A 56,497-nucleotide genomic window follows, 5' to 3' on the forward strand; every position below is an offset into this window, starting at 1 on the left:
ACACAGATCGCGGCCTGGATCGCACAGGACGCCGAACGACGGCAACCTTAGGCGGCCAGGAAAAAAGGAGTACGACGTCGTTGTCGTCGGCTCCGGCCTGGTTGACCATGTTCACCATCAGTAAACCAGTTGCATAGACTGGCGGCCATGATGCAGCCAGCAGGACGACCCGAGCATCGCGACACCGGCGATCCTGCTCCGATTCAGCGCGAAGTACCGCGGGATACGCCGACCGGCGTCGACTTGGAGCGAGTAATCGGTCGGCAGGTTCGCAACTTGCGCACGGCCAGTGGATTGTCGGTCGGTGATATGGCAGCCAAGATCGGCATCTCGAAGGCAATGCTGTCGAAGATCGAAAACGCCCAGACCTCCTGCAGTCTGTCGACGCTTGCGCGGTTGGCGACCGGATTGGACGTACCGGTGACCTCGCTGTTCCGTGGTGTGGACAGCGCGCGGGAAGCGGTGTTCACACCCGTTGGCCACGGCGCGGTGATCGTCGGGCGCGGCACTCATGTCGGCCACCATTACGAACTTCTGGGAGCGCTGCGCGGTCAGCACAAGCGACTGGAGCCGGTGCTGGTCACCCTGAGCGAGGCCAGCGAGACGTTCCCACTCTTCCAGCACCCCGGTACGGAACTGTTGTACATGCTCGAAGGAGTCATGGTGTACGGGCACGGTGACGCCGAATACACACTGCGGCCAGGCGATTCGCTGCTACTGGATGGTGAGGGCCCACATGGCCCGAATGATCTGATACGGCTGCCCATACGGTTTCTCGCTATCACCGCCTATCCGGACAACCACGTCGAATAGAGTGAACAACCACGCCCCTTCCGCGTTCGTTTGCCCGGTAGCGAACGAGCAGCACGGCGGAGGGGACGTGGTGTAGGTGTATCACTACACGCGGGCGCTGCCCGTCGCGGCGGTCAGCGATTCGGCGGCGGCCACCGCATCACCCACTTGCGCTGGCTTGCTGGATAGTTCGACGGCGTCGAGCACATATGCGGTTTCGCCGTGCACCGCGACGTCGAGTCCTTCGGCCTCGCTTCCGGAGTCGACTCGGATGCCGCGGGTCAGATGCATGGCCTTGGCGATGATCCAGGTAACCGCGAAGGAGTACGAGAGCACGGCGAGCACGGCGACTGCCTGGCGCCACAGTTGATCCAGCCCGCCGCCGTAAAACAAGCCGGCCACCGCGTTCGGCGCGGTGGGGTCGGCGAGCAACCCGATGAGCAATGTGCCGAAGATGCCGCCGACCAGGTGGATGCCCACAACATCGAGTGAATCATCCAGTCCGACACGGAATTTGAGTGAAACCGCCAGGCAGCAGGCAACACCACAGGTCGCACCGATCACCAGGGCCCCCAGCGGCGACACCGCACCGCAGGCCGGTGTGATGCCGACCAGCGCGGCGATCAGACCCGACCCCGCACCCAGCGACGTCGCCCGTCCCTCTCGCAATTTCTCCACCGTCAGCCACGCGCACACACCGGCGCAGGCCGCCGCCAGGGTATTGAGTACCGCGACCGCCGCGGCATTACCCGAAGACAAGGCCGACCCTCCGTTGAACCCGAACCAGCCGAACAACAGCATGCCCGCTCCGAGCATGGTCAACGGAAGACTGTGCGGGCGTGGGGCATTGGGAAATACCCGGCGATTACCGAGCACCAGCGCCAGTGCGAGACCGGCCACCCCGGCATTGATGTGGACCGCCGTACCCCCGGCAAAATCGATGGCCTTCAGCTTGTTGGCAATCCAGCCACCGATGACCGATCCGTCCTTCGCGTCGAACGCGAACACCCAGTGCGCCACAGGGAAGTAGACCAGCACCGCCCACAGACCGGCGAACACCATCCAGGAACCGAACTTCATGCGATCGGCCACAGCACCGGCGATGAGGGCAACGGTGAGCGCCGCGAACAGTAGCTGAAACGCGGAAACCACCGCCGGTGGCAGCGCACCATCCGGCGCGGCCAGCAGTTTCGATGAGCCGAAGTACTCGAGCGGATCGCCGAGCAAACCCAGCCCACCGAGCGAGTTACCGAATGCGACCGAGTAGCCCACCACGATCCACAGCACGCCGACGACAGCCAGCGCACCGAAGATCATCATCGCCATGTTGAGAGTGTTGCGGACACTCACCATTCCGCCGTAGAACAGCGCGAGCCCTGCCACCATGAGGGATACGGCGGCGAATGCGGCCAGCATCCACGCGGTGTCCGCCGCGGCGACTGCTTGGTTCATTGTGATCACCTGACTTGGAAGAGGTTCATTCGACTGGACTCCATCAGGAATCGCAGTTGAACATCAGTAGACACCGATCATGTTGCGGCTGACCGCTTCCGTGTGAACCGTTCGTAAATCGCGCACGCTATCTCCAGACCCGTCGGCGAAGATATCTCCATATGATGATTACGCAACACGGTTGTCACATTCGCCTGGTTTCCTATCAGTAGACATTGATTCCTAGAATGAACCTAGGGGTCCGAAACGGCCGAGGATGTGCGATGCCCGAGAACACCGAATTCCTGATCGTCGGCGGCGGCCTGGAGGGGCTTGCCATCGCCTGGTCGCTGGCCGACCGCGGCGCGACCGATGTACTCGTGGTCGAACGCGACACGCTCTGTTCAGGAATGACGGGCAAGTCCAGTGGCGTGGTCCGCTGCCACTACGGCACGCCGTCGCTGGCTGCCATGGCGTGGTACAGCGTCGACGTCTTCAGCCGCGCGACAGAACTGCTCGGCGACGACATGGGTTTCCGCCAGTGCGGCTACGTCGTCGGTGTCGGCGAGAACAATGTCGATCCGCTGAAGGCCAACGTCGCGATGCAGCAGCAATTGGGCATCGACGTCGACCTCATCGATCACGCCGAAATGGCACACTTATGGCCCGGATTGCATCTCGACGACTTCGCGTCCTTCGCCTACGAACCGCGTGGCGGACGCGGCGATGCCCATCTGACCGGCATGGCCTATGCCACCGCAGGCCGGGCATTGGGAGTGCGAATTCGACAGAGCGCGAAAGTGACCAAGCTGCTACAGGATTCGACGGGGGCGGTGTGCGGCGCCGCTTTTTCCGATGGCTCCGAAGTGCATTGTGCAACGGTCATTCTGGCAGCCGGCCCGTGGACACCCGAGCTCGGTGCCACCGCGGGTGTCGAGGTTCCGGTCAAAGCCCAACGCGCACAGTTGGTTCTGATCGACCAGGGAGAACCACTGGCACAGGTACCGGTGCTCTCGGATCTGGCCGGATTGCAGTACCTGTGCAGGGAGCCCAATGGTGAACTCCTGGCGGGCAACAGCGATCACGCGGCACCGGAGTACATCGATCCGGATCATTACGCGAATCGCGCGGACGACAGCACGATCGAGAAGGTGATCGGCAAGGTGGACCATCGGCTGCCGAACATGCCGGATCCACGCGTGTCCGGCACCTACGTCGGCGCCTACGACGTCACACCGGATTACAACCCGATAATCGGACCGACTCCGGCACCGGGATTGTTTCTGGCGACCGGCTTCTCCGGACATGGCTTCAAGATCTCCCCCGCGGTCGGCAGGCTCGTCGCCGATCTCCTGCTCGACGGCGCGACGACATTGCCCGGCGTCGATCCGACGGACTTCCGGTACTCGCGTTTCGATGAAGGCCGACCACTGCTGAGCCTGCACCCGTACCAGGGCGCCGGTGAAATGCGCTGACCCACAATCCTTCCAGATCAACTGTGATATCCCAGGAGAACCCTATGGCCACCGACGCTGCCACTCCAGCGGTCACGACAGAAATATCGTTGGCTGCCCTTGCCGAGACCACCGACACCACCTTCGTGCTCGCACTGTTCACCACGCTGTCCGGCAAGCCATGCGCGAAACTGGTTCCGGCATCGGCGATCGGCCAGCTGGAGAAGGACGGCGTAGGGTTCGCCGGGTACGCCGCCGGAATGATGGGCCAGCAACCGCGTGACCCGGATCTGATAGCCCTCCCGGATCCGGGCTCGTTCACGCCGATCCCGTTCGTGCGGCCCGGCTTGGCGCTCGTGCACTGCACACCACACGTCGAGGGACAGCCGTGGCCGTTCGCGCCGCGAGTGATACTGCAACGCACCCTGGCGCGCGCCGCCGAGCGTGGATACACCGTCAACGTCGGCGCAGAGGTCGAATACTTCCTCGTCGATCGTAATCAGAACGGCACCCTGTGCACGGCCGACAAAGCCGATGTCAGCGCTCAGCCCTGTTACGACGCCCGCGATGTAACCCGGATGTACGACCACCTCACCGAAGTATCGGATGCGATGAATGCCCTAGGCTGGGGCAATTACGCCAGCGACCATGAGGACGGCAACGGTCAGTTCGAGCAGAACTTCGACTACGCCGATGCGCTCACCACCGCCGACCGCGTCATAACCACTCGCTACCTGCTGTCGGTAATCGCCGAAAAGCGGAGCATGACAGCGACTTTCATGCCGAAACCGTTCACCGACCGCACGGGTTCCGGCATGCATCTGCACCTATCGCTGTGGTGCGGTGACGATCCGGTGTTCCCACATCCGGATGATCCACACGGCCTTGGACTTTCGCCCACCGCGTACTCGTTCGTCGCCGGCATTCTCGAACACGCGTGCGCGCTACAAGGGGTGATCGCCCCAACCGTGAACTCCTACAAACGAATCGGCGCGACCGCCACCGCCAGCGGCGCGACTTGGTCGCCACGGTACGCGAGCTACGGGGGCAATGATCGCACCCATTACCTGCGAGTACCCGACCACAACCGGGTAGAACTGCGCGGCGCGGATGGTGCGGCGAATCCGTATCTCGCTGCGGCGGCGACAATCGCGGCCGGTCTGGACGGCATCGATCGAGGTCTGCAGCCGGGGCAGCCCGGCACGCGCGGTGACCGCATGCTGCCGATGACGCTGGTACACGCCATGGACGCGCTGGAGGCGGACCCGGTCCTCACCGCCGCGCTCGACGTCGCGGGTACCGGAGTCGCGGCCTATTTCGCCGAGCGCAAGCGCGAGGAGTTCTTCGCTTGGCACAACACCGTCTCCGCGTGGGAGATCGACAACTACCTGACCGCGTTCTGACCCCCTGGAGGACACATCATGTGTGGAATCGTCGGGCTGCATCTCCGTGATGAGGCCCTGTATCCACAGCTGGGCACACTGCTGACCGGCATGCTCGACCACATGTGCGACCGTGGCCCGGATTCGGCCGGTATGGCCGTTTACGGCGATCCGATCTGGTCGCCGCCGGGCCACGGCACAGTGTCGCTGCTCGACAGCCCGGTGTCGGCCGCGGAATTGGCCGAACGCGTCACTCGCGCAGCGGGTGTGCCGATCACGGCGCACGATCTGGCGCCGACCACCGTACTGCACGGCGAGCTGGATGCCGGTTCGCTCGCCGCGCAAGCCCGTGAGCATGCGCCGGGAGCGCGCATCATCGGGTTCGGATCGGACCTGACCGTGCTCAAGGGAATCGGCGACCCCACTGCCCTCGCACACCGATTCGGGCTACCGAATGCCCAGGGCTGGCAGGGTGTCGGACATACGCGCATGGCCACCGAATCCGCGGTGACCGCAGAGGGATCGCACCCGTTCTCTGTCGGGCCCGGCCAATGCCTGGTGCACAACGGCTCGTTCAGCAACCACATGAGTATCAAGCATGAGCTCGAACGACATGGCGTGCAGTTCGACAGCCACAACGACACCGAAGTCGGTGCCCGCTTCGTCGCCGAACAGCTCGCCGCAGGCGCGGATCTGGAGAAGGCGCTGCTGCTGCTCAACGAGCGCTTCGACGGCTTCTACACCCTGCTGGTGTCGACCAGTGACTCGTTCGCGGTTGTCCGCGATGCGATCTCGTGCAAGCCCGCGGTGATCGCCGAGACCGACCGCTGGGTGGCAATGGCGTCGGAGTATCGCGCATTGACCGAGCTGCCTGGCGTCGAACACGCCCGAATCTTCGAACCCGAACCGGAAGAGGTGTATGTATGGCGCCGACACTGACCACCAACGAGACGGCCGTGATCGCCACAGACGGATCCGGTACCGGCCGTCGAACTGTTGATCTCGCCGAATCCAGTGTCCGCGAGGTCAATACCATGCTCGCGGCGATGCAGCCGCCGGCCACGCTGACGATCAGCAACCCGCGGGGGGCGCATGCACTGGCGTGCGGGCTCGACGCGGATATCGATCTCACCATCGACGGTCACGTCGGCTACTACTGCGCGGGCATGAACCAGCGCGCGACAGTAACCGTCGCCGGCAACGCCGGAGTCGGGGTGGCGGAAAACATGATGTCCGGCACCGTCCGGATCCGCGGTGACGCCTCACAGTCGGCCGGCGCGACCGCACACGGCGGACTGCTGGTCATCGAGGGCAACGCCGCCGCCCGATGCGGCATCTCCATGAAGGGGGTGGATATCGTGGTCGGCGGCGACATCGGGCACATGAGCGCATTCATGGGGCAGGCAGGGCGCTTGGTGGTATGCGGCAATGCCGGTGAGGCCCTGGGTGATTCGCTGTACGAAGCACGCATCTACGTGCGCGGGACCGTGGCCTCGCTTGGTGCGGACTGCGTGCGTAAACCGATGCGCGAAGAGCATCTCGCCGAGCTGCGCGAATTGCTCTCGGCCGCTGGATTCGATTACGACCCGGCAGAGTTCACTCGCTTCGGATCGGCTCGCCAGCTGTACCACTTCCACGTCGACAACGCCGGAGCGTACTGATATGACCACTCCCGACCCTGCCCTGCGCGAATCGGCGACCTTCGATCGCCGGGTGATCGCCGAGATCCAGCGCGCCGCCGAAACCGGCATCTACGACATTCGCGGCTGGGGCGCGAAGCGGCCGCTTCCGCACTTCGACGACTTGCTGTTCCTCGGGGCCTCCATGTCCCGTTATCCCCTGGAGGGCTATCGCGAGCGCTGCGACACCGATGTCGTGCTCGGTGACCGACATGCGAAACACCCTCTGCACCTCGATATCCCGATCACCATCGCGGGAATGAGCTTCGGGGCGCTGTCCGGCCCGGCCAAGGAGGCGCTCGGTCGCGGGGCCAGCGCTGTCGGCACCTCCACGACGACCGGCGACGGCGGCATGACACCAGAGGAGCGTGGTCAGTCGAAACATCTTGTCTACCAATATCTTCCGTCACGCTACGGGATGAACCCCGATGATCTGCGCAAGGCCGACGCCATCGAGGTGGTGCTGGGCCAGGGCGCGAAACCGGGCGGCGGCGGCATGCTGCTCGGCCAGAAGATCAGTGAGCGGGTAGCCGGTATGCGAACCTTGCCGCAGGGCATCGATCAGCGCAGCGCCTGCCGGCACCCGGACTGGACCGGGCCCGACGACTTGGCGATCAAGATTCTCGAACTGCGCGAGATCACACACTGGGACAAGCCGATCTACATCAAGGTCGGCGCCACCCGCACGTACTACGATGTCAAGCTGGCCGTCAAAGCCGGCGCGGATGTCGTCGTAGTGGACGGCATGCAGGGTGGTACCGCCGCCACCCAGGACGTCTTCATCGAACATGTCGGCATCCCGACCCTCGCCGCGATCCCACAGGCCGTGCAGGCACTGCAGGAACTCGATGTGCACCGCAAAGTGCAGCTGATCGTCTCCGGCGGCATCCGCAGCGGCGCCGACGTGGCCAAGGCGATGGCACTGGGCGCAGACGCCGTCGCCATCGGCACCGCTGCGCTCATCGCATTGGGCGACAATAGCCCTCGCTTCCGCGCGCAGTACGAAGCGCTCGGGTCGGCGGCCGGATACTACGACGACTTCCAGGACGGCCGCGATCCCGCCGGTATCAGCACCCAGGATCCCGAATTGGCCAAAAACCTCGATCCGGTCGAAGGCGGCCGACGGCTCGCCAACTACCTCCGCGTGCTCACCATGGAGGCACAGACACTGGCCCGCGCCTGCGGCAAATCGCATCTGCGCAACCTCGAACCGGAAGACCTCGTCGCCCTGACCGTCGAAGCCGCGGCCATGGCGCGCATCCCATTGGCCGGCACCACGTGGATCCCAGGAGCGGCATCGTGACCGGCCGGAAATCGACATCGGACGGGCACGGCTCGATCACCGCGAGTCCCGTGAGCTTCGACCGGCTTTGGAGGGATATCCTCGACGTCGGGCGGCACGACGGCACCGGCGGATATCGTCGATTCGCTTGGAACGATGCCGATCTCACGCTGCGCGAGTGGTTCACGAGCACCGCGACGGCCAGATCCATGGACGTCGAAGCCGACCGCAACGGCAACCTATGGGCGTGGTGGATGCCGAAGGGTTGGCTCGGCGAACCGCGCGGTGCGTTCATCACCGGATCACATCTGGATTCGGTACCCGACGGCGGCGCATACGACGGGCCGCTCGGTATCGTATCCGCATTCGCCGCCGTCGATCTGCTGAAGGCGCAGGGCATCGAACCGAGAATCCCCATCGGCGTGGTCGCTTTCTCCGATGAAGAAGGTGCCAGATTCGGCGTCGCATGCATCGGCTCGCAACTGAGTGCGGGGACTTTGTCGCCAGCACGCGCGCTCGGCCTGCGCGACGGCGACGGGATCACGTTGGCCGAAGCGCTGACACGTGCCGGCCGGAATCCCGCGCATCTCGGTGCCGATCCCGAATTGGCCTCGCGGGTAGGGGTTTTCGTCGAGTTGCACGTGGAGCAGGGACGCGCGCTGGACATCATCGACCAGCCGCTGGCTTTGGCGTCATCGATCTGGCCACACGGTCGCTGGGAATTCACCTTCACCGGTGAGGCCAACCACGCCGGTGCCACCCGTTTGGTTGATCGCCGCGACCCGATGCTCGCGTTCGCCTCGGCCATTCATGCCGCGCGAGCGGTCGCCGAGGACTTCGACGCCGTCGCGACTTTCGGCAAGGTGCTCGTCGCGCCCAACGGCACCAACGCGATCCCCTCGCAGGTAACAGCGTGGCTCGATGCCCGGGCAGCCGACGAGAAGACAGTGACCCGACTCGTCGACACCCTCATCGAACACGCTCGACAGAGCGCCGAAATCAATCGAACCGGGCTCGACGTTCGCACCGAATCGTTCTCTCCGATCGTCGAATTCCCCGAGGACGTTCGTGATCGGATTCGCCAGGTTCTCGGCCATCTGCAGGCCGTCCCGATACTCCCGACTGCCGCCGGTCACGACGCGGGCGTGCTGTCGGCACTGGTACCGACCGCGATGTTGTTCGTTCGCAACCCAACCGGTGTCTCGCACTCCCCCGCCGAATACGCCGAACCCGACGATTGCCACCGAGGAGCCACCGCCCTGGCCGAGGTGATGGCGGCGTGGGCGGTACAGGGACCGTGATCCATTGACACTCACCGACCCGAGCGGAATCGGCACCGGATTCACCGCAGGATCGACGACAGCCGATTAATCAGCTCGACCTCCCCGACAGCGTCGGTGAAATGGGTCAGATAGGCGCCGTCCGGGCCCATGAGGTAGGTGAATGCCGAGTGCGGCATCTGGTAGCCCTCCGGATCGTCCGGGTCCGCTACCGCCGTCGAAAACACGCGAAAGGATTTCTTGGCACTTTCGACTTGCGGGGTCGAACCGGTCAAGCCCACGAACCGCGGATAGTCCGATGAGAGAAACTTCTTCATCACCGACGGTGTATCCCGGTCCGGGTCGACAGTGATATAGAGCGGCTGAATACGATCCGCGAGCGGGCCAAGGGAGTCGAGTACGGTCGACAAGCGGCGCAGAGCTCGTGGGCAGACCATCTTGCAATGGGTGAATCCGAAAAAGACGGCCACATACTTCCCACGGTAGGTCCGCTCGTTCACCTCCTGGCCGTTATGGTCGAGCAGGTCGAATACACCACTGACGTGGCGGTGGCGGGGACTGTCTGTCATCTCATGCATTGCTCGATCCCTTCAGCGCAGACACCTCGAGTTCGAATGTTCGTGGCGCACCTGCAGAAAGTCGAAGCCTGATTCCGGTATCGACGCGCTCGATTGCGACCCAAGGCAACCTGTCCGTTCCCTGACCTGTCGTGATCGGTTCGCCCACGCCTCCCATCGCGAGGACCACCCCCTGCTCGCACAGCGACCATCGCTCTCGGTCGGCAACATTGCCGAGAGTAATCGACCCGTCGCCATCCCTGTCGGCATGTCGTTGAATGCGAAATGTCAACGTGCCCGAGTTCGAGTCGAATCGAGCTCGACTCACCGCGATGTCACCTCCGACGGCGGTCAGGGCGGGCTCGGTGAAATGCGCGGCGTCCCAAGTCTTGTTGTAGAACTTCCAGAGTCCGTCGGGCACATTCAACCGCGCGTATCCGAGCAAAACATTGCCGGCGAGTGGCTCGACTTCGATCCGGTTGCCGCTCTCATCGCACTGGGTGTCTTTCCGGGGGTAGTACAGGCCGCCGTCACGCCAGGTGGGATTCATGAAGCGGTCGGCGTGGGCGAGCAGCCCGTCCAGCGTCGCGGCATCACCCATCTCCGACGCCCACGTCGCGGCCCACCCGAAATCACAGAAGTCGGCAACAATGGACCGGCCCGGGATGATTTCCCGATCGGGCGTGAAGCGAACCGATTTCGTTCCGTCCAGACCATCGATCAGCAGGTCCTTGATCTGGCTCGGGTAGTGTTCTCGGACGAACTCTCGGTTCCACATGTTCATCAGGGTCCCGCACCATGCGTCCACCCATGCCGAGGTTTCCACGTTGGCGAATATCTGGCCGGGATTGGGTGCCATCAGCATGTTGTAGTGCCCGGTCGAATCGAGCCGCCCCAGTTGGGACCACGTCTTCTCGTAGCTGCGGGTGACTTCCGCGGCCACGTTTTCCCCGGTCACCAGATCGTGCATGCGAAAACCGAGGATCGCCGGCTGGTTGCAGATCTGGAACACACAGTTGGGTTCACAAGCGACGCCGAGATATCCGCTCTCGACCATCTGCCAGTAAATCTGCTCGTTGAGCGAATTCTCGTCGTATTCGAACCGCTTCGGTACCCCGCCCCAGAAGAACGACCAGAAATCGAATGCCAGGGCACCCGGTCGCGCGTACCGATCGTCCGCGAAAAGGTAGTGATACATCAATGTGATGGACTGGATGTACGCGCTGTACATGATGTTATCGCGCGCAACGGGATCCCACTGCTCCTGGTACCCCTCCGACAGGTGGGCGTTGTACGGCGAACCACCGCGACTGGAATCGCGCCAGTACATCCAGACCTCGGGCAGAAGCAGCTTGTCGATCAGGCGTTCAAAGACAGGTTTGAATACGCCAGGCGCATTCGGCAGTCGATGGTAATGGGTCAAAGCCAGGGCGTATGCCATGTATGCGAGCTGGAATCGATACCCGCCGAAGTCATCCTGGCCGTTGGCCTTGCCTTGCATCAACGACCAGTCATTGGGCAGTTGCCGAGACAAGTTGTCGAAATGCCGAAGATGGCCGAGTTGCTCGCTGGTCAATACAGCATCGGCGACAGCGCCGTCATCCTTTTGCACGTGAAACTACCTTCTATCAGAGTGATGTATCCCTGCTGCCGCCGTTCGCGGTGCAACTCCGCCGACGTGGATCTGGCAGAGATCAACGACGGGTTCGTCGCGGTCGGCATCGCCTCCGCCCGACTCGGCGTCGCTGCGAGTGCAGTGCACGGCGGCGCCATCTCCATCTGTTCCCGCATGAATCAACACGGGAAGCGAGATCCCCAGATCCAGTTCATGTTTCAACCCCAGCCAGCACCAACTACGCCTCGGCTCGCAGCGCTGGTCCAGGCTGACATTCTGGACCAGCGCCGTTGTTCGGCCTCAGATATCGAAGGTGAGCACCGCTTTGATGACGTCACCGTGGTGAGCCGCTTCGATGGCCTTGTTGATGTCCCCGAACTCGAAGGTCTCGATGAGCTTGTCGAAGGGGAATCTGCCCGCCTTGTAGAGGCGAAGCATACGGGGGATGAACTCTGCCGGGATAGCATCACCTTCGATAACGCCGACCAGCGATTTCCCGAACAGCAGCTGTCCTTGATCGATGGTGATCTCGTTGGGAATCCCTTGGAACCCGACGGTAGCGCACACACCCGGCGTCTGCAGACATTCGAGAGCGCTGCGCACCACGCTGGGGAATCCGATGCAATCCACGGAGTACTGCACACCCAGCCCACCGACGATATTTCGTATCGTCTCCGCGGCATCCACTTCGGACGGGTTGACGGTGTGCGTGGCACCGAGTTCGGTGGCCTTCGCGAGCCGCGCATCCTGGATATCGACAGCGATGATGGTGGCACACTCGGCAACTTTGGCCCCGAGAAGCGCCGCCAAACCCACCGAGCCGGCGCCAAAGATGGCGATGGAGGATCCGGCCTCCGGATTGAGGGTGTTGAGCACCGCACCAGCGCCGGTCTGGATTCCGCACCCCAACGGCCCCAGTAGCTCCAGCGGCAGATCGTCATCGACCTTGATCGCGTTCTGTTCGGTGACCACTGAACGCTGCGCCCAGGACGACTGGCCGAACCAGGCGCCCAGCACCGGGACGCCGGCGCGGCTCAGTGGCGAAGTGCCGTCCACGCGAGCGCCGACCATGTTGAGTGCGACGAAGTCTCGGCAATGCTGCGGCACACCACGCACACAGTTGTCACAATGGCTGCACGAGCTATACGACAGCACGACGTGGTCGCCCGGTGCCAGCGAGGTGACCTGGGAACCGACCTGTTCGACGACGCCGGAACCCTCGTGGCCCAATACGATCGGGGTCTGTCCCGCGCTGGGCGCGGCGATCACGCCCAGGTCGGTGTGGCAGATGCCCGATCCTGCCATCTTTACCAGCACCTCCCGCGGTGCCAACGGGGCGATGTCGACTTCCGCGAGGACGACCGGTGAGTTCGCCGACTCCAGAACAGCTGCAGTTGATTTCACGATGTATTCCTCAGTTTTTCTCGGTCAGCTCGCCGAGTTTGCGGCGCATGATCTTTCCCGATGAAGTGGTCGGCAGCTGGTCCACGAACACGACGGCACGCGGTCGCTTGTATGCTGCGAGACCATCCCTACAGTGCTCGATAATGTCCGAATCACTCAGCCGCGCACCCGGTTTGGGGACCACATAGGCGACCGCGATCTCGCCGCGCATGTCGTCCGGGCGACGCCCGACCGCCGCCATCGCGACGTCTGGATGGCCCGCGAGCACCCGCTCGATCTCGGCGGGATAGACGTTGTATCCAGCGGTGACGATTATGTCTTTGATCCGATCGACCACGAAGTAGTGGCCCGTGTCGTCGACATAGGCGACATCGCCGGTCCGCATCCAGCCGCCTGGGAGCATGACTTCTTCGGTCGCGGCGTCGTTTCCGAAGTAGCCGAGCATGACGAGTGGACCACGAACCTGTAGTTCGCCCGGCTCGCCGACCGGGACTTCCCTATCGCTGCCATCGAGGCCGGCGATGCGAATGTCGGTGCCCGGCAGGCAGACTCCGATCGATCCGGGGACCGGTGGAGCGTACAGGCTGTGAGTGGCGCCGAGCCCGGCAAGCTCGGTCATACCCCACAGCTCGATCATCGGCACCCCGGATCGCTGCTGCCATTTCTCGAGAGTGTCCACGGAGAATGTTTGTCCACCAACGGTTGTCATACGCAGGCTCGTCAAATCAGCGTCGGCGAGCGAGTCGTCGGCGAGGATCATCGAGTACATGGCGGGCACACCCTCGAACATGGTGGCGCTTTCGCCCGCGATCAACTGCAACGCGGCGGCGGCAGCGAAACGCTCCATGAGCACGACGGTCCCGCCAGCGAGGAACGTGGAATTGATTGCCACGTTGCCGTAGACGTGTGCTGCCGGCAGGGCCGTCACGACTATGTCACTACGGGTGCGCCCGTGCATCGTCGCCGTCAACGCGCAGTTGAGCAGGACCGCGCGATGGGACTGCATGGCTCCCTTCGGATATCCGGTGGTTCCGGATGTGTAGGCGATCGAGCACAGATCCGCCGGCCGGTGAGCGACCACTGTCGGCTGCTCGTCGCTCCCTTCGCTGAGGAGCGCGGAAAACGGCTGGGCGGACGGCTCGAATTGTTCGTCGCCGAACTCGACGAACAGTTCGACCGAGGGCACCTCGGCCACAATTGCTGCGGCAGTTGCGGCTTGCTCCGAGCCCGCGAAGATGGCATCCGATTCGCAATCGTTGAGCACATACTTCAGCTCGGTTCCGGTGAGCATCACGTTCACCGGATTGACCGTCGCTCCCGCACGTAATGCTCCGTGGTAGCCGACGATCCATTCCCAGCTGTTCTGGCCGTAGAGGGATACGACGGAGCCGTCACCGATCCCCCGCCGCTGTAGGGCCACCGCGACTCGACGTGACATGCGCTCGAGATCCCGGTAGGTGAACCGCTTCGCCCCGATCACCAACGCGAGCTTGTCCGGGTAGCGCTCGGCGGCGAAGGGAAGAATCTCCCCAGGGCCGACCGCTGGAGCACAAGGCGTGGATGCAGACATTCGACTCTCACCCCGCCAGTTCAGGAAACCACTCCGGGCACCTTGTTCAACGTGATCGTCTGGTGGTTGGTGTACTCGGCCAGACCGTGCAGTGAGTTCTCCGCGCCGATGCCCGACTGCTTATGTCCGCCGAACACCTGGTGCGGCGAGTACTGGTGCACCTCGTTCAACCAGACGGTCCCGGCCTCGAGTCGTTCACCGATGCGCTGGACTGTCTCGAGATCGGCGCCCCACACCGTGGCGCCCAGACCCCAGGCCGTGTCGTTCGCCCGGGCCACGACATCGTCCTCATCGGTCCACCGCAACAGCGGCAGGATCGGGCCGAATGGCTCCTCCACAACCAGGCGCGAATCCTCTGGCGGGCTGTCGACGATCGTCACCGGCACGAACCACCCCTCCGAGGCCGGATCAATGGTGCCGCCGAGAGCGAAAACATAACCGTTGTCGGTGCAGTCGTCGAAGTACTCCGCCACCTTGCGGTATTGCGGTTCGTTCTGGATCGGACCGAGTTGAGTCGCCGGGTCGGAGCCGTTACCGACGACCACGGTACGGGCGAACGCCACCAGCTCGTCACGCACGGCGTCGTACACACTGTCGTGAATGTAGACCCGCTTGGCGGCATTGCAGAATTGGGCGTTGTTCTGGAAAGCGGCCCAAAATAACTCCGGTGCAACCTTTTTCGGGTCGACATCGCCGAGCACAATGGCCGGATCGTTGCCACCGAGCTCGAGGGTGATCCGCTTGAGCGTGCCGGCTGCCGAGCGCATGACGTGCTTGCCGGTATCGGTGCTGCCAGTGAAGGCGATCTTCGCGATGCCTTCGTGCGCGGTCATCCACTTGCCGAGCTCGTCATCACCGCTCACCGCGCCGAGCACACCCGGCGGCAGCAGGTCCTGAACGAGTTCCACGAGTTTCAAGTCGCACAGCGGGGTGAACGGCGACGGCTTGACGATGATCGCATTGCCCGCCACCAGCGCGGGCGCGATCTTCCAGACTGCCAATAGGATCGGGAAGTTCCAAGGCACGATGGCGGCCACTACGCCCAGCGGGGTATGGCGGCTGATTACGCGCCGTTCGTGCGAGTCCTCTAGCACCTCGTCCGGCAGCGACTGCTTCGAGATCTCTCGAAACCATGCGACCGAGCCAAACACCTCCCACTCGGCCATCGCGCGCGGTTTGCCCTGTTCCGCCGTCAGCAGGGCCATGAAATCCTCAGCGTGCTCTTCGAGACGATCGCCGATCGCGGAAACAATCGCCTGCCGCTGAGCCAACGGGGTCGCCGACCAGGTGGGGAACGCGGTGTGCGCGGCCTCGACGGCCCGATCCAGGTCTTCGCGAGTCGCCACTGGCACCTGCGCGATCACCGACCGCGTCGCCGGGTCGTACACATCTGCGACTCCGGTTCCGCCCGTGGACTCGCCGTTGATCGTCATGAAGAATTCGGCATCGACGCCGACCCGGACGCTGTTTTCGACCGTCACCGTTCGCTCCTTTGCTAGGCACGTCACTTCGTCCAATGTGACTGTGCCAATGCTGGCGCGGGTGAGCCGCGCCTCAGTGTTCCGATTCCGAACGCTTCTGGCGCGGGCCGGACCGATGGCTGTGTCGCCGATCACAGCGGCGTTAGACTCATCGTGCTCACCCGACAGCCAGGAATGAACGATTCAATGAACGCCGAGATAGACACGCGGTGTCAGCGACCCGAAATCGCCGACGCGTGGAAGCGCGCCACCCTCTTCGGGCTCGACCCGGGAATGCGGGTCCGCGAAACCAGATTTGTCCCCGACTTCGAGCGACGGAGTCGGCTGTCTACGGCGGCTCGGCCAATTCTCGACCGGATGATGGATGAACTCGCCGAAACGAAATTCTCGGTACTCCTCACCGACCGGACCGCGCGCATCATCGACCGCAGAGTTGCTCAGCCGCAATTGAATACGGTACTCGATAGCGTCCTGGCCGCGCCAGGATTCCAATACCTCGAAGAATCGAGCGGGACGAATGCATTGGCGACCGCGTACGAATTGCGACAGCCGATCGCCGTCACCGGTGACGAGCATTTCCTGGAGGCGCTCAGGCAGTTCTGCTGCTACGGCGCTCCGATCGTCCATCCGATCACCCGTCGTGTCGAAGGTGTCCTCGACATCACCGGCACGATCGAACAATCCTCGGCGCTGCTCGGCCCATTCCTGATGCGAGCCGTCCAGGACATCGAGCAGCGACTGCTGGAGGGCGCCCGGATCTCCGAGCAACGATTGCTCGCCGCTTTCCAAATCCACACGCGCAATAAGAATCACGCCGTGCTCGTCTACGGCGAGAACGTCATGCTGAGCAACCCGGCGGCCGTGGACCTCCTACACAGCACCGATCACGTCGTCCTGCGCAACGTCGCCGCGAACGTCGGTCCGGACCGTGCGATCCAGCAGCCACTGACCCTGTCATCCGGCTTGAATGTGCTGGTGATCGCCCGTTCGGTATCCGACACCGCCGGTGGAGTCATATTCGATATCACCCCCCTACCCGACTCGCCGCCGGTTCCCTCAAATATTCACTGCGCGACGAACATACCGCCCATCGCGAGCCACAGCGTGGAGCTCGTCGTCGGGGAGCCAGGCACGGGCCGCACAACCGCCGCGCGCGAAATCGCGGGCAACGACGCCGACTTCTTCGACGCCGTCGATTCCGATCTGGACGACGAGTGGGCGGCACGAGTCCGCAGCGCGCTGCGGCACTCGGCCCGCGTCGTCATCGATAACATCCACACGTTGACGCCTCAGGCAGCGGCCCGGCTCGCCCCAGCGGTACGTGCCGCGCCCGGCCTGGTCGTCATGACCACCTCGCCACTGGCGACCCCCGATCCCGAACAAGCCGCACTCTCGGCGACCGCTCTGAATCACCATGAGCTTCGCCCGCTGCGGACATATCAGCAGGATTTCAATGCGGTGGCGCTGAAAGTCCTTCACACACCTGAACTCGCGGCTTCGAGAAAAATCGCGCCCTCGGCACTGAATGCTCTGGCCGCCCAGCCGTGGCCGGGCAATCTCCGTGAACTGAAGTCGGTGCTCGACTACGCGAAATCCCATCATCGGGTCGGCGACATCACCGAGAAGGACTTGCCTCCAGCCTATCGATCACCAGCGACGCGTCCCCTGACGCTGATGGAGACCGCGGAACGAGACACGATCCTGACAGCCCTGCGCGCGGCAAACGGAAACAAAGCAGCGGCAGCTGTCGAGCTGGGCATCGGTCGCACCACCCTCTATGCCCGTCTGCGCCGGTATAGGATCAACGCCTGAAATCGAAGTTTCATCCGAATTCGATTGCGGGATTCAGCCTTTCAGACGATGGCCCGATTACACATGACCGATCGACGGCGGCGACGAGCCTGCGTCAGGACGAGACAGCCTTCGCACCATCGTCGTAGCGGTGGGTCAGCGGCCGGATCGCTGGATGACCTCGCGGGCCAAGGCCCGGTATTGCTCGGCGCCGGCGGATCGAGGTGCCCAGGTGGTGATGGGTTCACCGGCGACGGTCGCGTCCGGAAAGCGGACGGTCCGCGAGATCACCGTGTCGTAGACCTGGTCGCCGAAAACCTCGGCAACCCGGGCCAATACCTGACGCGAATGCAGCAGGCGCTGATCGAACATCGTGACCACGATTCCGAACAGGCTCAGCCGCGGGTTCAGCCGGTCCCGGACCTTGTCCATGGTGTCGGTGAGCAGCGCGACCCCGCGCAGCGAGAAGAACTCGCACTCCATCGGGATGATCACGCCGTCCGCGCAGGCCAGGGCGTTTACGGTGAGCAGGCTCAACGATGGCTGACAGTCGATGAGTATGTAGTCGTAGCGGTCGCGAATCGGGTCGAGTGCCCGGCGCAGCGAATATTCCCGGCCGACCTCGTGCACCAACCGAATCTCCGCCGCGGACAAATCGATATTGCTCGGTAGGAGATCGACGTTGTCGACCCGAGTCTTGATCAGCACCTCGTCGATCACCGACGCCGATGATTCCCCGAGCAGGTTGTATACGGTTGATCGCATGTCGTTCAGAACCGCGCCCAACCCTGCGGACAACGCGCCTTGTGGATCGAGGTCGACCAGCAGCACCCGTCGCCCGCGTTCGGCGAGCGCGGCGCCCAGATTAATGGTCGAGGTGGTTTTACCTACGCCGCCTTTCTGATTGCACAGGGCGATGATCTGCGCTTGCGCGTGAGGCGCCGAGAGTTCGCAGGCTTCGGCCGCACTCACGATTCGCGGACGCTTCGGCTCGGATCCACCCGTGCGCCACTCCGATTGCCAGGCAGGTCAACTCGCCGCAGGTCGTTTGCCACCATGTCGCCAGGCTAGCCGTTCTTCCTCTGGAGCGGGTAATAAACCCGTATGATTCCTCCACCGTCGGCGATCAATACATGGATCGCTGATAGTTCACTGAACCAACCGCTTGGTCGAAACCGTCTCGCCTGGAAGGATTCCCGAGAGGGGTACATCCGGTTTCGGCAGTTTGTCCGTCATCGCCGGAAACCCATGCCGCACCGGCACAACCGCGAGGCGATCCGCACAAACCGGTTCGCGATCGCCGATTCGGGGTGGGTTCGATCGTTGTACGGCCGCTCGTTATGATCACGATCCTCTGATCACGATCCTCTGCCCGCTATCCACCCACGAAAAGGAATGCCCATGGCACGCAAGGTCGTTGTGACGCTCGTCGATGACTACGACGGCAAATCCCCCGCCGAGGAAACAGTGACCTTCGCCGTAGACGGCGTCGAATACGAAATCGACCTATCCACCCGGAATGCCGGCCACCTGCGCGGCATCTTCGAGCCCTGGACCTCGAGCGCTCGCAAAATCGGTCGCGCGTCCCGGAGCAAGGGCCAGACCTCGCGCACGGCCAACGACCGCGCCCGCACGGTCGCCATCCGCGACTGGGCCCGCACGAAAGGTATCGCGGTATCGGCCCGCGGACGGATTTCAGCAGAAGTAGCTCAGGCCTACGAAAAGGCCAACGCCTGACCGCGTTCGCGACACCGGAGAGGAAGGCCCCACACTGCTCGTCGGAGCATTGCCAGCGAATCGAGGGGTTCGCGAGCAAGGGTGCGGGGCCGACCGGGCATCGTCAATCGGCGGGATACAGTGTTCCGGTGGCGGTTTGCCGTCCGAAACCGTCCCGCACGACGGTCACGAGCGCACCGTCGCGCGGAGTCGCCGAGACGATCAGCCCTTGGTGATCGAACAGCGGTGACCGCAGCCGATAGTCGAAGACCTGGTCTCCGGCGTATCCGCGGGCCCGAGCCGCCTCGGCCATGGCCACCGCCTGCAACGGCCCGTGCACAAGCAGACCTGGATAGCCCTCGACATCTCGGGCGTAGTCACGGTCGTAGTGGATGCGGTGGCCGTTATAGGTGAGCGCGGAATATCGGAACAGTAGTGTCGGGGAGGTGTCGATGGCCCATTCACCTTCGGCGGGAGGCACTTTCGCGTCCTGGCCCGGTTCCGGCTCGCCGGATTGCCTGCCCTGCTCGGCGGCGTCACGGTAGACGATATCGTGGCGTTCGTCCACGACGATCCGGTCGCCCTGCAGAATCTGATGGCCGACAACGACGAAGGTCAGCACACCGGTGCGCCCCTGTTTCTCCTGTGTGGATAGCACTTTCGTGCGCTTGGTCGCCGGTTCACCACACACCAGCGCCCCGCGGGTGCGCACCTGGCCACCGGCCCACATCCGGCGTCGACCGGGCCCCGGCGGTTCCGGAACGGTATTGCGAATCGGATGACCATCAGGTCCCAGATCCACCTGTGCGGGTCGCTCGAGCAGATAGATCCAGTGCCACAGCAGCGGAAGTCCTTTGTCGAGATCGGGCAGTGGGACACCGAGCAGCCCGCTCAGCGCCTCCGCCGGACCGGGCAGTAGCACTTCGGTGCGTTCGACCACTTCGCTCATGCCAGCTCCTTCGAAACACGTCCTGCCGGTGTGAATTCCGCACGCAAGGCAGCAATATGCTGCCCAGTCGAGGCACCGCTTCCACCGCCGGTTTCCAGTCTCCCAGGACCAGCTGTCGACCGAAGATGGAAAAGGTTCGTCGTACCGAATTATGTTCAGCCCTTGACAAATTCAGGCACTGCGCCATCGCGTTCCTCGGTCGCCTCCTCCGGGACGGCCGCAGCCGCCCGGCTCGGCAGGACCACGGCCGCAGCGATCACGACCAGCGCCAAAGCGGCGGAGACGAGGAAGGCCAGGCGCATGCCGTCGAGGTGAGCGGTGATGGGGTCGGTGCCGTTGGCGACGAGTCCGGTACTGCGGGCCGACATCACCGTTACCACCAGGGCGGTGCCGAAGGCTGCGGCGACCTGTTGGAGGGTGCCGAGCATGGAGCTGCCGTGGGAGTACCGGTGCTGCGGGAGCGCACCGAGGCCGAGGGTGAAGACGGGGGTGAAGGTGGTGGCCAGCGACACCATCAGCAGGATGTGCAAGGCCAGGAGCTGCCAGTACGGCATGGACATCGAGATGTGGGTGAAACCGGCCAGCGCCGCGGCGATGCCGACCGAACCGGGAATCACCAGTACGCGGCCACCGAAACGGTCGAACAGACGGCCGACCGTCGGGCCGAGCAGGCCCATCGCAAGCCCGCCCGGCATCACCAGCAGGCCGGTCTGCAGCGGGCTGAGACCACGCAGGTTCTGCAGGTATAGCGGCAGCAGGATCATCGAGCCGAGCATCGCCATGAACGCGACCGACATCAGCACCAGCGACTTCGCGTAGGTGCCGGACAGCAGGACCCGCAGATCCAGCAGCGGGGTGCCGGCGCGCTGCAGGCGCAGCTGACGGAATACGAATACGGCGATGAGTGCCGAACCCACGGCGACGATCAGGGCGGGGCTGGTGAGGTTGTCGCTGTCGAACCGGCTGAGCCCGAACACCAGCGCACCGAATCCGAGCGCGGCCAGCACCACACTCGACCAGTCGATCGCCCCGGCTTGCGGTTCACCGACGTTCTCCAGCTGACGCAGGCCCAGCCAGGTGACGACCGCCGTGATCGGCAGTACCAGCGCGAAAAGCCAACGCCAGGAACCGATCTGCAGCACCATCCCGGAAACTACCGGACCGAGGGCGGGTGCCACCGAAATGGCCAGGGTGACATTGCCCATCACCCGGCCGCGATCCCGCTCGGGCACCACGGTCATGAGTGTGGTCATCAGCAGCGGCATCATTACCGCGGTACCGCAGGCCTGAATGATCCGGCCGAGCAGCAGTATCGCGAACGACGGCGCAAGGGCCGACACCGCGGTACCAGCGAGGAAGACTCCCATCGCGACGGCATAGGCGCGTCTGGTCGACACCCGTTGCAGGAACCAGCCGGTGGTCGGGATGATGGCTGCCATCGTCAGCATAAATGCGGTGGACACCCACTGCGCCGCCCGCTCGGCGACCTCGAGATCCGCCATCAGCCGCGGAATCGCGTTGATCATGATGGTCTCGTTCAGGATCACCACGAAGGTCGCGAGTACCAGTACCCGGATGACGGTCGGCGTCCGCCCTCCCGTGGCGGGGGCGGAAAGTTCGGCTGACATCGGGGTACCTCCACAGCATGTCGACAGGAATTGAGTGCGGCGCGGTGCCGAGTCATCGGATCGCGCCACAGTGATACAGACGGGGCCGCGGGCTCGAATTCATCGGCTCGCGTCAGTATTGCGGTCGCCACCGACAAGTTCTTCCACCCATCGACACACTCCCCACCGCACGCGCATGGATGCGAACATTACTCTCGTAAAGAAGAACGATCCTCTAATTTTCTGCGCGAATGGTCCACCGCAGGATAGAGACGAGCGCAGCGGCGGCGTTCGCGGTGACGATGACACTTGTGTGCGGCAGCAACCCGGTAGCAGCCGTGGCGCCCGATCCGATGGCGTCCCCAGGCGTGTGTCGACCGCTTCGCAGAACAACCGATTCGCGACGCCTTCATGAAGTACGGTCAGGCCATGTCCGAGGACTGTGTGGAGCGAGCCGAGGTATCACAATCCAATACCTACAGCTGGGAGGTGATCGGCAACGGTCCGGCCGGGGAATCCGTTGTCGACTCCGGTGACGGCGAATTCGGAACTCCCGACGACTGCACCGGGCGCACGTGCAGCAACCACGTCGAGGTCGGTACCGCCGTGTTCGATCGGGTCGTCGCGGACATCATGATCGACTACCGCAATGCGGTGCTCGATGCCCGCCTCGAGGACGAGCCGGACCCGGCCCCGCCGCTGGACCAGGTCACCATGCGGATCCGTGACGGAAACGGCGACGAAATGCTCTCTGCGGCAGCAACATTGACCTTTCCCGTGGTCACCGTCGCGGATACCGAAACCTACCGTAAGCAAGTGGCGTTGGCCGAAAAACGGGAGCGGCGGCGACGCGAACGCCGAGATAAGGCCATCGCCGCGGGCACCTCCGCCCCGCGCTCCGGACCGGCCGACCCCCGGCTGGCCGGACTCATCCTCAACCTGCGCGTCGAAGCCGACACCGTGCGTGAGGAGGTCCCCGACGCCGACCACTGCCGCGAACAGTTGGCACTGGCGCAGAACACCGTACAAGCCGCCACCGAAGCGGCGGCACGTGCACAGATCAGCGGTACGCGCGGCGAGTACGAACATGCCCACGCCTTCATCCAACGCTGGACGCCACGTATAAACCGCTGGGCCGCATTCCTCGAACTGACCACCGAGGCATACGCCGACGCGGACGCCGTCGACGCCCTCGCCGACCGCATCAGCCTGCAGCCCCCACCCGACGAGTAGTTACTCGATCAGTCGGCCGTGCCGGCGAACTTGTTGACACTCATAGTTTCCCCACATCTCATATGGCTATTGCGGGGTCGCCTTAGTATCGACCGAATTTCGAGCGGATATAGCGTACTGGGCTGGTAGAGCAGGGTTTTCGCGTTCGGGGTGCGCGGCCGGGTGGTTGGTGCTCGGCTTGGCTGCCGATGAGGGTTGATCGGCGGCGTGTTGGAGGTTGAGGTTCGTGGCGACGCGGGTGTTCGCGGACGAGGAGTTGGAGCGTCCGCGGGGGTTCCCGGAGATCAGCCGCGAAGAGTTGTTCCGGTATTTCACGCTGACCCCGGCTGATCTGGCGTTCGTGGATCCGGGCCGTGGCCGGGGTCCGGCGGATCGGTTGGGCCTGTCGATCGCGTTGTGCACGTTGCCGTGGCTGGGGTTCGTGCCGGACCGGTTGACCACGGCACCGCCGGTGGCGGTGGCCCGGCTCGCCGAGCAGCTTCGGGTGGATCCGGTCCAGATCGGCTCGTACGGCAAGCGCGCCAAGAGCCGCACCGAGCATGTGCGGCTGGCCGCCCAGTATCTGGGCCGGGCAGCTGGAATCGAAGGAGCTCGACGAGTTCCCGCTGGCACGGGCGATGGAGCACGATTCCCCGACGCTGCCGTTCCGGCTGGGCTGCGAGTATCTGATCTCGGCGCGGGTGATCCGGCCAGGCCCGGCACGGTGGTGGAACGAGTCGCACACGCCCGCCACCAAACCCAGACCGAGACCTACGACCGGCTCGCGCACGAGTTCACACCTGAGCGGGTTCGTGCCGACCAAGTGGCGTGGATATCTCGAGGAGGCCCGGAAATCGGGCAGTGTCACCGCATATAGGCACTACTGGGAGCTGTGTGTCCTGCTGCGAGCTGTGTGTGCTGCTGGGGCTGCTGATCGAGCTGGACAAACGCACCGTCTACGTCTACGCCGCCCGCTATCTGTCCGATCCCGACTATCGAGATCTCCCGCCAGCTCAACAGGGGCGAATCCCTCCACGCCCTTCGCCGGGACCTGCTGTACGCCCACGAGGGCATGATCCGCGCCCGCCAGCTCGACGACCAAACCGAGCAAGCCTGGTGCCTGACCCTGGCCACCAACGCCGTAATCGCTTGGACCACAGAGTATTACGGGCTCGCCGTCGACCAGATGCGCCGAGCCGGACGCCGGATCGATGACGATGTCCTGGCGCACATCTCTCCAGCGCACAGCGAGAACATCAACTTCTTCGGCGCCATCGAGGTCGACATCGACGCCGAACTCGCCCAGCTCGGGCCTACCGGTTACCGGCCCTTGCGCGTGCGCGACACCCTGTTTTAACCTCGCCACCGCCCTCCAAGCCACGCGATCGAAACCGGACCACTAACGCGGCCGGCCGCCTCCTGCGCACGCCTGCTGCGCCGAAACTGGAACGACTGCCTGGGCATGCCCCTCTACCGTGCTGGCGTGGCTTGTTTCGCCGCGGGTCGCACCCGCCGCTGAGTTGACGGTCCGGCCCCCGGAGGTTTGGGAACCCGTCGACTGCTGGTCAGCCGTGAAGGGGTGTTGCTTGGCGGCCTCGGTGAGTCGTGCGAGGAACTCGGCGACGCTGTGGAGCTCGTCGGCTTCGTACTCGCCGAGCACTGCCGCAAGGGTCTGTTCATGTGCGTCGAACATGCCTCCCACGCGCTTCAGCGCATCCGGGTCGGCCGTGACGATGACCTTGCGTCGGTCGGCGGAGTCGCGTTCGCGTCGAATGTAGCCGCGCTCTTCGAGTCGGTCGAGCACCCCGGTGGTGGTGCCGGAGCTCAGGCCGGTGGCGCGGGCGATCTGGCCTGCGGTCCGGGAGCCCTCCAGTCCGAGGAGGTTCAAGACTTCGCTCTCTGTGCCATTGAGCCCGAGCGCCGAGGACGCCTGCTGGCTGTAGACGACAGTGTGGATCGCGAGCAGCCGCAGTTCGCGAGCGATGCGCTGGGCGATGTCGTCAGTGGGCTCAGTCATAGGGCGTTCCACTCCCTTGCATTTATCTCGAATATCCGAAATACTCGGTTTGTAGAGATAAATCTACTCTACTTGGAGGAGCTATGAACACCACCCCGCAGACCCATCACGACGCCGATCTCTCGGCGATCCGCGCCATCTTCGCCGATCTGTCCGACACGTGGGCCAGGGGTGACGCCGCCGGCTATGCGGCGCTGTTCACTCAGGACGCGCAGTACACGACCAACTTCGGCTTCACCCTTCAGGGGCGAGGACAGATCGAAGAGGGACACCGACTCCTGTTCGAGAGCCCGCATCGCAGCGAGGAGCTGGTGCTTCTGTTCGGGGAAGAACCGCAGATCCGTCTCGTACGCCCCGACGTGGCTATCGTGCTCATCGGCAGTGGGACCAGCGACGGTGGCGAGGTGTCCTTGCGCGAGAACAGCGCACGGTCCACCGTCGCCTACGTGATGCTTCGAGAGCCGGCCGGCTGGCTCATCAGCATGTTTCAGAACACCCGCCGCACACCGATGCCGGGCGCCGAAGAGTGGTCCGAGCGCTTCGCACAGCCAGCATGAGCGCAGCCACGAGTTTGAGGCCGAGAAGGGAGCATCCCTCTCGCGCCCCACATCCCGGCAGGCCTGCACCGGTAGCCCAGTGTCACTTCCCAGGCGCTCGCCCGAGGACTTGGCCATGAAGGCCGCAATCGCCGACCGCAGGGCCCGGATAACGGGCTGTTGTCCGTGGCAACCTGACCGGAAGCCCTGCAGGTGGGCTGGACGACGACCGTGCGCCAAACCGAATTCGTCGAGTTCGACGCCGGAGCGACCGCCGAGCCCGAGCGCAGCCATATGCGGGCGGTGCTGCTGCGTGAGACGCGAGCAGCAGTGTGAATACCCATCACCACTGATCGCGATGGAGGACTACCTGGGCATCGTCTGCGGCTACGGCACGCCAGTCAACGTCACCGAAGGTGAATCGCGCTGCGCGGGAATAGAATTACCGATCTGGAATGGACCCGAGATCGACCTCGGCATGCTGCGGCCCGGCACGGCCGGACTCATCGGCCGCCTGGCGGATTGGGCCATCACCCGGCTGACCCCGGTCTCCTACCTCAGGGGCACCCTGCGTCCAGTGCTGGCCGAGTCGGCGGCGAGCGCCAACCGTCCCTAACCTCGTATCGCCGCGATTACGCACTGCGCGACAAGTAAACCGGCACGGACCCCGGTCGAAGTGGCATTCCATTCAGCGGGCAGACACCTTACCGCGGCCCACTTCACCGACATGCGCCGTACCACTTCCATCGGTGTGAAAAGTCACGCTCGAGGCGGTTACCGGGCGCGGGTGTGATCCGGAATTTTCCTGACTCCGTTCGGGCGAATTCCATAGTCGAGTATCGATATTCCGGACGGCGGGTTCGGAAGTTTCCAGTCATGATCGAACCCGCTCGCCGCACCAACCTGGGTGTGCGGCCCCGACTCCCCTCGAATAGGAGCCGATGCCGCGGGATCGAAGAAATAGCATGCCGTCGAGTCTGTTTTACTTTCTTGCGGCGTTGTAAGCGGCAACGACGTCGGCGGAGATCCGGCCACGCGCCGACACCTGGTGCCCGTTTTTGCGAGCCCATTCGCGGATAGCGAGCGACTGGTCCCGATCCACCGGCGATCCGAAGTCCTTGCCGGCGCCTTTGGTCTTGGACCTGTACTTCAGCCGCCCGAGCCTGCGGGCGCTGTCCGTCCACGGCTCCAGCGCCTCACGAAGCTTTCCAGCATTCTTTGTCGATAGATCTATCTGATAGGTAACGCCGTCGAGGGAGAACTCAACGGTCTCATCTGCTTTCGACGTGCCATCGAAGTCATCGACCAGGGTAACGGTCACTTTCTTCGCCATGAGTCAGCCCTTCAGGTGTGAGCATTTCTTCGGCATAGTGAGGGTAGCTGACACTATATCCAATATTGCAGCGCAATATGTTGAAATGCACAGGCAGATGTTGGTCTGCAGCAGTCGCGGTTCAGCACAACCGACCGGGTATCAGCGATTACTGAACAAAACTTCTGCGAATCAATTCCATGGGAAATCACACGGCGGCCGAGGGGCCGATCACCCACGAGCCACGGAAAGCACCAGCCATGAAGCAAGCGAGGTTGGTTCGCCTGATGATTGCCGTATTGCGCACGGACCGAAGAGGCCGAGGTTGAATCCACATTTCTCCTTAGGCCACTATTTGCTGAGCATGGAGAAAGTGGTCCGTTGCGTTCTCGCTTCCACATGCGGTGGGCGAGCACGCAGGAAGTCGCGGCCGAGGTCCTTTGGTCCACACGGTGGCGGCCGGACTAGCCGCGCCGGTCGATCCGCCCGTCGGCCGACCCGCCGCACTCCTGACCGAGCCCGCCGCCACCGCCCGACCGTCGGTTCGATCCTGCTCGCCCCATGCCCCGGTCACGGTTGTCGGATTGATCGCTCCCACTCGATGCGCCACCGCGCGGAGTGCGATTCGGACGGCGCCTTAGCGCATTCCGCAGCAACCAAGACCACGCGAGACAACACTTATTACGTAACTGAAAAGTAGCTCATAATCTTCGAGGAGTAAAACAATGCGGCAACTGAACAAGACGCCCTCACAGCCGGGGCCCGCCGAGTGGTTCACCGGCCACGCTTGGTTCGACCAGATCTATCAGGGACAGGAGCCGTCGCGGGCGCGGGTCAACGCGGTGCATTTCGCCCCGTGCGCGCGAACCGCCTGGCATACCCACGCGCTGGGGCAGACCCTGCACGTCACCGCGGGCATCGGGCTCGTAGCCACCCGCGACGGTGCGGTGATCGTGATGCGGCCCGGCGATACCGTCTACACCCCGCCTGGTGAATGGCACTGGCATGGCGCGGCCACCGACCACTTCATGACCCATTTGGCGATCTGGGATGGCACAGGCGACCCCGACGTTCCTGAGATCACCTGGGGCGAACACGTCACCTACGACGAATACGACAGGGCGAACCACGAACTCACACAGTAGCGAAGCTCGTGGAAGCCACCTACTCCGTCTGCCGAGGTAAGTGCCCGGACGGAATACCAAGCGTTCCTCCATGATCGGATCTCAGGCCGCCGCCCAACGGAAATCTCGACCGCGTTCGCCGCAATCATCGACCGATATGTCCGGCGCGCACTGACCCTGCATGAATTCCGACGCCGTCTGCTCACGGAAAGCGAGGTCGAGACCGTTCCCGAAGACCGAAATCGAGCAATAACTCGCACCTCGGCCGTTGCAGCCACACCACGGTATTGCGGCGCCGGGCATTCAACGATGCCGCGGAAATGATCGACAATAGGTGTATGGCGACGGTGCTGTTGGGCGGCGATGTCATGTTGGGCCGCGGTGTGGATCAGATTCTTCCGCACCCCGGCGATCCGACGCTGCGCGAACGGTGTGTCGAGGACGCGCGGACATATGCGGAGCTGGCGGAGCAAATGAATGGTGAATTCGCCCGTCCCGTGGATTTCTGTCACCCATGGGGTGACGTCCTGCCGATGCTCACTCAGCTGACCCCGCAGGTGCGACTGATCAATCTCGAAACCTCGATCACCGCCGATGGCGCTTTCGCGCCGCTCAAGGGCATCCACTACCGCATGCACCCGGACAATATGCCGGTGTTGACCGCAATCGCGCCGGTCATCTGCGCACTGGCCAATAATCATATTCTCGATTTCGGTGTTCAAGGGCTGGCCGACACGCTGGCTGCACTCGATAGCGCGGGCATCCAGCGCGCCGGAGCGGGCACGGATTTCGACCAAGCCCGAACCCCGGCAATCTCGGAACTCGATGACGGACGACGAGCGGTAATCGTCTCGGTCGGTGCGGGCTCGAGTGGGGTTCCGCACCATTGGGCGGCGGGACGCGATAGGCCGGGGCTGTGGTGGATCGGTGATTCGCCGAATGTTCGCTCGGCGGAGAAGGTGGCGGCAGAAGTATTAACGCACAAGCGCGCCGATGATATCGCGATCGTCTCCGTGCACTGGGGGCCCAACTGGGGCTACGGGGTGCCGCTGAGCGAAAGGCAGTTCGCGCATCGATTGATCGATGCCGGAATCGACCTCGTGCACGGACATTCCGCACACCATCCGCGGCCGATCGAAATCTACCGGGACAAACCCATTCTGTACGGGTGCGGGGATGTCATCGATGATTACGAAGGCATCCGCGGATATGAGCGATATCGTCCGGACCTTCGCCTGCTATATCTGGTGTCTATCGAGCCGGGCGCGGCACAGACACGACTGATTCCGCTCCGGATACGGCAGATGCGACTGGAATCGGCCGCGCGCAGCGAATCTCGATGGCTGTGCGAGACGCTCGAGGACATCAGTTACGACTTCGGCACCCGGGTCGCACCACGGCCCGGCGACCTACCGGTGGTGTTCAAGACCGCACAACGCTGAGATGACGGCGGAACCAGTCGCGGGCCAGAACCGCGACCTGTTCGAGCGCACCGGGCTCCTCGAACAGGTGCGTCGCACCGGGCACGACATCGATCTCGCTCGGGCACGGCATCCGCAACTGGGCCTCGCGATTGAGCTCCAGCACCTGCCGGTCGTTACCGCCGACAATGAGCAGCGTCGGCGCGCGAACCTGCGCCAGCCGCGGACCGGCCAGGTCGGGGCGGCCGCCGCGGGAGACGATCGCCGCGATCTCGGCGCCGGGTTCGGTCGCCGCCCACAGGGCGGCCCCGGCGCCAGTGCTCGCCCCGAAATACCCGGTCGGAAGCCCGCTCAGCACCGACCGCGCGCGTAGCCCGCGGGTCACCGCGACGAGACGATCAGCGAGTAGCTCGATATCGAAGACCCGCGCACGGTCACCCTCCTCGGCCGCGCTCAGCAGATCGACGAGCATGGTCGCGAGTCCTGCCCGATTCAGTACATCGGCGACGAGCCGATTCCGCGGACTGCGCCGGCCGCTACCGCTGCCGTGCGCGAAGACAACCAGACCGCTGGAGTTCTCCGGGACGGCCAGTATCCCCGTCAGCCGGATGGACTCCGACGACACGATGACCTCTTCTGTCCGTGTCACGGGATCGGACGCGGAGGGCAGCATCGAACACCACCTCCTGGTATCCGGAGTACCCGTCCGGCCGGTGATGTGCAAGCGACGATCAGGTGGGGCCGCGGAACGGCGACTGCGCCGCAGCAATTGCCGCGAATAGGCACAGGTAAGGTCCGGGTTCCATCCGGCTACTAGGACGCGCACAATGGATACGGAGTCAACACGCTCGTGAACGACGGACTATCGGGGAGCCTCGCCGACAACACGGTTGAGCAGCACCATCTCACAACGTGAAAGCGTGCAATCATGTCCATCCCCGACAACACTCGAACGCCGACGGTACTCATCCTCGGAGCCGGGTTCGGCGGGCTGGAACTGGCCGCCTGCCTGTCCGAATCACTGCCCGGCGAGGTTCAGGCAATACTCGTCGACCGCAACGACGGATTCACCTTCGGTTTCGCCAAACTGGAAATCCTGTTTCGCGACCGCACCCCGGAATCCGTGCGCGCCAGCTATCGCGATCTGGTCCGTCCCGGGGTCGAGTTCCGGCACGAGCAGGTGACTTCGATCGACCCACGGACCCGCCACGTCGTCACCGACAGCGCCAGCTACGACCCGGACTATCTGGTAGTCGCATTGGGCGCCGAGTACGACCCGGCCGCCACTCCCGGATTCGTCGCGGACGGTCACGAGTACTACTCGATCCGAGGCGCCTGCCGCTTGCGCGATCGGCTGGCCCATTTCGACGGTGGCACAATTCTCATCGCGATATTGAGCGTGCCGTTCAAGTGCCCGCCCGCACCCTACGAGGGCGCGATGCTGGTGCACGAGTTGCTGACCCGGCGTGGCATCCGCGACCGTACCCGTATGCACGTGCTCACCCCGATGGATTCACCGATCCCGGTCTCCGCGGACACTTCCGCCGCGCTTATCGAGGCGCTCGCGCAACGGCGGATCGACTACTCACCGGGGCGGCGGGTCCGTGCCCTCGACCCGGAGCACCATATCGCCACCACCCGCGCCGGTGATCTCGCCTATGACCTGTTCATCGGCATCCCAACGCACTGTGTCCCGCCCGTGGTCGAGGCATCCGGGCTGACCGTCGGCGGCGCCGACGGCTGGATCCATGTCGACCCGCGAACCCTCGCGACCCCGTATCCGGGCGTCTACGCCATCGGTGACTGCGCGGACGCGCCGGTGCCACGCGCCGGGGTGTTCGCCGAAAACGCCGGCCGCACGGTCGCAGCGCACATTGCCGCGCAGCTGCACGGAACGTCCGCACCCGGAAAGTATCTAGGCCAGGGCTCCTGCTATATCGAATTCGGGAACGGTCTCGTCGGCAAGGTCGACGCCGACTTCCTTTCCGGGCCGACGCCGGTCGCACCGTTCATCACCCCCTCGGCCGAACTGGCAACCGAGAAGGCCGAATTCGCCGCCACGCGGATTCAGCGCTGGTTCAATCCTCAGCGGACCGTGACCGGGACTCGCTGAATCAGGTTGTTCCCCAAACCCTGGCGGTTCCAGAACGGCTCGGCCGGTTGCACATTCCCGTCCGCGTCGGTGGCGCGGCAGCTCAGTCGATGCTCACCCGGTCGCGCATCCCATGTGTAACTCCAACTGCGCCAGGCGAATTCGGCAGGTGCATCAGCCAATTCGGCGCCCTGCCAAACGCCGTCGACACCGACCTCCACCCGGGCCACGGGCGATGTTCCGCACCAGGCACGGCCGCGAAGGACGACGGCACCGGCGTCGACCGTACGCCGCCTACTCGGCCAATCGGGAATGCCGGGCGGAACCATCAACGCACGCACCCTGATTCGCGATACCGGTCTGCCCGGATCGTCGTCATCGCGCTGGTAGCGATAGGCCGCCTGTTCGACCCCACTGAAAGGCCGGTCGACGACTTCGATATTCTTCAGCCATTTGACACTCGCCATGCCGTACCACCCTGGAACCAACAGTCGCAGCGGAAAGCCGTGCTGCGGCGGAAGCAGGGCACCGTTCATTTCATAGGCGAGGAGAACGTCGGGCCTGCGGCATTCGGCAATGCTCAGGGAGCGTTGATAGTTGTGCTCCACATTGTCCCGGAATCCCCGATCGGCCCCGGTGAATACCACCTCGACCGCCTCGTCCCGAATACCGCAGTCGTCGAGAATCCCGCCCAGTGCGGTGCCCGTCCACGCCGCCGTGCCGATCGCCTCGAGATCCCACGGTTGGCCGACGTTGCGCGGGTCCATTCCGGTGCGTCCGTTGCCCGCGCATTCGAGGGTGACCGGAATCGTCGTCGCCGGTCGCGATCTGATGTCGTCCAGCGATAGCTCCAGTCCGCGCTGGACGTATCCGCTGACCCGCAACCGCCACGACGATGCGTCGATCTCTGGGATGTCGAAATGAATCAGCAGATAGTGCATACCGATGGGCGTGATGTCGTACCGCATGCCCTCCAGCTGCATGCCGTGATTGCGCGTGGCGAGCGCAAGTTCATCGAAGCGGACGCCCTGCGCGCGCGAGACGAGTTGGGTCATCGGCTCGGACTGACGTTCTGATCTAGATGCAACAGGCTGTCGGGGTCAGTATAGGACTGCCCGGAGGCATCCGAACAGCGCCGGAAACCCCACTGCCTGCAAATTTCCGACAACCGCTGGAACCGGTCGCCCCGCGACCCGATCGATGGCGGCCTCCGTCGACGCGCTATAAATGCGCGGCGCTGAATCCCACCGCGGCACCGATGAAATCGCCGTAGCGGGCGTGCGCGGTCGGATCTATTCCGCCGGCGCAGACCGGGTCACCGGCCACGCAGAAATCGGCGGTGCGGTCCAGATACTGATCGGGAACGCGCCACCCGATGGAGCGCAGCGGGTCACCGAAGAGCAGTACGACGGCCACGCGGTCGACGAGATCGCCGGGTAACTGCACCACGCCCGGCACTGCGGCGACGATACCGGTGCCGAGTGCAGCGTGTACGACGCCCGCGCCCAGCGAGTAGCCCGCCAGAATGAACCGCTCATCCGGGCAAACCGCAGCGCGGTCAGCGACGTGTGCGACCAGATCGGCGCTACCCGCAGCCACATCGGTCAGATTCGCCGAGTAATTCACCGGATACGCACCAACGCTCATCGGCAATGCCCGCCGCATCGCCTCGTACAGCGGATCACCGACGAAGGTGCCGAGGTACCCCGGTTCCTGGGTTCCCCTGGCCATCACCAGATCCACCGCGGCACACGACTGCGCCGCCGCATGCGGACCGAGGACGGCACTCGCCACGATCAGCAAGACCGCGAATGCCGATGCCATCGGCCACCTTTTGAGCAGAACCACCTTTCGGTCGCCCATTTTCCTCACCTCTCACGCCGTTGTGAGAAGTGCTTCCTCAGCCCTCACGTCGTTGTGAGGCGTCGAGTGACACTTGTCAGCGACAAGCTTCAATGTACTCCGCTACGAGGCACGCGGGGCGACGACGATCGGCCGTCCCGGGACCCATATGGCCCCGAGACGGCCGATAGTTTTCAGCAATCAGAGTCAGCCCGGCAGACCGGCCTCGATGGCTTCGATAATGCGCGGGCGCAGTTCGGCGGCGCGGATGATGGCGTCGACTGAACCGACCTCGACGGCGCGCTGGATATTGTGCACGCGGTCGAATTCCGCTGCGACCTCACCGAGCTTCTCCGTGCGCACCGACGACCGGATCTCGTCACGTTCCGCAGTCAGTGCCGCACGGTCGGCGCCGAGCGCGTTCGCGGCGCGAGCCTCGAGATCACGCACGCGCTGATCGGCCGCTGTACGGGCATCGACCTCGCCGGAGAACACCACCGCGGCCGCAGGAGCGCCACCGAGCACCGAAGCGAACGAGCCTTCCAACGCCAGCACGGTCATATTCGGGTTGAGCAGCTTCGAGAACACCACGAAAGCGCCACCGTGATAGCGCGAGATCACGCAGAACACGATGGGGCCCTGGAAGTTCACGATCGCGCGGCCGATCTCGGCACCGTACTCGAGCTGCAACTTCCGCATCGATTCCGGCGAGCCGTCGAAGCCCGACAGATTCGCCAGCACGACGAGCGGCCGATTGCCGCTGGCCGCATTGATCGCCCGCGCGGCCTTCTTCGACGACAGCGGGAACAACGTGCCTGCCGTGTAGGTGTCCGGGCCATCGGTGGACGGGTAGCCGCGGCGCGGCACGCCCCTGGACTCGATGCCGAGCAGGCATACCGCGATACCGCCGAGCCGCGCATCCTGAACCACGGCGGTGTCGGCGTCGGCCATCCCCGCCCAGCGTTCCAGCACCGGGTGGTCCTGGTCGGCCAACGCCCGCATCACGGTGCGGATGTCGAATGGCTTCTTGCGGTCCGGGTTGGCGGTGGCGGAGAATATCTCGCCGACCGTGGTGAAGTCGCTGTCCGCCACGACGTGTGGGAAGTCGGAGACGTCACGATCGATCGGGTCGCTGGTGGCCGACCGCCGAGGCGACTGCTCACCCGGCGCCACGTAGGTGTGGTCGTAGTGCGACATCAGCACATCCCGCGCGGCGAGCAGGTTCGGCGCCCAGTACTGCGCCTGACCGTTCGGGCCCATCACCCGGTCATAGCCGCCGATACCGAAGTTGTCCTCGGCTGACACACCACCGGAGAAGTCCAGCGCCTGCTTACCGGTCAGCACCATCGCCGAGTCCGGCGTCATCACCAGGATGCCCTTGGTGTGCATGAGCATGGTGGCCTCGGCGTTCCAGTACGGCTGCGCACCGACGTTGATGCCCGAGACCACGATGTTGATCTCGCCGCCGTCCTGGGTGAATTCGACGATCCGCTTGAGCGCCGCCGCCACCCAGTCCATGTTCTCGGTACCCGACTGCATCGAGATCCGGGCGCCCGAGGACAGTGCGTACCACTCCAGCGGCACCTGCATCCGTTCGGCCAGGTCCAGCGCGGCGATCACGCGAAGGCACTCCGGTTCCGAGAGCGCGCCGAGGGATTTCGTCGGATCACCGAGCAGCACCACCCTGGTGATGCCGTCCGGATACTGCTCGGTCGGCGTGTTGACCACACCGGCGACGATCGCGGCCTTATTGCGTCCCTTGGGCCGGTCGACCGGTACGAGCGTGTGGTCGGCGTCGAGGTCGTACTCGGCGAACTCGCCGAGCAGACCGGTCAGCTCGTAGGGGTAGACGGTATTGCGGCTGCTGGCCCGCAGCACCTTCTGCCGGTACTCGTCGAGCGGCTCGACCACCTCGTCGGATCGCTCACCGATGATCACCTCGGTGCCGGTGGTGTCGAAGGAGATGCGCACCGCCACCTTGATCAGCTCGCCGGTCTTCGGGTCCCGGTGCCGTGCGATGAGCAGGATCTCTTCCAGCCCGGCACCCGCGGTCGTCGGCCGCACCCGCTCGACGATCATCTCCAGTTCGGCGCGGGTCATCTCGACCGGCGGCCAGATGTACATCACGATGCGGTTGGTGTGGAACCGCTTGGCCGACGGCCGCTGCGACTGTGCGCGGCGAATCGAGTCGAGGCAACTGGCGATGGTGCTCTCGGCGGTCGGCAACGCCAGCAGCCGGCCGTCGTGCTCACGCAGCGCGGCGAGGTCACGCACCTGCGCGAACGCGACGAGACGTTCGTCGGACGCGTTCTCCTTCGCGACGCACCGGAACAGGTAGATCTCCTCGTCCGAGGACGGCAGCCGGGTGAGGTCGAACTTGCGCAGCCGCTTCATCTGCATCCGCTCCGCGATGTACGGATGCAGACCGCGGATCAGCCGCTCCTCCACCATGCCGGTGGCGGACGGGCGGAAGGTGAAGTGATGGTGCATGACCGCACCGCCGCTGCCCGCGACGGTGGCGGTGATCCGGTGGATCTGGTTCGGCAACGGTCGCGCACCGAGTACTTCCTGCAGCGCCGCCGCCATCGCGTCGAAGTCCTCCGGCTGCTTCTCCCAGCTCAGGTAGATATCGACCTCGATGGACGCGGCCACGCTCGCCAGTTCGGTGAGACCGCGCAGCACGGTGTCGAGCGCGTCGAAACTCACCGCCGCCGATACCAGGCTCAGACCCCGGCGCTCGGCGATCACGAAGGTGCACCCACCGGCCTCCCGGGTGTGCACACCGGTCAGACCTTTGTTTCCGTAGTACCGGCGGGTCAGCACCTCGAGCATGGCGGTGTTGTCCGCACTGCCGCGCACCAGCCGCTGACCGAGCAGCCGCACCAGCGGCTCGGTGCTGCGCACCATCTCGGAGATGCGCTCGGCGCGATCGGGCGTTTCCGGATGCGCGTCGAGGTGGCTCAGCTGCTTTCGGACGTTGGTGTAGACGCGGGCGCGGTTGCGCCGCAGCAGCGGCTGGCCGAACCAGGAATACACCAGGCCGCGGGCGAGGTCGGCGATGACCGGGAAGCGCACCTGCGTCGCGGCCACCAGCCGCTCCAGCGCTAGACCGACCGGTTCGCGCAGCGCGCGATCCGGCACCGGCTCGCGCAGCCACTCGCGCAGCAGGGTGGTGATGACCGTGACGGTATCGGACGGCCGTTGCTGGGCGAGGAAGATACGGAAAACCGCGGCTTCGAGCTCAGGGGAACGATCCAGCTCGGTGACACCGTAATGCCCGAGCGCCTTCGAGAGCTTGGCCTGGTACGACTCCGGCAGCCCGGCCCGCTCGACGTCGAGGCTCTGCAGGTAGGTGTGGAAGTACTCGCGAGCGCTGTGGACGTGACCCTCGACGCCGTCCTCATCCCAGGACCGGTTGTGGCTCAGTTCGGACAGGTCGGCGAACACCTGCACGAGTTCGATTTCGTCGGCGAGCGGCCGGCGGTTGTCCGCGATGGCCGCGCGGCGCACCGTGAGGTAGTGGTCGAGCACTCGGCGCTCGTCGTGCGGGTCGACGTCGAAGCCCAGCAGCAAACTGCGCAGGTCCTGCAGGCTGCGGGCAGTACCCTCATGCGGTCGGTCCGGTGTCGGCTCGCCGGGCAGGTCCAGCTCGACCGTCGCGACCTCCGCGGCGTCCGTGGCCTCGTCGTCCTCGGCGAGCGGTTCCAGCCGCAGCAGCGGCGCGCCCGTCTCGACCTGGGTGCCAACCGAAACAGCGCATTCCTTCAATCGAGCCCGGAACGGCGCGCGCAGCACCGTTTCCATCTTCATGCTCTCCAGCACCAGGACCGGCGCGCCCGCCTCGACCTCGGCACCGACCGTCAGCGGCGTGGCAACGACCAGCGCGGGCGCGGGCGAACGGACGACACCGCCCTCATCACGGCTGATCCGATGCGTCACGCCGTCGACATCGACCAGATGGATCGGCCCGTGCGTGCCGGTGATGACGCGGTAGCGGATGCCGTTGACCACGATCTGCCCGGTGTGGCGGTCGAACCGCTCGAGATCGACGTCCGCGGCGCGCATTTCGCCGCCCGCCTCGATGCCGATACGGAACCGATGCGCACCGATCCGTGCGACGCGCACCCGGTAGCCGACACCGCGCAACTTGAGGTCGTGCGGTCGACCACTCTCATGCTGCACCTGCGGACGTCCGCCGGCCGCGGTGGACAGCAGCCGGTGCCGCTCGCCGCGCTCTTCCTCTTCGTACGCATCGATGGCGGCCACGGCCACCGCGATCGCGGAGTGGCGATGCGATACGAGGCGTCCCTCGGCCCGAACACGGTCGATCCAGCCGGTGTCGGCGCTGGCGTCGATCACTTCGGGCTGGTTCAGCAGGTCGAGCACGAAGCTCTTGTTCGTGGCGCCGCCCTCGATGACGACCCTGGTCTGCGCCACCGCCCGGCGCAGCCGGCCCAGCGCTTCGTCGCGGTCGCGACCGTAGGCGATGATCTTGGCGATCATCGAGTCGAAGTCGGCGGGAATGGTATCGCCCTCGCTGACGCCGGTGTCGACTCGAATGCCGGGCCCGGCGGGCAAATCCAGCCGCGCGATGCGGCCCGGAGCTGGTGCGAAGTCGCGGTCCGGATCCTCCGCGTTGAGCCTGGCCTCGATCGCGTGCCCACGCTCGGCCGGAGGTTCGCCCTCGAGCTTGCCACCCGATGCCACCAGCAGCTGTGCCCGAACCAGGTCGAAACCGGTGGTGTACTCGGTGATCGGATGTTCGACCTGGAGGCGGGTGTTGACCTCGAGGAATGCGAACAGCTCGTCGCCCGGGTGGTACAGGAACTCGACAGTCGCGGCGCCGCGATATTCGACCGCGATCGCCAACCGTTCGGCCGACGCCTTCAGTTCGGCCGCCTGCTCGGGACGCAGTACCGGTGAGGCCGACTCCTCGATGACCTTCTGATTACGCCGCTGCACCGAGCAGTCGCGGACACCGAGCGCCCAAGCGGTGCCCTGCCCGTCCGCGATCACCTGGACCTCGACATGCCTGGCGCCGGTCACCAGCCGTTCCAGGAAGACTACGCCACTGCCGAATGCCCGCGCAGCCTCCTGACGGGTGCGCTCGTAGGCATCGACGAGTTCGGCCTCGTTCGTAATCACCCGGATACCCCGGCCACCGCCACCGGCGGTCGCCTTGAGCATCAACGGATAGCCGATCTCGGCTGCGGCCGCGAGGGCCGCGTCCACAGTTTCGACCGAACCGCGGCTCCACGGCGCGACCGGCACGCCGACTTCCTCCGCGATCAGCTTCGCGCCGATCTTGTCACCGAGCTTGCGCATGGCCTCCGGACTGGGGCCGATGAAGGTGACACCGATCTGCTCGCAGAGTTCCGCGAACGCCGGATCCTCGGCGACGAAACCCCAACCGACCCATGCGGCATCGGCCTTGGTTGTCATCAAGGCGCGCTCGAGCGCCTTCAGATCCAGATACGGGCGCGCGGATGCCGGACCCAGGTCATAGGCGATATCGGCCTCGCGCACGAATGTCGCGTTCCGATCGACATCGGTGTGCAACGCGACGGTTTCGATCGTCCGCCCGGTCTCCGCGGCCAGATCTCGGACTGCATGGATGAGCCGCATTGCGGCCTCTCCCCGGTTCACGATGGCAATGCGGCTGAACACGCGCCAACTCCTTCCACTCCACAACACTGGCCCGGTCGGGCGACGGTTTGCGACTGCCGGTCCCGCGCAGTCTGCACCTCGATCACGTGCAAGTACACAGCGTCAGGTGGTTACCCGCGCGTATTAGGGAAATTTCTTCCTATATGCCTATGACATTAGTGACGGAATTCCCCGGCCGGACGGCTTCCAGTACCGTACCCGTGATCGGTCACGGTCGAGTTACGTGTCGATCAACACAATCTGACGAGCGGGAGCGTCGATTCGCGACCAACCGGCTCCGAATGCGTTGACCTGCAACATTTCTCTCGTTCTCGCGAGCGCAGTGTCGGAGGTGATCTGGTGGCCGACATTCTCGATGTACGCGAGGTCGCGGGCGAGGCGATCCTCGCCGGCGAGACACACCCGACCTCAACGCTGATCAACCACCTGGCCGACCGACATCGCCGCTGCCACGACACCAACCGTTCCACGCGACGGTAATACGGCTATTGCGCATCCGGGGCGGCCAGCGGCCAGCGATCCACGGTGTGCAGTGTCGAGCCGACTTGGCGCGCATAGTGTTCGGCATGCAGAGCATCAGGGTGCAGACGGCGGGCGGCGGCCAGCCAGCCACCCGCCTGCCGGAGTACTTCCGCACGGGTGAGCGGTGGGTCGTTGCCCAGTAACAGACCGCCGAGTTCGGGGGCGAGGATCACCGCCGATCCGAGATGCTGCAGACAGCGGCCGATGCCGAGATCGTCATCGAGCGCGCGGTACGCGGTGAGGGCGCGTTGCCAGTGCCGAAGGGCCCGGCGAGGTTCACCGCGGGTCCACCAGAGGACGCCGAGTATTTCGCGGGTTTGGGCGCGGCCGTCGGGGTCACGCCCGTCACGGGTCAAGGATTCGGCCAATTCCAGGCGATCCTGGGCGGCGTCCAACCGGCCCTGATGTAAGTGGACGACGGCCAGGTTGATCAACGCGCACACCACTCCGGCCAGATCCGCGCGCGGCAGCAACCACCAGGCAGCTTCCAGTTGCTCGGCCGACTCGGACAGCACAGCCGGACTCGGCGGCGCGGTGTTGAGCCGATGCAGCGCGGTGTAGTGCGACCAGCGCGCCGACAGACTGGTGGACAGCGTGCGCGGCCGATATTTCGGCGGCCGTCGGCGAAGGCGGCCCGCCCGGAGCGCGGCCAGCTCGCTACGCAGCGGGAAATCGTCGGGACCGGTAAGTTCGCACAGCGCTTGCGCCACGCCATCGGCATTCTCGGGTAGGCCCTTCCGGGCATACCAGACGTCGAGGGCGTCCGCGATTCTGGCGAGTTCGTGTACCGCCGCCGTCGGCAGCCGTGTCGCCGGAGTCGGGAACAGCGCGCGCAGATATTCTTCTTCCGCTTCGAACCAGCGTCGCGCGCCCTTGGCGAAGCGAACCGTTTCCAAGGCGATCGCCCAACGGTTGGCCCGGTCCGCGTAGTGGTGCAACAGCGCGGGCAGCGCCGCCTGCCAGTGCGGTCCGCGCACGACCTCCGCTGCGAGTGGCAGCCGCGGAGCTTCGCGCAGGCAATATCGGTCGGCACCGAGATAGCCGACGATCCCGCGCATCTCGAGGTCGGCCAGCAACAGGGTCGCGGTGCGCCCGTCATGCGTGGTCCCTTCGGGCAATCGGGTCGGCGCCTCGAGGGTGGCCGACAGCACCGCGAGCAGAGCGGCTGTCTCGAATTCCTGAACCGGCAGATCGCGCAGTGCCGCGAGAACGGGGTCGCAATCGTGTTCGGAAAGCTGTCGGAGCGGATCCGGACGGCCTCTGGTGTCGATGAAGCGTACCGGCTCACCGGGCTCGACGAGTTCGGCGATCAGGTCGAGTTCCCTTTCGGCGCGCACTCGTTCGCGAAAGCTGTCGATGCGTCGATAAGCCACGTACGCACCGGCGCCGAGCACCGCGACGATCGCGAGCCCACGCAACAACCCGCCGATCACCTTGACGACATCGTTATCACCGAGAGAATTGACCACGATATTGCGGCCGAGTTCGAGTACCAGTGCCCACGCGACGACCTCCGCGGTGCCGAGCACGCCCTCCCAGATCGATGAGCGCGGCGTGATCTGTTGCGGCGCTTCGTATCCGCGTGGCGCCGTCACGACAGCGTCCCGCCGGTCAATCCCGGTACCAGCCAGCGCCGCCACGTGGTGAGCAACAGCAGCACAGGCAGCACGGCCGACAGCAGGGACCCGGCCGCCAGTTCCGCGGCGTTCTCATTGAATTGCCGTGCCTCACCCCACAGCAGCAGCGACCAGGGACTGGCGCCCGCGCCGTTCATCATCAGCCCGATGAAGAAGTCGTTCCACACCTGGATGAATTCCAGTACCGCGACCGCGACCACGGCGGGGCCCGCCGATGTCAGCAGCCGCCGTGTCACAGCGCCCGGACTGGCCAGGCCGTGCAGCGCCGCGTCGGCCGGACTGTCCGGCGGGGCCAGCATCGCACCGCGCAGGATCAGGATCGCGATCGGCAATCCCGCGGCGGCGTGCACGAAGATCAACGGAATCCTGGTGCCGGACAGGTGGAACGCGTCGATGAACGCGTCGAGGGAACCGAGGTAGCTCTGCGCGGGCAGCACCGAAAGAACGACCAGGGATACCACCGCGATCCGCGAGACCATACCCTCCTGGCGCCCTGCGGCCAGTCGGTGCGCCACCGGGAGCGCGGCCGCCACCACGACGATCGTCGCCAACCCGGCCACCAGCAACGTCGTCTGCCATGCCGCACGGAAAGATTCGTCGTTCCACATGCCGGTCAGCGCGGAGAGCCCGAATCCCTTGGGGCCGTTCATACAAACGACGATAAGAACCAGGATCGGCACCACCGCGAACAGCGACACCACCGCGGTCCCGATCGCCCGAACCGGCCCCATACGGCGACTGGCATCCACCGGCGGCGAAACCGCCGCAGGGGTCCGGCCGCCGTGCTGCCGGCGCACTCCGGTCCGCGGCAGCCAGGCCACGAACCCGACCAGTACCGCCAACGGCAGCGCGTATGCCGCGGCGACACCCGCGCCGAGATCACCGTCGGTGGCCAACCGCCACCACTGCACGGTCGCACTGTCGAGCTGGTACTGCATCGAACCGGGTACCCCGATCAGCACCACATCGAAGACCCTGGCCGCGGCCACCCCGATGACCAATCCGAGGATCAGCAGAATCGGTCGCACCAACTCCAGTAGACGCAGCAGCGGAAAACGCTTGCCTTGCCCGTGCAGATAGCCCGACCGGACCGGATCCGCCTCGATGGCCCGGATATCGGCGCGCAGCAAGCCGGTCAGAAAGCCCAGCCATGTCCACAGAAACGCCGAACCGAGCATCAGCGCGAACCAGATCCGGTACCCGCCAACACTTTCGATGCCGAACCACGCGCCGAGATGTTGGAAGATTATCCGGAAGGCGACACCCGAGACGAACGCCGAGATACCGAACGGCACGATCAGCGGCGCCCACAACCGGCGCGAATCGCGTGTCAGCCAGGCGATGCCGACGGCGACGAGCAGCAGGACCAGACCGAATGCGATCCACAGCAAGGTCAGCAGATACGCCCATCGTCCGTCGTCGGCCAGGGCGTCGGCGAGCAACCAAATCCCGACCGCGATAAGCACGGCGCAAGCCCCGAGCACCGACAGGCGCGCCCCGCTCGGTGAGCCACGCCCGCGGAGCAGGGTGAAGGCGACGGCACCGCAGGCGATAAGCGTGCAGGAGACTACGATCCGCGGACGCGCGGACACCGCGATCGCCACGGTCCACACCGTCGGCGCCACCAGCAGCATCGCGATCAATCCGACCGCCAGCAAACCAGCCCAGCCGAGCCAGTGATGGGGCCGCCCGCCCGGTATCAGTGGGCCGCGCATCCGGCGAGTCGCGAGCTCGATGCGCAATCCGTTGGCACGGAAGTCGGCGACACCCGTCATCGGCGGCTCCGCTCGAATCCGTCCAGTGCGGCGATCGCGCGCGCGATCGCCGCATCCGGCGGCTCGGTCGCGTTGTCACCTATCGCGATCAGGAAATCGGTCAGAACGCGCCACAAGCCATTGCGCCCGCCCACGGCTCCCAGTTGATCGGACAGATCGAACGCGCTCCAGGGGCTCTGCGAACGCGCGATCGGATCCAGCAATGCCGAATAGCGCACGGTGGTCCGAGTATTCGCAGCGATGAAACCGCCGTCGCCCTGAATCCACGGCAGTGGTGCCTCGGGCGCGGCGAGCGCCGCCACCACCTCGTCCGCGCGCGACCCGGCGTATTTGGTCACCACGATGACATCGCCACCCACAATCCGCGGCCGTTCACCCCCGAGGCCGGTAACCGGGAACGGTGCGATACCGACCACCTCCTCCGGCCGCCGACCCGAGGCTCGAAGGCTGTCGCGCACAACGGGTTCGGCGAAATCCGGTGCGATCACCATGGCGGCGAGGCCACGCTCGAACACGTCTCGAACAGCATCCGGGAACTGACGGGTCAACGCCACCGCGACACCGCCCGCGATGGCATGCCGTCGACCCCACAGCGCCGCGAGATGTCCGAATGTGGCACGCACGGCGGGCCGGTCCCAGACACGTTCTTGCGTGGTGGTCGTCAAATCGTCGTAGGTGCGCGGAGATTCGGCGCGCAGCACATTCTCGAAGGTATCGGTCAGTACCCAGCCGTCCGCCGCAGCGAGGGCGAGCAGACGGATCGGTGTGCTCGCAAGCACCTCGATCCGATCGACCCAATCCGCGATCGTCCAATCGGCGGGGTCGCCGAGGCGATACTTGTCGACGCTCTGCCGGTCGTACCAGACCAGCGACTTGTCCGCGGCCTTGAACGGCACACCGTACGGTTTTCCGTTGTGGTGCAACAACTGTCGCCATACCTCGGAATAGCGCGGCCCTTGGTCGTCGGTCCACAGCGCATCCGGGACCGGCCGGAGCTTGCCGTCCTCGACGAGTGCGCGAACCTGCCCGGCCTGCGGTAGTAGCACGATATCCGGTGCCGACTTCCCGCCCGCACTGAACGCGGTACCGATCTCGTCGCCCATCGGAATCACATCCACCGATCGCGCAAAGGGCATCGGCGCCAGCACCTTCCGAAAGGCCGCGAGCTCGGCCCCACTCCACGACACTCCGATCCGGATCGATGCCGAATCGCCCCATAGCAGCTGCGGCGCACACCCGGACAGCGGCAGCACCAAACCCGCTTGCAGTAAAGCTCTTCTCGTCGCCATGCTCCCCCAACAGAGCAGTGATGGTGTCCGAACGACAGCTAACCATATTGCCTCGATGGTGCCATGAGGCGCCGCCCGGCCGCGCGGGGCAGCGATGAGAACCATCGGGACAGCCGCCGTCTTCGATTGCCGGATTGCGCCTCGAGCGTCCGACCACGACGTGGCGATCAGCACCGTTGCCAGCATGACAACCAGCTGTTTCGGGTGGCGCGGACCGGGAAGACCCGATATATGGAGGAAGTACTGGAACGCGAAAGCAAATGGGAGGTCGACGAGGTCTTTTCTCTCCCGGCATTGGATGACCTCGTCTCGGGCAGTCATACCGAACGTACGTCGGTCGAATTGACCAGTACATATTTCGACACGTCCGAGCTGGATCTGCTCGCTCACGATCTCACCCTGCGCCGCCGCGAAGGCGCCGATGAGTCCGGTTGGCAGCTGAAAGTTCCCCATCCGATCGGTCGCACCGAATTGCATGCCCCGCTCTCGGAGGAGTTGCCGCCCGAGTTCGTCGAGGTAGTGACCGGCGCGGCGCTGGGTAAACAACTGCACGCGGTCACGACGATTCACACCCTGCGTCATCGCCACCGCGTACTCGGGCCGGACGGCGAATTGATACTCGAAGTCGACGATGACATCGTCGACTCGACACCGGCCGATGGAAGTTCTGTAGCTTGGCGCGAGATCGAGGTCGAACTCGGCCCACGGACCGACGCGGTGCCCGCAGTGCTGGTGGACAGCCTCGCCAAGGCGGGCGCACGCAGGTCGCAGTACCCCTCCAAGCTGTCTCACGTGCTGCCCGCGCAGGCCGGTCCGGTCACACACACTACGGCGGAGCGCGCCATTGGTGAATATATGACCGCCCAGATCGATACGATCTTCGCCGGTGACGTCGCTTTGCGCCGCGGCAGCGATCCGATCCACGACACCCGCGTCGCGACGCGGCGCCTGCGTAGCACCCTGCGCGTATTCGGAAAGCTGTTGGAAGGCACCGCCATCGGTGCCGTCGAGGGCGAATTGAAGTGGTACGCAACATTACTCGGCGATGTACGCGAATGCCACGTCCAGCGGCGCCGGCTGGCCGACCAGGTGCACGAACTGCCGCCCGAACTCGTCCTCGGCCCGATCACCGCGCGCATCGACGCGACGCTCCTGGCTCAACAGGTGACCAGCCGCAACACACTCACCGACGCCATGGAATCGACTCGCTATCTGAAGCTGCTCGCGAACCTGCAGGCCTGGCAATCGCACCCACCGATGAGCAGGCGACTTCGCAAACGTGCACTCGCGAAACAGGCTCGCAAAGCCGCGCGCAAAGCCGATCACCGGCTCACGATCGCCCTGCACGACGGACGACACGCGTCATTGCACCGCGCCCGCAAAGCCGCCAAACGAGCCCGCTACGCCGCCGAGCTACTCGAGCCCGCGGGAAAACGCAAGCAAGCTACGTCGAACATCAAGTACTACAAGAAGATTCAACGCGTGCTCGGCGACTACAACGACGGCATCGTATCGTCACAATTCCTATGGCGCACCGCGACGACCGCGGGCACAGCGGGTGGCGAGAACGGCTTCACCTACGGATTGCTGTACGCAAACGAAATGCACGCCGCCGACGCTGCCCGGCATAAGGTCTCCACAATCACCACGAACAGGTAGTGGTTGTGACGAAAACACGGAATCCGCACAGCTCGCCTGGACGCACTAATCATCGCGCATCATCGACTTCGAGCGCGGCCGTCGTGTTCAGCCTGGAATAAATCTGCTGTCCGAGATAGGTGGTCAATTCCTGGATCCGGCTGAGATCGGTTTCGTTGGCCAAGACCGCAGACAAAGCATCGCGTAGGTGACCGATTGCCGGCCGGCCATCTTCCGGGACTGTGTCATCGAGAGTGCGCAGTATCAGTTCGGCCGCGTCGAGACGCCCCCACAGGTAATCGTTCTCCCTGGATGCCGCATCGAGAAAAGCCCAGAAATGACGCAGCTTCACGCCTTCGAGTTTGGGCTGGCCATCTGCCGGAGCGCGTCGAAGTATACGGCTTCGGTATCCGATCGTCGTTGGCCCGCGACGTCGATAAACGGATTGCGGGCATTCGGATCGTCGCCATCCAAAATCTGTTCGAGGGCACGCGACGCGCGGACCAATTTGTGCAATTCCTTGGTAATGCCATGCATATATCGCGAGAGACACACCGCCATAGCAGATGAGTGCGATCCGGAGTTCGGCACGCTGGGACATAGAGGTCTCCCCTCATAGTTCCCCGACAACGGTAATGACGTCACCGTAACTACGACATGGATACAGCACATGCGTACCGCACTACTCGAATCGGAACGAAAACTTGTTCCGGCCCGGTCGCGTCCGGTGGATTCGTCCGAGCCCTTATTCGAACGATCGCATTCGTAGGACCGTTGACTGCTGTCGGTCGCGAACTGGCCACGCGCGAGATGGCGGTAAGGGAACATGGAGTACGGCGCACTGAGCGCCGTGGTGTCTTCTGATTGTGTTCCGCGATCTACTTCCGCCTACGCAGGAGGACGAAGATCTATGACGACTATCCGGAAAAACCGACGTCCCGCCCTCATTGTGACCGTCTTCGGGGCGATGGGGCTGACCCTGTCATCGGCCGCCGGTCCCGCTCTCGCCGCCAACACCATCGACGTCACCGGCGTCGGCCCGGCCAATATAGGGGTCGACTACAGCTGCGATGCCTCGGCCGCGGTGACCGCCATCAAGGCGATGGTGGGCGATCCCCAAGCTGACCGTCCCTCGGCCAGCGGCACACAGAATGCCGTCACATGCGACGGAGCCCAACACACAACCGTGATCATCCTCGTCGGAGCCGCTGGTCAGAACGCACCGTTGTCGGCAGGGCAGACAGTGCAAGTGCGAGTCGCGTTGGTCGATCGAGACGACACTGTCGTCTCCGGGCAGGCCAAGGTGGTCTCCCTCGCGTAGCGCTGCCTCGCCACAGGCGTATTCGCATCCGAGCCGAACCTGTCCGCGCCGAACCGCAGTGCGCGCCAACGGATCAGCCCACGCTTCCTGCGGTTCGGGTCTTCGCTTGCTGCCGAGCCCACCGGTCCGGGTCGTCCTCGAGCAGCCCGCGGTCCCAGCCGCCACGTTCGGCGGCGGCCTCGTAGGTGCTCTGCAGAAAGCCCAGCAGCGTGTGGTCGGGGCTCTCGGCGGTGCGCACCACCTCGTAGGGAAGGACGAACTCGCCCTTGTCGCGATGGTAGGACGCCTGGGCCGGGGCCACCGGATAGTCGGCGAAACCGTCTGGTTCCGGATAGGCGTAGCAGTAGAAGGCGCCTTCCTCGCCGCCGCCCGGCCAGAAACCGCAGCTGCTCAGTTCTCGAGAGTAACCTTCGACCATCACCCAGTCGCCGCAATTGGGTGCGCCGCCGGGATGTTCGGGCGCGGGTCGACCGGAGAAACGGGTGCAGGCCAGGTCCATGGCGCCCCAGAAAAAGTGAACGGGGCTCACTTTCCCCACGAAGTACGAGCGAAATTCGCCGAGTACACGATTGGCCTGCACCAGTTGGCGCCAGAACAACGTGGCCGCGTGATGGTCGTAGGAGCGGTGCTGCTCGTCCTCGGCGAACGGGATCGCCGGGGCGACCTCGTTGGGATGGGGCTGGATCCGGGTGACGATGCCGAGCTGATCCAGAGCGTGCAAGACCTGCGCATAGAATTCGGCCACCGACTCGGGTTGCAGCGGTATCCGCAGGACGCGGGCGGTGGTGGTGCGGATGATCAGTTGGTGATCGACGAAGTCGAACTCGATGTCGAAGGCTCCGGTCCGGTACGGGATTGTCGAGGTGGTCAACCCTCGGGGGCTCACATAGAAGGTCACCTGCCACCAATGGTTGAGCAGTGGAGCGTGCCGGAGGCGGATCTTGCCGACGATCTGGGTCCACATGTGCAAGGTATCGCGGGTGGGAGTCCAGTCGTCCAGCCGTAACCGCGGCCACGCTTCGATATCGGAAAACGCCTCACCTGCCACCGTCCTATTGTCGATCACCAGTCGACCGGGCACCAGCGCCTCGTAACGGCGAACCCCGTAATCGCCGCGGCGAGGAGCGTCGCAATGCTATTGCGCCGAGCCGGTTCAGCTGGTCTTATGCTGAGAATTAGCGGGCTTTCACTCAACGTCTGATCGGCTTCCGGGCAATAACCGACCACTCCGTCATGGCAAACGAATAGGGTTCAGATCAGCTGGTCATCGGGTTTTGAGCGGCAGCCTCCCGCCGGGCCCCGAAATCGTTTCGAGCATCGCCACAAGTTTGTGCAAGGCCGACATCGGCCGACCAAGCACGCCAGGTGAGCAGGAGACCGGATGGCAATCGCTAGGCGAGGTCATCGCGCTCGGCGCTTTGCTGTCCGCGGCCGCACCCCGGCGCTAGATCGTCAACCTCACAATCATTAGGAGACCATCCATGCCGCTGTCCAGTTTTCGCCGCGCGTTCGCCATTCCGGTGACCTGCGTCCTTGCCGCGACCGGCACGTACCTGGCCGCCGGCTGTGACAGCCAGCCCGGCACCGACAGCACAGCAGACAGCCATGCTTGGGCTTCGACGCCCGCGTCGCCGCAACGGCCGGCGTTGACCTTCGGCGCCGGCTACGGGACGACCGTTCCCGCCAACCAGGCCGGACATCAATGGGCACCCGCTGACTCCGCCGCGATCACCCCCGGGATACAGACCTATACCCTTGGCGCGGTCCAATGCACGGCGAACTACGTCTTCGTCGATGACACCGGCCATGTGTACATCGGCCAGGCGGCCCACTGCGCCACCACGGGACAGGTCACCGATACCGATGGTTGCACCGCCGGTAGCTTTCCCCTGGGCACCGACGTGAATTTCATTCGCAACGGCTCGCCGGTTTCCGGCGTGGCGACTCCCGCCGCCGGTCAGCTCGCATACAGCAGCTGGCTGACCATGCAGGAAATCGGCGAGAAGGACAGCAATACCTGCGCCTACAACGACTTGGCGCTGGTGAGGCTCGCGCCGGAGGACGCCGGCGCAGTCAATCCGAGCCTGCCGCACTGGGGCGGCCCGGTCGGCATCAACACCAGCGGAACGAATGCCGGCGACCACCTCTACAGCTACTGGAACTCCATTCTGCGTGGCGGGATCGCCAGCCTGTCCCCTCAGGTCTGCGAAAGCAAGATCGATGATGCTACTGCCGGTGGCTGGACCCACACATTTGTCGCGCCCATCCCCGGCATCCCGGGCGACAGCGGCAGCGCCTTCCTCGACCACGATGGCTATGCGCTCGGCACTTTGTCAACGCTGGTCATTTCGCTTCCCATCGTCAACAAAGTCGGTGACATCAGCCACGAATTGGCCTACGCCCGAGCGCATTCCGGTATCTCGGGTCTGCGTTTGGTGCTCGGCACCGAACCGTTCACGCCGAACCGTTGACATGAGCTTTCGAATCGGATCGGCCTACCGGCCTATTCCGCCTTGTAATTTGCTATAGGATTGCCGAATATTCGACGCGTCTACCTGATCGAAGGCGATGTGCACCCGTTGTGTCGGGGGTGCTGCGATCGTGCGCGGGTCGTACGGCGACCGTGCGCAGAACTGCGATACGAGGACAGCTCGCCATGACAGATGTCGACTATTGCGTGATCGGCGCAGGCTTCGCGGGATTGACGGCCGCTTTGCGGCTGAAACAGGCAGGTCGATCGGTGGCGGTGCTGGAAGCCCGCGACCGGCTGGGCGGGCGCACGTTCACCGAAATGCGTACCGACCAGTCGTGGATTGATCGCGGCGGCGCATGGGTAGGACCGGGGCAGGATCGGATCCGCGCACTGATGGACGAGTTCGGGGTACCGAGCTACCAGCAGTACACCGATGGTGAGGCCATCATGGTGGTCGACGGCAAGCAGCACCGCTATACGGGCACGATTCCGTGGACGATGAGCCCCTGGGCGTCGTTGAATCTCGGTGCGGCGCTAGTCGAGCTGGGACATATGTGCAAGTCGGTTAGTCTCGACGCGCCGTGGGCATCGAAGCGGGCCGCCAGATTGGACCAGCTCAGCCTCGCGCAGTGGCTGGATGACAACGTACTTTCCAGACCCGCCCATGATCTACTCGAGACCGCCGTCGCCGGCTGCTACACCTCGGCCGCATCGGAGGTGTCGCTACTGTTCGTGCTGTACCAGATGGCATCGGCGGGAGGACCGAACTTCGTCCTCGGTGTCAAAGACGGCGCGCAAGATGCTCGGCCGGTCGGCGGTATGGGTGCGATCTATCGGCCGATGGCGGCCGAGATCGGCGACTCGGTCCTGCTGTCGCAGCCGGTTCGTCGGATAGAGCAGGACACCACCGGCGTCACGGTGCGCACGCAAGAGTTGGCGGTGCGCGCACGTCGGGCGGTCGTGGCGGTTCCCCTGGCCATCGCGAGTCACATTCTGTACGAGCCCATGCTGCCGGTCGATCGATCGTTCCTGCATCAGCGGATGCCGAGCGGCTCGATCATCAAGATTGCCGCCGTGTACGACGAACCGTTCTGGCGGCGCGACGGATTGACCGGGCAATCGGCCGCACCGGGGTCACCTGCGACCATCACCATCGATGCCTGCACCGATACCGGGCGACCCGGCATCCTGTGTGTCATCATCGAGGGACCCATCGCGCGGCAGGTCGGACAACTCGACGAGGCCGACCGAAAGAAGACGGTACTCGGTGCGCTGGTCGAGCGGTTCGGCGACAAAGCCGGCTCCCCTGTCGACTACATCGAGCACAACTGGACTCTCGAGCGCTACTCCGGCGGCGGGATGCTCAGTCACGCACCCACCGGTGTTCTCACCCAGTTCGGCCATGCTCTGCGTGAACCGTGCGGCCGCATCCACTGGGCCGGAACCGAGAGCTCTGCGGTGATGTGCGGTTGGGTCGACGGAGCCGTCCGCTCGGGCGAACGGGCGGCAAGTGAAGTGCTCGAATGCGAGACCGCCACCGTGGTCTGAGGATGAGAAACGATCACCACGCCCGGCCGTTCGATTTCGTACCACCCACCAGCTCACCCCGCGGCAGCGAGGTAGGTCTCGCGGTGCTCGATCCCCGGATGCCGACGCCGCTGCCCACTCATCGCCGGGCACTGATCGCCGCAGCAGCTGACGTCGCAATCTCGGGTATTTCGAACATCCGTGCAGTCGACTTCGAGCATTGACACCCGTCGTCGACGTCCTAGATCGCGACGGTCTGGGTGTCTTCGAGGCGGATTGTTCGAGGGCAGATCCTTGATTCACCGGAGTTTCGATTTCCATTCACTTTCGCGCACACCACTGTGCGGCACGCACTGAGATGGTCACGATCGGTGCGGTCAGGGTCGACCGCCGCCACCCGATCGCTCGCCGCGATCCGGATCGACCAGGAGGTTCCATGTCCGCCTCGGCACGCCGCCGTCTCGGCCGACGAAGTCGCGGTGCCGCCGCGATCGCCGCGCTGCTGACGCTCGCCGCCACATCGTGTTCCAGCTCGTCGGACAAGGTGTCCGCACCCGACACCGACACCGCGACACCGATCAAGCATGTGGTGGTGATCTTCCAGGAGAACGTCTCCTTCGATCACTATTTCGGCACCTACCCGAACGCGGCGAACACCGACGGCTCGAAGTTCACCGCCACGCCGGATACCCCGAAGGTTGACGGGCTCACCCCGGATCTGTTGTCGCACAACCCGAACAAGTTCCAGCCGACCCGGCTCGGTGGCCCGAACCAGCAGGTGACCTGCGACCAGGACCATGAGTACAAGGACGAGCAGGCCGCATTCGACGGCGGCAAGATGGACCAGTTCGTCGAGCACACCGAGGTCGCCGCCTGCAAGCCGCCGACCTTCGGCGCGCCCGGCCTGGTGATGGACTACTACGACGGCAATTCGGTGACAGCGCTGTGGAACTACGCTCAGCACTTCTCGATGAGCGATAACTCCTACAACACCACCTTCGGCCCGTCGGCGCCCGGCGCGATCAACCTGGTGTCCGGCCAGACCCACGGTGTGACAAAGGAATTCATGCCGGACGGTAAGCCGTTCCCGGAGCACTACGTGGTCGACAACGCCGGCAACAACCAGGGCACCGTCATCGACGACCCGCAGCCGTTCGGCGACGATTGCTCGTCCCACGATCAGATCCAGATGAGCGGCACGAACATCGGCGACCTGCTCAACAAGAAGAACATCAGCTGGGGCTTCTTCCAGGGCGGGTTCAAACCGACCGAGACCAAGGACGGTAAGGCTGTCTGCGGCGCCACGCACAACGTCGGCGTCGCGCTCGGCGGCACCGGTAAGACCGGTGACAAGGCGTTCGACACCAAGGCCGACTACATTCCGCACCACGAGCCGTTCCAGTACTACCCGTCGACGGCGAACCCGCATCACCTGCCACCGACTTCGGTGGACAAGATCGGCCAGACCGATCAGGCCAACCACCAGTACGACCTGTCGGACTTCTGGGCCGCCGCCGACGCGGGTCACCTGCCAGCGGTGAGCTACCTGAAGGCATCGGGTTACCAGGACGGTCACGCCGCCTATTCGGATCCGCTGGACGAGCAGCAGTTCCTCGTGGAAAGCATCAACCACCTGCAGAAGCTGCCGGAATGGAAAGATACCGCGGTCGTCATCGCCTACGACGACTCCGACGGCTGGTACGACCACAAGTCCTCGCCGATCGTTATGTCCTCCGGTTCCGCGGAGGACGCGCTCACCGGGGCCGGCGCCTGCGGTGACGCGACCGGCAAACCTGCCAAGTACCAAGGCCGCTGCGGCTATGGTCCGCGCCTGCCGCTGCTGGTGATCTCGCCCTACGCCAAGGCGAACTTCGTCGATCACACCCTGACCGACCAGACCTCGATTCTGCGGTTCATCGAGGACAACTGGAAGACCGGGCGGATCGGCGACGACTCCTACGACGAGCGCGCCGGCGTGCTCGATGCGATGTTCGACTTCAAGGCGACGGCACGGCCGACGCTGACACTCGACCCGAAGTCCGGCAACGCGAACTGAACCCGATAGCACCGAGCCGCCCGGTCCCGTCCGCGAAAGCGGAACAGACCGGGCGGTTCGTGGGCGCGGTTGGCGCCGATGCTACCTGGCGGCAAGAAGTCGGGCCGTCCGCCTTGGCGGACCGAACGGCAACTCCTCGACGGGATCCGGCGGCGGACGCGGGTCGGTTGCCCGTTATGTGCCATCACTGCCCGGACATCCACAACGTCCGTCTTCGCCTGATCGCCTCGTACCGGGCCACAGGGATCCAGATGCTGTCAGTAATAGTTTCAGTGTGAGCGCATATCGCGCAGGGCATCCCGGGCCCGGTCGAATACGGCCAGCGGCGGGCTCGTCACGAGGTTCGCCAAGCCGGTCTCGCCCCCATGCGGATGCGGTCGGGTCGGGGCGAGCTTTTCGGCAGCGCGCACCATGCCCGCCCAACGCTCGAGCTGGTTCACCGAGAACTGTTTGCGCAGGAAGGGGAATTCCTCGGTCTCCTCGTGTGCGGCGTGTTCGGTGACCTTATCGGCGAACTCGGCGAGCTTCGCATCGAAATCGGGATGGTCGACGCCCATGCTGTACAGTTCGGCCAGCGCGCCCTTCACCGCGTTCTCCTCGGCCAATCTGGGTCTGATGATGTCGTCGGCACCGAAGGACGCGCGCCGCGCCACCGAGTGCACGACCTGCTCCTCGGCGGCTTCGTGCACGGCGAGCAGCCGCACCAGTTCGGTGAATAGTTCCCGCTTATCGTCCTGGCCCGATTTCAGCTTGTCGAGCAGGCGCCGGATCTGCTCATGCTGGGCGGTCAGCAGATCGATCACATTCTGATCCAGCTTTCCCATCGTGCACCTCATTTCTGCAGCGGGGTACTACTCATCTTCCTCCGAAGGCCGACCAGCGCGCCACGGGCAAACCCGCCCGTGCGGCATTTGCCACCTCCACGCGACAGCCACAAGTCGCGCGCTCTGCTGTGGTGGGAAGTCCCTCAGCTGGTCCAGTCCGGCAGTGGCTCGAGCAGGGTTGCGATGAAGTCCAGGATTTCGCGGTTGTCGCGGTCTGGATCGCTCATGAACAGTCCGTGTCCTGCGCCCTCCGCCCCCAACATTGCTGGGGGTGGATATCAGGCAATAAATCTTCGCCCTGCGCGACCGCGGCGGAATGCTCCCCGCGATAATTGATGCGCACGCATGCAATGCGACGGTTGTAATGCAGCCGTGGGTCTTGGTATGTGTCGCGTGGATACTGGTCGATGTGATCGCTGTACCCGACGGGACTGGGCTTCCCACTGTCGGCAGGAGTTATGGACCCGGCCGTCCGCGGCGAGCGGAGCTGCGGCTGTTGACGTTCGCGTTGGTGATCACTGCGGCGGCGTGGTGTTTGATGGCGATCGGCACGGATTCGGGTATCGAAGAGCATATGCCGCGGGACTTGGTGATATTCGCGGCTGTGATGGCGGCGGCGCACCTGGTGGTGCGCCGTTGGGCCAGTGGCGCGGATCCGTTGATCCTGCCGTGCGTGGCATTGCTCAATGGGCTGGGGTTGGTGCTGATCGATCGGCTCGATCACGCGGAGGCGGCACGCGCGGTCGCCGATGGTGAACCGGTCCCGACGCCGGATGTTGCTCATCAGTTGATCTGGACGATCGTGAGTATCGCGTTGTTCGCGGCCGTCGTGATCTCGGTACGCGACCATCGCACGTTGTCACGGTACGGCTACACATTCGGGCTGGCCGGAGTGGTACTGCTCATGATCCCTGCGGTATTGCCGAGCAGTATCAGCGAGGTCAACGGTGGCAAGAGCTGGATTCGGTTGCACGGCTTCTCGGTACAGCCCGGTGAGTTCGCGAAGGTGGCGTTGCTGATCTTCGTCGCCGCGTTCCTGGTGGCCAACCGTGAACTGTTCGCCGCCGCTGGGACCCGAGTGTGGGGCTTGACGATTCCGAAACCACGTCACCTGGCCCCGCTGCTGGTCGTGACCGGTATCGCGGTGCTGGTGTTGGTGGTGGAGAAGAACCTCGGGTTCTCGCTACTGGTATTCGGCACCGTGCTGGCCATGATCTATATCGCGACGAACCGGGTTTCCTGGCTGCTCATCGGGATAATCATGTTCGCGATCGGCTGCACGATCGCCTACCACCTGTTCGCACATGTTCGGGTGCGTGTCGCAGTGTGGCAGGACCCGTTCGCCAGCTACTTCGGCAATGGCTATCAGATCTCCCAAGCACTGTTCGGCATGGCCACCGGCGGGCTGGGCGGCGACGGCCTGGGGGCTGGTCGCCCCCAGGACGTACCGTTCGCCAAGACCGACTTCATGATCTCCACCATCGGTGAAGAACTCGGCCTCATCGGGCTGACCGCGGTCATCATGGTATTTCTGATACTCACCATGCGCGGCTTCAAAGCGGCACTGACCGTTCGCGATTCGTTCGGCACACTGCTCGCCGGCGGCCTGGCCTTCGCGATCGGCTGGCAGATGTTCGTGGTGGTGGGCGGGGTCACCAAACTGATCCCGCTGACCGGCATCACCACCCCCTTCATGTCCTATGGTGGCTCCTCACTGCTGGCCAACTACATCAGCATCGCCCTACTGATCCGGATCTCGCACCGGGCCCGCACCGAACTCGCCGACACCACGCCACCAGCGCTCGCCCCCATCGCCGATGCCACCACCGCACTCATCGGCCGCAAGCCGCGGTAACTGCTCCCGGCCGATCCCGCCGGGAAAGGCCGCTGGTGTTTCGCCGTGACGCCGATGAGTTCTCCGCGCCCCGCCGAGTCAGCCGATGACGGCGTTCGGGATCGTCCGGCGCTGGTTGCGACCAGTCCACCGATCATGGCTCGGGCCACCATCTTCGGTGACAGCGAGCCACCACCGCTCCACTTCTCCCCCCGTGTCCTCAGCGCAGGTAATCATCGAGAATCGATATATCCCCCGCGTGCGCAGCGGCCGTGATTGCCGCGAGCGAGTCCACGGTGAGCTCACGTGGGTTGTTCTCGACAAGACGTCGAGCGGTCCATGCCTGCTCGGCGATCCAGGTGTGCATCCCCGGCGCCACACCAAGGTC

Annotated in this window: 43 protein-coding genes and 3 pseudogenes; 25 read left to right on the forward strand and 21 right to left on the reverse strand. The window is 64.6% G+C overall.

The genetic code is table 11. The annotated features are described in order from the left end of the window. Positions 1-150 precede the first annotated feature (150 nt). Complete coding sequence (locus ACW2Q0_RS28495; protein WP_457194049.1) at positions 151-813, forward strand: helix-turn-helix domain-containing protein; 663 nt, start codon at positions 151-153, stop codon at positions 811-813. A gap of 84 nt (positions 814-897) precedes the next feature. Here ACW2Q0_RS28495 and ACW2Q0_RS28500 read toward each other — a convergent pair whose 3' ends face one another. Next, complete coding sequence (locus ACW2Q0_RS28500; RefSeq protein WP_457194009.1) at positions 898-2,244, reverse strand: ammonium transporter; 1,347 nt, start codon at positions 2,242-2,244, stop codon at positions 898-900. A gap of 263 nt (positions 2,245-2,507) precedes the next feature. Between ACW2Q0_RS28500 and ACW2Q0_RS28505 the strand changes: the two genes are divergently transcribed. From ACW2Q0_RS28505 to ACW2Q0_RS28530, 6 genes are read left to right on the forward strand one after another with little or no spacing between them, the layout of a single operon-like run. Further along, on the forward strand, positions 2,508-3,698 hold the full coding sequence (locus tag ACW2Q0_RS28505; RefSeq protein ID WP_457194010.1) for an NAD(P)/FAD-dependent oxidoreductase: 1,191 nt from the start codon (positions 2,508-2,510) through the stop codon (positions 3,696-3,698). 44 nt (positions 3,699-3,742) lie between these two features. Further along, entirely contained in the window at positions 3,743-5,080 is a 1,338-nt protein-coding gene (gene glnT, locus ACW2Q0_RS28510; RefSeq protein WP_457194011.1) for a type III glutamate--ammonia ligase, read from the forward strand. An 18-nt stretch (positions 5,081-5,098) separates the two neighbouring features. After that, positions 5,099-5,998 (forward strand): class II glutamine amidotransferase, encoded by a 900-nt coding sequence (locus ACW2Q0_RS28515; protein ID WP_457194012.1) that lies wholly within the window; start codon positions 5,099-5,101, stop codon positions 5,996-5,998. After that, positions 5,983-6,720, forward strand: a complete 738-nt coding sequence (locus ACW2Q0_RS28520; RefSeq protein WP_457194013.1) for a GltB/FmdC/FwdC-like GXGXG domain-containing protein — start codon at positions 5,983-5,985, stop codon at positions 6,718-6,720. Before ACW2Q0_RS28515 ends, ACW2Q0_RS28520 begins: the two co-directional genes overlap by 16 nt. A 1-nt stretch (position 6,721) precedes the next feature. Beyond that, entirely contained in the window at positions 6,722-8,041 is a 1,320-nt protein-coding gene (locus ACW2Q0_RS28525) for an FMN-binding glutamate synthase family protein (protein ID WP_457194014.1), read from the forward strand. After that, positions 8,038-9,321: an allantoate amidohydrolase gene (locus tag ACW2Q0_RS28530; protein ID WP_457194015.1), complete on the forward strand. Its 1,284-nt coding sequence runs from the start codon at positions 8,038-8,040 to the stop codon at positions 9,319-9,321. The genes ACW2Q0_RS28525 and ACW2Q0_RS28530 overlap by 4 nt, the downstream gene beginning before the upstream one ends. A gap of 41 nt (positions 9,322-9,362) precedes the next feature. Here the strand turns inward: ACW2Q0_RS28530 and ACW2Q0_RS28535 are convergent, their stop codons facing one another. The 5 genes from ACW2Q0_RS28535 to ACW2Q0_RS28555 form a co-directional block, all read right to left on the reverse strand. Next, complete coding sequence (locus ACW2Q0_RS28535; protein ID WP_457194016.1) at positions 9,363-9,869, reverse strand: SCO family protein; 507 nt, start codon at positions 9,867-9,869, stop codon at positions 9,363-9,365. Position 9,870: 1 nt separating this feature from the next. Further along, positions 9,871-11,469, reverse strand: a complete 1,599-nt coding sequence (locus ACW2Q0_RS28540; protein WP_457194017.1) for a linalool dehydratase/isomerase domain-containing protein — start codon at positions 11,467-11,469, stop codon at positions 9,871-9,873. Positions 11,470-11,772: 303 nt separating this feature from the next. Then, entirely contained in the window at positions 11,773-12,876 is a 1,104-nt protein-coding gene (locus tag ACW2Q0_RS28545; protein ID WP_457194018.1) for an NAD(P)-dependent alcohol dehydrogenase, read from the reverse strand. A gap of 10 nt (positions 12,877-12,886) precedes the next feature. Continuing rightward, positions 12,887-14,446, reverse strand: a complete 1,560-nt coding sequence (locus ACW2Q0_RS28550; protein WP_457194019.1) for a class I adenylate-forming enzyme family protein — start codon at positions 14,444-14,446, stop codon at positions 12,887-12,889. A 20-nt stretch (positions 14,447-14,466) separates the two neighbouring features. Next, complete coding sequence (locus tag ACW2Q0_RS28555) at positions 14,467-15,927, reverse strand: aldehyde dehydrogenase family protein (protein ID WP_457194020.1); 1,461 nt, start codon at positions 15,925-15,927, stop codon at positions 14,467-14,469. A gap of 186 nt (positions 15,928-16,113) precedes the next feature. On the opposite strand from ACW2Q0_RS28555, the gene ACW2Q0_RS28560 reads away from it, so the two are divergent. Continuing rightward, a complete protein-coding gene (locus tag ACW2Q0_RS28560; RefSeq protein WP_457194021.1) occupies positions 16,114-17,739 on the forward strand; it encodes a sigma-54-dependent Fis family transcriptional regulator in 1,626 nt (541 codons plus the stop codon). 135 nt (positions 17,740-17,874) lie between these two features. On the opposite strand, the gene ACW2Q0_RS28565 is transcribed toward ACW2Q0_RS28560, so the two are convergent. Next, positions 17,875-18,690 (reverse strand): ParA family protein, encoded by an 816-nt coding sequence (locus ACW2Q0_RS28565; protein WP_457194022.1) that lies wholly within the window; start codon positions 18,688-18,690, stop codon positions 17,875-17,877. Positions 18,691-19,119: 429 nt separating this feature from the next. On the opposite strand from ACW2Q0_RS28565, the gene ACW2Q0_RS28570 reads away from it, so the two are divergent. Continuing rightward, complete coding sequence (locus ACW2Q0_RS28570; protein ID WP_457194023.1) at positions 19,120-19,455, forward strand: histone-like nucleoid-structuring protein Lsr2; 336 nt, start codon at positions 19,120-19,122, stop codon at positions 19,453-19,455. A gap of 103 nt (positions 19,456-19,558) precedes the next feature. Here ACW2Q0_RS28570 and ACW2Q0_RS28575 read toward each other — a convergent pair whose 3' ends face one another. Together ACW2Q0_RS28575 and ACW2Q0_RS28580 are read right to left on the reverse strand one after the other, a co-directional pair. After that, positions 19,559-20,383 (reverse strand): FAS1-like dehydratase domain-containing protein, encoded by an 825-nt coding sequence (locus ACW2Q0_RS28575; protein ID WP_457194024.1) that lies wholly within the window; start codon positions 20,381-20,383, stop codon positions 19,559-19,561. A gap of 155 nt (positions 20,384-20,538) precedes the next feature. Then, complete coding sequence (locus ACW2Q0_RS28580; RefSeq protein ID WP_457194025.1) at positions 20,539-22,011, reverse strand: MDR family MFS transporter; 1,473 nt, start codon at positions 22,009-22,011, stop codon at positions 20,539-20,541. Positions 22,012-22,419: 408 nt separating this feature from the next. On the opposite strand from ACW2Q0_RS28580, the gene ACW2Q0_RS28585 reads away from it, so the two are divergent. From ACW2Q0_RS28585 to ACW2Q0_RS28595, 3 genes and pseudogenes are all read left to right on the forward strand, one after another. Further along, complete coding sequence (locus tag ACW2Q0_RS28585) at positions 22,420-23,223, forward strand: hypothetical protein (RefSeq protein WP_457194026.1); 804 nt, start codon at positions 22,420-22,422, stop codon at positions 23,221-23,223. Between the two features lie 226 nt (positions 23,224-23,449). Then, positions 23,450-24,010 (forward strand): annotated as a pseudogene (locus ACW2Q0_RS28590) (DUF4158 domain-containing protein); the annotation flags it as partial. A 152-nt stretch (positions 24,011-24,162) separates the two neighbouring features. Next, positions 24,163-24,559: pseudogene (locus ACW2Q0_RS28595) on the forward strand (Tn3 family transposase); the annotation flags it as partial. Positions 24,560-24,601: 42 nt separating this feature from the next. Here ACW2Q0_RS28595 and ACW2Q0_RS28600 read toward each other — a convergent pair. Next, positions 24,602-25,219: a MarR family winged helix-turn-helix transcriptional regulator gene (locus ACW2Q0_RS28600; RefSeq protein WP_457194027.1), complete on the reverse strand. Its 618-nt coding sequence runs from the start codon at positions 25,217-25,219 to the stop codon at positions 24,602-24,604. Positions 25,220-25,302: 83 nt separating this feature from the next. Between ACW2Q0_RS28600 and ACW2Q0_RS28605 the strand changes: the two genes are divergently transcribed. The 3 genes from ACW2Q0_RS28605 to ACW2Q0_RS28615 all read left to right on the forward strand — a co-directional run bounded on the left by ACW2Q0_RS28605 (position 25,303) and on the right by ACW2Q0_RS28615 (position 26,371). Beyond that, positions 25,303-25,776, forward strand: a complete 474-nt coding sequence (locus tag ACW2Q0_RS28605) for an SgcJ/EcaC family oxidoreductase (RefSeq protein ID WP_357004447.1) — start codon at positions 25,303-25,305, stop codon at positions 25,774-25,776. A 192-nt stretch (positions 25,777-25,968) separates the two neighbouring features. Beyond that, the gene (locus ACW2Q0_RS28610; RefSeq protein ID WP_457194028.1) at positions 25,969-26,091 is read left to right on the forward strand and encodes a hypothetical protein; all 123 of its coding nucleotides are present in this window, start codon (positions 25,969-25,971) and stop codon (positions 26,089-26,091) included. Beyond that, a complete protein-coding gene (locus tag ACW2Q0_RS28615) occupies positions 26,069-26,371 on the forward strand; it encodes a hypothetical protein (RefSeq protein WP_457194029.1) in 303 nt (100 codons plus the stop codon). Before ACW2Q0_RS28610 ends, ACW2Q0_RS28615 begins: the two co-directional genes overlap by 23 nt. 366 nt (positions 26,372-26,737) lie before the next feature. Here ACW2Q0_RS28615 and ACW2Q0_RS28620 read toward each other — a convergent pair whose 3' ends face one another. Further along, entirely contained in the window at positions 26,738-27,088 is a 351-nt protein-coding gene (locus ACW2Q0_RS28620) for a histone-like nucleoid-structuring protein Lsr2 (RefSeq protein WP_457194030.1), read from the reverse strand. 704 nt (positions 27,089-27,792) lie between these two features. Here ACW2Q0_RS28620 and ACW2Q0_RS28625 point away from each other — a divergent pair. Continuing rightward, positions 27,793-28,212, forward strand: coding sequence for a (R)-mandelonitrile lyase (locus ACW2Q0_RS28625; RefSeq protein WP_457194031.1), 420 nt, complete (start codon positions 27,793-27,795; stop codon positions 28,210-28,212). A gap of 299 nt (positions 28,213-28,511) precedes the next feature. Continuing rightward, positions 28,512-29,633: a CapA family protein gene (locus ACW2Q0_RS28630; protein ID WP_457194032.1), complete on the forward strand. Its 1,122-nt coding sequence runs from the start codon at positions 28,512-28,514 to the stop codon at positions 29,631-29,633. Here ACW2Q0_RS28630 and ACW2Q0_RS28635 read toward each other — a convergent pair. After that, positions 29,614-30,267: pseudogene (locus tag ACW2Q0_RS28635) on the reverse strand (dienelactone hydrolase family protein); the annotation flags it as partial. The gene ACW2Q0_RS28630 and the pseudogene ACW2Q0_RS28635 overlap by 20 nt on opposite strands. A 273-nt stretch (positions 30,268-30,540) precedes the next feature. Here ACW2Q0_RS28635 and ACW2Q0_RS28640 point away from each other — a divergent pair. Then, the gene (locus ACW2Q0_RS28640) at positions 30,541-31,725 is read left to right on the forward strand and encodes an NAD(P)/FAD-dependent oxidoreductase (RefSeq protein WP_457194033.1); all 1,185 of its coding nucleotides are present in this window, start codon (positions 30,541-30,543) and stop codon (positions 31,723-31,725) included. On the opposite strand, the gene ACW2Q0_RS28645 is transcribed toward ACW2Q0_RS28640, so the two are convergent. The 3 genes from ACW2Q0_RS28645 to ACW2Q0_RS28655 all read right to left on the reverse strand — a co-directional run bounded on the left by ACW2Q0_RS28645 (position 31,698) and on the right by ACW2Q0_RS28655 (position 39,213). Beyond that, the gene (locus ACW2Q0_RS28645; protein WP_457194034.1) at positions 31,698-32,759 is read right to left on the reverse strand and encodes a sulfite oxidase; all 1,062 of its coding nucleotides are present in this window, start codon (positions 32,757-32,759) and stop codon (positions 31,698-31,700) included. The genes ACW2Q0_RS28640 and ACW2Q0_RS28645 overlap by 28 nt on opposite strands. Positions 32,760-32,925: 166 nt before the next feature. After that, entirely contained in the window at positions 32,926-33,567 is a 642-nt protein-coding gene (locus ACW2Q0_RS28650; RefSeq protein ID WP_457194035.1) for a cutinase family protein, read from the reverse strand. A gap of 186 nt (positions 33,568-33,753) precedes the next feature. Then, the gene (locus ACW2Q0_RS28655; RefSeq protein WP_457194036.1) at positions 33,754-39,213 is read right to left on the reverse strand and encodes an ATP-binding protein; all 5,460 of its coding nucleotides are present in this window, start codon (positions 39,211-39,213) and stop codon (positions 33,754-33,756) included. Positions 39,214-39,552: 339 nt separating this feature from the next. Here ACW2Q0_RS28655 and ACW2Q0_RS28660 point away from each other — a divergent pair, with 339 nt between their 5' ends. Further along, positions 39,553-39,693 (forward strand): hypothetical protein, encoded by a 141-nt coding sequence (locus ACW2Q0_RS28660; protein WP_457194037.1) that lies wholly within the window; start codon positions 39,553-39,555, stop codon positions 39,691-39,693. Positions 39,694-39,698: 5 nt separating this feature from the next. On the opposite strand, the gene ACW2Q0_RS28665 is transcribed toward ACW2Q0_RS28660, so the two are convergent. Genes ACW2Q0_RS28665 through ACW2Q0_RS28675 form a run of 3 tightly spaced genes read right to left on the reverse strand, consistent with a single transcriptional unit; the run spans position 39,699 to position 44,283 of the window. Then, entirely contained in the window at positions 39,699-41,330 is a 1,632-nt protein-coding gene (locus tag ACW2Q0_RS28665; protein WP_457194038.1) for a tetratricopeptide repeat protein, read from the reverse strand. After that, positions 41,327-43,147, reverse strand: coding sequence for a hypothetical protein (locus ACW2Q0_RS28670; RefSeq protein WP_457194039.1), 1,821 nt, complete (start codon positions 43,145-43,147; stop codon positions 41,327-41,329). Before ACW2Q0_RS28670 ends, ACW2Q0_RS28665 begins: the two co-directional genes overlap by 4 nt. Beyond that, positions 43,144-44,283 carry an ABC transporter substrate-binding protein gene (locus tag ACW2Q0_RS28675; RefSeq protein WP_457194040.1) on the reverse strand — a complete coding sequence of 380 codons (1,140 nt, stop codon included), beginning with the start codon at positions 44,281-44,283 and terminating at the stop codon, positions 43,144-43,146. The genes ACW2Q0_RS28670 and ACW2Q0_RS28675 overlap by 4 nt, the downstream gene beginning before the upstream one ends. Before the next feature lie 384 nt (positions 44,284-44,667). Here ACW2Q0_RS28675 and ACW2Q0_RS28680 point away from each other — a divergent pair, with 384 nt between their 5' ends. Further along, complete coding sequence (locus ACW2Q0_RS28680; protein WP_457194041.1) at positions 44,668-46,095, forward strand: CYTH and CHAD domain-containing protein; 1,428 nt, start codon at positions 44,668-44,670, stop codon at positions 46,093-46,095. A 49-nt stretch (positions 46,096-46,144) separates the two neighbouring features. Here the strand turns inward: ACW2Q0_RS28680 and ACW2Q0_RS28685 are convergent, their stop codons facing one another. Next, positions 46,145-46,675, reverse strand: a complete 531-nt coding sequence (locus tag ACW2Q0_RS28685; RefSeq protein ID WP_457194042.1) for a DUF3376 domain-containing protein — start codon at positions 46,673-46,675, stop codon at positions 46,145-46,147. Between the two features lie 309 nt (positions 46,676-46,984). Here ACW2Q0_RS28685 and ACW2Q0_RS28690 point away from each other — a divergent pair, with 309 nt between their 5' ends. After that, positions 46,985-47,395, forward strand: coding sequence for a hypothetical protein (locus tag ACW2Q0_RS28690; RefSeq protein WP_457194043.1), 411 nt, complete (start codon positions 46,985-46,987; stop codon positions 47,393-47,395). Between the two features lie 73 nt (positions 47,396-47,468). Here ACW2Q0_RS28690 and ACW2Q0_RS28695 read toward each other — a convergent pair whose 3' ends face one another. Next, a complete protein-coding gene (locus ACW2Q0_RS28695) occupies positions 47,469-48,419 on the reverse strand; it encodes a DUF5996 family protein (RefSeq protein ID WP_457194050.1) in 951 nt (316 codons plus the stop codon). 457 nt (positions 48,420-48,876) lie between these two features. Between ACW2Q0_RS28695 and ACW2Q0_RS28700 the strand changes: the two genes are divergently transcribed. From ACW2Q0_RS28700 to ACW2Q0_RS28710, 3 genes are all read left to right on the forward strand, one after another. Beyond that, positions 48,877-49,866: a hypothetical protein gene (locus ACW2Q0_RS28700; protein WP_457194044.1), complete on the forward strand. Its 990-nt coding sequence runs from the start codon at positions 48,877-48,879 to the stop codon at positions 49,864-49,866. Between the two features lie 185 nt (positions 49,867-50,051). Next, positions 50,052-51,416, forward strand: a complete 1,365-nt coding sequence (locus ACW2Q0_RS28705) for a flavin monoamine oxidase family protein (protein ID WP_457194045.1) — start codon at positions 50,052-50,054, stop codon at positions 51,414-51,416. Positions 51,417-51,831: 415 nt separating this feature from the next. Then, entirely contained in the window at positions 51,832-53,451 is a 1,620-nt protein-coding gene (locus ACW2Q0_RS28710) for a phospholipase C (protein WP_457194046.1), read from the forward strand. A 269-nt stretch (positions 53,452-53,720) separates the two neighbouring features. On the opposite strand, the gene ACW2Q0_RS28715 is transcribed toward ACW2Q0_RS28710, so the two are convergent. Next, on the reverse strand, positions 53,721-54,275 hold the full coding sequence (locus ACW2Q0_RS28715; RefSeq protein ID WP_457194047.1) for a hemerythrin domain-containing protein: 555 nt from the start codon (positions 54,273-54,275) through the stop codon (positions 53,721-53,723). A gap of 364 nt (positions 54,276-54,639) precedes the next feature. On the opposite strand from ACW2Q0_RS28715, the gene ACW2Q0_RS28720 reads away from it, so the two are divergent. Next, positions 54,640-56,130, forward strand: coding sequence for an FtsW/RodA/SpoVE family cell cycle protein (locus tag ACW2Q0_RS28720; RefSeq protein WP_457194048.1), 1,491 nt, complete (start codon positions 54,640-54,642; stop codon positions 56,128-56,130). Positions 56,131-56,497: the final 367 nt, after the last annotated feature.

The organism is Nocardia citri (genome assembly GCF_054065835.1).

Bases quoted from the DNA above. Each gene is read 5' to 3' on its own strand.
- ACW2Q0_RS28650 (WP_457194035.1), bottom strand. From the start codon at position 33,567: ATGGGCGACCGAAAGGTGGTTCTGCTCAAAAGGTGGCCGATGGCATCG.
- ACW2Q0_RS28640 (WP_457194033.1), top strand. From the start codon at position 30,541: ATGTCCATCCCCGACAACACTCGAACGCCGACGGTACTCATCCTCGGA.
- ACW2Q0_RS28500 (WP_457194009.1), bottom strand. From the start codon at position 2,244: ATGAACCAAGCAGTCGCCGCGGCGGACACCGCGTGGATGCTGGCCGCA.
- ACW2Q0_RS28525 (WP_457194014.1), top strand. From the start codon at position 6,722: ATGACCACTCCCGACCCTGCCCTGCGCGAATCGGCGACCTTCGATCGC.
- ACW2Q0_RS28535 (WP_457194016.1), bottom strand. From the start codon at position 9,869: ATGACAGACAGTCCCCGCCACCGCCACGTCAGTGGTGTATTCGACCTG.
- ACW2Q0_RS28600 (WP_457194027.1), bottom strand. From the start codon at position 25,219: ATGACTGAGCCCACTGACGACATCGCCCAGCGCATCGCTCGCGAACTG.
- ACW2Q0_RS28520 (WP_457194013.1), top strand. From the start codon at position 5,983: ATGGCGCCGACACTGACCACCAACGAGACGGCCGTGATCGCCACAGAC.
- ACW2Q0_RS28620 (WP_457194030.1), bottom strand. From the start codon at position 27,088: ATGGCGAAGAAAGTGACCGTTACCCTGGTCGATGACTTCGATGGCACG.
- ACW2Q0_RS28515 (WP_457194012.1), top strand. From the start codon at position 5,099: ATGTGTGGAATCGTCGGGCTGCATCTCCGTGATGAGGCCCTGTATCCA.
- ACW2Q0_RS28680 (WP_457194041.1), top strand. From the start codon at position 44,668: ATGGAGGAAGTACTGGAACGCGAAAGCAAATGGGAGGTCGACGAGGTC.
- ACW2Q0_RS28505 (WP_457194010.1), top strand. From the start codon at position 2,508: ATGCCCGAGAACACCGAATTCCTGATCGTCGGCGGCGGCCTGGAGGGG.
- ACW2Q0_RS28625 (WP_457194031.1), top strand. From the start codon at position 27,793: ATGCGGCAACTGAACAAGACGCCCTCACAGCCGGGGCCCGCCGAGTGG.
- ACW2Q0_RS28495 (WP_457194049.1), top strand. From the start codon at position 151: ATGCAGCCAGCAGGACGACCCGAGCATCGCGACACCGGCGATCCTGCT.
- ACW2Q0_RS28685 (WP_457194042.1), bottom strand. From the start codon at position 46,675: ATGTCCCAGCGTGCCGAACTCCGGATCGCACTCATCTGCTATGGCGGT.
- ACW2Q0_RS28585 (WP_457194026.1), top strand. From the start codon at position 22,420: ATGTCCGAGGACTGTGTGGAGCGAGCCGAGGTATCACAATCCAATACC.
- ACW2Q0_RS28675 (WP_457194040.1), bottom strand. From the start codon at position 44,283: ATGCCCTTTGCGCGATCGGTGGATGTGATTCCGATGGGCGACGAGATC.
- ACW2Q0_RS28575 (WP_457194024.1), bottom strand. From the start codon at position 20,383: ATGAGCGAAGTGGTCGAACGCACCGAAGTGCTACTGCCCGGTCCGGCG.
- ACW2Q0_RS28710 (WP_457194046.1), top strand. From the start codon at position 51,832: ATGTCCGCCTCGGCACGCCGCCGTCTCGGCCGACGAAGTCGCGGTGCC.
- ACW2Q0_RS28560 (WP_457194021.1), top strand. From the start codon at position 16,114: ATGAACGCCGAGATAGACACGCGGTGTCAGCGACCCGAAATCGCCGAC.
- ACW2Q0_RS28720 (WP_457194048.1), top strand. From the start codon at position 54,640: ATGCAGCCGTGGGTCTTGGTATGTGTCGCGTGGATACTGGTCGATGTG.
- ACW2Q0_RS28715 (WP_457194047.1), bottom strand. From the start codon at position 54,275: ATGGGAAAGCTGGATCAGAATGTGATCGATCTGCTGACCGCCCAGCAT.
- glnT (WP_457194011.1), top strand. From the start codon at position 3,743: ATGGCCACCGACGCTGCCACTCCAGCGGTCACGACAGAAATATCGTTG.
- ACW2Q0_RS28570 (WP_457194023.1), top strand. From the start codon at position 19,120: ATGGCACGCAAGGTCGTTGTGACGCTCGTCGATGACTACGACGGCAAA.
- ACW2Q0_RS28700 (WP_457194044.1), top strand. From the start codon at position 48,877: ATGCCGCTGTCCAGTTTTCGCCGCGCGTTCGCCATTCCGGTGACCTGC.
- ACW2Q0_RS28705 (WP_457194045.1), top strand. From the start codon at position 50,052: ATGACAGATGTCGACTATTGCGTGATCGGCGCAGGCTTCGCGGGATTG.
- ACW2Q0_RS28645 (WP_457194034.1), bottom strand. From the start codon at position 32,759: ATGACCCAACTCGTCTCGCGCGCGCAGGGCGTCCGCTTCGATGAACTT.
- ACW2Q0_RS28690 (WP_457194043.1), top strand. From the start codon at position 46,985: ATGACGACTATCCGGAAAAACCGACGTCCCGCCCTCATTGTGACCGTC.
- ACW2Q0_RS28670 (WP_457194039.1), bottom strand. From the start codon at position 43,147: ATGACGGGTGTCGCCGACTTCCGTGCCAACGGATTGCGCATCGAGCTC.
- ACW2Q0_RS28580 (WP_457194025.1), bottom strand. From the start codon at position 22,011: ATGTCAGCCGAACTTTCCGCCCCCGCCACGGGAGGGCGGACGCCGACC.
- ACW2Q0_RS28630 (WP_457194032.1), top strand. From the start codon at position 28,512: ATGATCGACAATAGGTGTATGGCGACGGTGCTGTTGGGCGGCGATGTC.
- ACW2Q0_RS28605 (WP_357004447.1), top strand. From the start codon at position 25,303: ATGAACACCACCCCGCAGACCCATCACGACGCCGATCTCTCGGCGATC.
- ACW2Q0_RS28550 (WP_457194019.1), bottom strand. From the start codon at position 14,446: ATGTCTGCATCCACGCCTTGTGCTCCAGCGGTCGGCCCTGGGGAGATT.